The 57671-nt window shown below is 41.1% G+C and carries 45 protein-coding genes and 2 tRNA genes (1 of these 47 running past the window's edge); 24 read left to right on the forward strand and 23 right to left on the reverse strand.

Annotation, left to right across the window (positions count from 1 at the left end; genetic code table 11):
• The first annotated feature begins 93 nt into the window (after positions 1 to 93).
• Positions 94 to 3597, forward strand: coding sequence for an FG-GAP-like repeat-containing protein (locus tag ACOVQQ_RS07515; protein WP_421817653.1), 3504 nt, complete (start codon positions 94 to 96; stop codon positions 3595 to 3597).
• A 29-nt stretch (positions 3598 to 3626) separates the two neighbouring features.
• Here the strand turns inward: ACOVQQ_RS07515 and ACOVQQ_RS07520 are convergent, their stop codons facing one another.
• On the reverse strand, positions 3627 to 4661 hold the full coding sequence (locus ACOVQQ_RS07520; protein WP_421817654.1) for a Fic family protein: 1035 nt from the start codon (positions 4659 to 4661) through the stop codon (positions 3627 to 3629).
• A 619-nt stretch (positions 4662 to 5280) separates the two neighbouring features.
• Between ACOVQQ_RS07520 and ACOVQQ_RS07525 the strand changes: the two genes are divergently transcribed.
• Both ACOVQQ_RS07525 and ACOVQQ_RS07530 read left to right on the forward strand, forming a co-directional pair.
• The gene (locus ACOVQQ_RS07525; protein ID WP_421817655.1) at positions 5281 to 6096 is read left to right on the forward strand and encodes a 2,3,4,5-tetrahydropyridine-2,6-dicarboxylate N-succinyltransferase; all 816 of its coding nucleotides are present in this window, start codon (positions 5281 to 5283) and stop codon (positions 6094 to 6096) included.
• Between the two features lie 163 nt (positions 6097 to 6259).
• Complete coding sequence (locus ACOVQQ_RS07530) at positions 6260 to 7327, forward strand: glycosyltransferase family 9 protein (RefSeq protein ID WP_421817656.1); 1068 nt, start codon at positions 6260 to 6262, stop codon at positions 7325 to 7327.
• A gap of 8 nt (positions 7328 to 7335) precedes the next feature.
• Here the strand turns inward: ACOVQQ_RS07530 and ACOVQQ_RS07535 are convergent, their stop codons facing one another.
• On the reverse strand, positions 7336 to 8166 hold the full coding sequence (locus ACOVQQ_RS07535; protein ID WP_421817657.1) for a glycosyltransferase family 2 protein: 831 nt from the start codon (positions 8164 to 8166) through the stop codon (positions 7336 to 7338).
• Between the two features lie 72 nt (positions 8167 to 8238).
• Here ACOVQQ_RS07535 and ACOVQQ_RS07540 point away from each other — a divergent pair, with 72 nt between their 5' ends.
• Entirely contained in the window at positions 8239 to 9009 is a 771-nt protein-coding gene (locus tag ACOVQQ_RS07540) for a glycosyltransferase family 2 protein (protein ID WP_421817658.1), read from the forward strand.
• Between the two features lie 4 nt (positions 9010 to 9013).
• The gene (locus tag ACOVQQ_RS07545) at positions 9014 to 9595 is read left to right on the forward strand and encodes a dual specificity protein phosphatase family protein (RefSeq protein ID WP_421817659.1); all 582 of its coding nucleotides are present in this window, start codon (positions 9014 to 9016) and stop codon (positions 9593 to 9595) included.
• 20 nt (positions 9596 to 9615) lie between these two features.
• Here ACOVQQ_RS07545 and ACOVQQ_RS07550 read toward each other — a convergent pair whose 3' ends face one another.
• Positions 9616 to 10389: a lipopolysaccharide kinase InaA family protein gene (locus tag ACOVQQ_RS07550; protein ID WP_421817660.1), complete on the reverse strand. Its 774-nt coding sequence runs from the start codon at positions 10387 to 10389 to the stop codon at positions 9616 to 9618.
• A gap of 2 nt (positions 10390 to 10391) precedes the next feature.
• Positions 10392 to 11039 carry a class I SAM-dependent methyltransferase gene (locus ACOVQQ_RS07555; RefSeq protein ID WP_421817661.1) on the reverse strand — a complete coding sequence of 216 codons (648 nt, stop codon included), beginning with the start codon at positions 11037 to 11039 and terminating at the stop codon, positions 10392 to 10394.
• Positions 11040 to 11241: 202 nt separating this feature from the next.
• Here ACOVQQ_RS07555 and ACOVQQ_RS07560 point away from each other — a divergent pair, with 202 nt between their 5' ends.
• The 5 genes from ACOVQQ_RS07560 (at position 11242) to ACOVQQ_RS07580 (ending at position 16223) form a co-directional block, all read left to right on the forward strand.
• Positions 11242 to 12054: a glycosyltransferase family 2 protein gene (locus ACOVQQ_RS07560; RefSeq protein ID WP_421817662.1), complete on the forward strand. Its 813-nt coding sequence runs from the start codon at positions 11242 to 11244 to the stop codon at positions 12052 to 12054.
• A 2-nt stretch (positions 12055 to 12056) separates the two neighbouring features.
• On the forward strand, positions 12057 to 12965 hold the full coding sequence (locus ACOVQQ_RS07565) for a glycosyltransferase family 2 protein (protein WP_421817663.1): 909 nt from the start codon (positions 12057 to 12059) through the stop codon (positions 12963 to 12965).
• Complete coding sequence (locus tag ACOVQQ_RS07570) at positions 12962 to 13534, forward strand: L-threonylcarbamoyladenylate synthase (RefSeq protein ID WP_421817664.1); 573 nt, start codon at positions 12962 to 12964, stop codon at positions 13532 to 13534. The genes ACOVQQ_RS07565 and ACOVQQ_RS07570 overlap by 4 nt, the downstream gene beginning before the upstream one ends.
• 246 nt (positions 13535 to 13780) lie before the next feature.
• Positions 13781 to 15214 carry a CCA tRNA nucleotidyltransferase gene (locus tag ACOVQQ_RS07575; protein WP_421817665.1) on the forward strand — a complete coding sequence of 478 codons (1434 nt, stop codon included), beginning with the start codon at positions 13781 to 13783 and terminating at the stop codon, positions 15212 to 15214.
• Complete coding sequence (locus tag ACOVQQ_RS07580; RefSeq protein WP_421817666.1) at positions 15207 to 16223, forward strand: COX15/CtaA family protein; 1017 nt, start codon at positions 15207 to 15209, stop codon at positions 16221 to 16223. Before ACOVQQ_RS07575 ends, ACOVQQ_RS07580 begins: the two co-directional genes overlap by 8 nt.
• Here the strand turns inward: ACOVQQ_RS07580 and ACOVQQ_RS07585 are convergent.
• The 7 genes from ACOVQQ_RS07585 to ACOVQQ_RS07615 form a co-directional block, all read right to left on the reverse strand.
• A complete protein-coding gene (locus tag ACOVQQ_RS07585) occupies positions 16204 to 16959 on the reverse strand; it encodes a LytR/AlgR family response regulator transcription factor (RefSeq protein ID WP_421817697.1) in 756 nt (251 codons plus the stop codon). The two genes, ACOVQQ_RS07580 and ACOVQQ_RS07585, sit on opposite strands and share 20 nt — an antisense overlap.
• Complete coding sequence (locus ACOVQQ_RS07590) at positions 16955 to 17587, reverse strand: hypothetical protein (RefSeq protein ID WP_421817667.1); 633 nt, start codon at positions 17585 to 17587, stop codon at positions 16955 to 16957. The genes ACOVQQ_RS07585 and ACOVQQ_RS07590 overlap by 5 nt, the downstream gene beginning before the upstream one ends.
• Positions 17587 to 18159 (reverse strand): 2TM domain-containing protein, encoded by a 573-nt coding sequence (locus tag ACOVQQ_RS07595; protein ID WP_421817668.1) that lies wholly within the window; start codon positions 18157 to 18159, stop codon positions 17587 to 17589. The genes ACOVQQ_RS07590 and ACOVQQ_RS07595 overlap by 1 nt, the downstream gene beginning before the upstream one ends.
• 1 nt (position 18160) lies before the next feature.
• Positions 18161 to 19522: a 2TM domain-containing protein gene (locus tag ACOVQQ_RS07600; protein WP_421817669.1), complete on the reverse strand. Its 1362-nt coding sequence runs from the start codon at positions 19520 to 19522 to the stop codon at positions 18161 to 18163.
• 137 nt (positions 19523 to 19659) lie between these two features.
• Positions 19660 to 20283 carry a hypothetical protein gene (locus ACOVQQ_RS07605; protein ID WP_421817670.1) on the reverse strand — a complete coding sequence of 208 codons (624 nt, stop codon included), beginning with the start codon at positions 20281 to 20283 and terminating at the stop codon, positions 19660 to 19662.
• A 696-nt stretch (positions 20284 to 20979) separates the two neighbouring features.
• Positions 20980 to 23130 carry a TonB-dependent receptor gene (locus ACOVQQ_RS07610; RefSeq protein WP_421817671.1) on the reverse strand — a complete coding sequence of 717 codons (2151 nt, stop codon included), beginning with the start codon at positions 23128 to 23130 and terminating at the stop codon, positions 20980 to 20982.
• A 222-nt stretch (positions 23131 to 23352) separates the two neighbouring features.
• Positions 23353 to 25038, reverse strand: a complete 1686-nt coding sequence (locus tag ACOVQQ_RS07615) for a DUF4397 domain-containing protein (RefSeq protein WP_421817672.1) — start codon at positions 25036 to 25038, stop codon at positions 23353 to 23355.
• A 340-nt stretch (positions 25039 to 25378) separates the two neighbouring features.
• Between ACOVQQ_RS07615 and ACOVQQ_RS07620 the strand changes: the two genes are divergently transcribed.
• The gene (locus ACOVQQ_RS07620; RefSeq protein WP_421817673.1) at positions 25379 to 25744 is read left to right on the forward strand and encodes a hypothetical protein; all 366 of its coding nucleotides are present in this window, start codon (positions 25379 to 25381) and stop codon (positions 25742 to 25744) included.
• Positions 25745 to 25774: 30 nt separating this feature from the next.
• Entirely contained in the window at positions 25775 to 26341 is a 567-nt protein-coding gene (locus ACOVQQ_RS07625; RefSeq protein WP_421817674.1) for an anthranilate synthase component II, read from the forward strand.
• Between the two features lie 68 nt (positions 26342 to 26409).
• Here the strand turns inward: ACOVQQ_RS07625 and yaaA are convergent, their stop codons facing one another.
• Both yaaA and hutH read right to left on the reverse strand, forming a co-directional pair.
• Positions 26410 to 27168 carry a peroxide stress protein YaaA gene (gene yaaA / locus ACOVQQ_RS07630; RefSeq protein ID WP_421817675.1) on the reverse strand — a complete coding sequence of 253 codons (759 nt, stop codon included), beginning with the start codon at positions 27166 to 27168 and terminating at the stop codon, positions 26410 to 26412.
• A 2-nt stretch (positions 27169 to 27170) separates the two neighbouring features.
• Complete coding sequence (hutH, locus tag ACOVQQ_RS07635; protein ID WP_421817698.1) at positions 27171 to 28676, reverse strand: histidine ammonia-lyase; 1506 nt, start codon at positions 28674 to 28676, stop codon at positions 27171 to 27173.
• Positions 28677 to 28931: 255 nt separating this feature from the next.
• Here hutH and thrA point away from each other — a divergent pair, with 255 nt between their 5' ends.
• The 3 genes from thrA to thrC are packed head-to-tail and all read left to right on the forward strand — an operon-like array spanning position 28932 to position 33574.
• Positions 28932 to 31370, forward strand: coding sequence for a bifunctional aspartate kinase/homoserine dehydrogenase I (gene thrA, locus ACOVQQ_RS07640; RefSeq protein WP_421817676.1), 2439 nt, complete (start codon positions 28932 to 28934; stop codon positions 31368 to 31370).
• Positions 31363 to 32292 carry a homoserine kinase gene (locus ACOVQQ_RS07645; RefSeq protein WP_421817677.1) on the forward strand — a complete coding sequence of 310 codons (930 nt, stop codon included), beginning with the start codon at positions 31363 to 31365 and terminating at the stop codon, positions 32290 to 32292. Before thrA ends, ACOVQQ_RS07645 begins: the two co-directional genes overlap by 8 nt.
• 1 nt (position 32293) lies before the next feature.
• Positions 32294 to 33574, forward strand: a complete 1281-nt coding sequence (gene thrC, locus ACOVQQ_RS07650) for a threonine synthase (protein ID WP_421817678.1) — start codon at positions 32294 to 32296, stop codon at positions 33572 to 33574.
• Between the two features lie 226 nt (positions 33575 to 33800).
• Here the strand turns inward: thrC and ACOVQQ_RS07655 are convergent, their stop codons facing one another.
• The 4 genes from ACOVQQ_RS07655 to ACOVQQ_RS07670 form a co-directional block, all read right to left on the reverse strand.
• Positions 33801 to 34373: a hypothetical protein gene (locus tag ACOVQQ_RS07655; protein ID WP_421817679.1), complete on the reverse strand. Its 573-nt coding sequence runs from the start codon at positions 34371 to 34373 to the stop codon at positions 33801 to 33803.
• A gap of 141 nt (positions 34374 to 34514) precedes the next feature.
• Complete coding sequence (locus ACOVQQ_RS07660) at positions 34515 to 35003, reverse strand: hypothetical protein (protein ID WP_421817680.1); 489 nt, start codon at positions 35001 to 35003, stop codon at positions 34515 to 34517.
• Positions 34991 to 35656 carry a hypothetical protein gene (locus tag ACOVQQ_RS07665; protein ID WP_421817681.1) on the reverse strand — a complete coding sequence of 222 codons (666 nt, stop codon included), beginning with the start codon at positions 35654 to 35656 and terminating at the stop codon, positions 34991 to 34993. Before ACOVQQ_RS07665 ends, ACOVQQ_RS07660 begins: the two co-directional genes overlap by 13 nt.
• Before the next feature lie 2 nt (positions 35657 to 35658).
• The gene (locus tag ACOVQQ_RS07670; protein WP_421817682.1) at positions 35659 to 36396 is read right to left on the reverse strand and encodes a hypothetical protein; all 738 of its coding nucleotides are present in this window, start codon (positions 36394 to 36396) and stop codon (positions 35659 to 35661) included.
• A gap of 905 nt (positions 36397 to 37301) precedes the next feature.
• On the opposite strand from ACOVQQ_RS07670, the gene ACOVQQ_RS07675 reads away from it, so the two are divergent.
• The 3 genes from ACOVQQ_RS07675 (at position 37302) to ACOVQQ_RS07685 (ending at position 43698) form a co-directional block, all read left to right on the forward strand.
• Positions 37302 to 39311, forward strand: a complete 2010-nt coding sequence (locus ACOVQQ_RS07675; protein ID WP_421817683.1) for an ATP-binding protein — start codon at positions 37302 to 37304, stop codon at positions 39309 to 39311.
• A gap of 7 nt (positions 39312 to 39318) precedes the next feature.
• The gene (locus tag ACOVQQ_RS07680) at positions 39319 to 39966 is read left to right on the forward strand and encodes a response regulator (RefSeq protein ID WP_421817684.1); all 648 of its coding nucleotides are present in this window, start codon (positions 39319 to 39321) and stop codon (positions 39964 to 39966) included.
• Between the two features lie 93 nt (positions 39967 to 40059).
• Entirely contained in the window at positions 40060 to 43698 is a 3639-nt protein-coding gene (locus ACOVQQ_RS07685) for a tail fiber domain-containing protein (RefSeq protein WP_421817685.1), read from the forward strand.
• 501 nt (positions 43699 to 44199) lie between these two features.
• Here the strand turns inward: ACOVQQ_RS07685 and typA are convergent.
• Entirely contained in the window at positions 44200 to 45996 is a 1797-nt protein-coding gene (gene typA / locus ACOVQQ_RS07690) for a translational GTPase TypA (protein WP_421817686.1), read from the reverse strand.
• Between the two features lie 164 nt (positions 45997 to 46160).
• Between typA and ACOVQQ_RS07695 the strand changes: the two genes are divergently transcribed.
• The gene (locus ACOVQQ_RS07695; protein WP_421817687.1) at positions 46161 to 47882 is read left to right on the forward strand and encodes a PAS domain-containing sensor histidine kinase; all 1722 of its coding nucleotides are present in this window, start codon (positions 46161 to 46163) and stop codon (positions 47880 to 47882) included.
• Positions 47882 to 48256 carry a response regulator gene (locus tag ACOVQQ_RS07700; RefSeq protein WP_421817688.1) on the forward strand — a complete coding sequence of 125 codons (375 nt, stop codon included), beginning with the start codon at positions 47882 to 47884 and terminating at the stop codon, positions 48254 to 48256. The genes ACOVQQ_RS07695 and ACOVQQ_RS07700 overlap by 1 nt, the downstream gene beginning before the upstream one ends.
• Before the next feature lie 45 nt (positions 48257 to 48301).
• On the opposite strand, the gene rpsT is transcribed toward ACOVQQ_RS07700, so the two are convergent.
• The 4 genes from rpsT to proS form a co-directional block, all read right to left on the reverse strand.
• A complete protein-coding gene (rpsT, locus tag ACOVQQ_RS07705) occupies positions 48302 to 48556 on the reverse strand; it encodes a 30S ribosomal protein S20 (protein ID WP_094485647.1) in 255 nt (84 codons plus the stop codon).
• A 30-nt stretch (positions 48557 to 48586) separates the two neighbouring features.
• A tRNA-Glu gene (locus tag ACOVQQ_RS07710) sits at positions 48587 to 48658 on the reverse strand.
• Between the two features lie 18 nt (positions 48659 to 48676).
• Positions 48677 to 48751 (reverse strand) — tRNA-Glu (locus ACOVQQ_RS07715).
• Positions 48752 to 49015: 264 nt separating this feature from the next.
• Entirely contained in the window at positions 49016 to 50494 is a 1479-nt protein-coding gene (gene proS / locus ACOVQQ_RS07720) for a proline--tRNA ligase (protein ID WP_421817689.1), read from the reverse strand.
• Between the two features lie 98 nt (positions 50495 to 50592).
• Here proS and ACOVQQ_RS07725 point away from each other — a divergent pair, with 98 nt between their 5' ends.
• From ACOVQQ_RS07725 to ACOVQQ_RS07740, 4 genes are all read left to right on the forward strand, one after another.
• On the forward strand, positions 50593 to 51528 hold the full coding sequence (locus ACOVQQ_RS07725; RefSeq protein ID WP_421817690.1) for a hypothetical protein: 936 nt from the start codon (positions 50593 to 50595) through the stop codon (positions 51526 to 51528).
• 45 nt (positions 51529 to 51573) lie between these two features.
• Entirely contained in the window at positions 51574 to 53058 is a 1485-nt protein-coding gene (locus tag ACOVQQ_RS07730) for an OmpP1/FadL family transporter (protein ID WP_421817691.1), read from the forward strand.
• A 454-nt stretch (positions 53059 to 53512) separates the two neighbouring features.
• Positions 53513 to 54835, forward strand: a complete 1323-nt coding sequence (rimO, locus tag ACOVQQ_RS07735) for a 30S ribosomal protein S12 methylthiotransferase RimO (RefSeq protein WP_421817699.1) — start codon at positions 53513 to 53515, stop codon at positions 54833 to 54835.
• A gap of 115 nt (positions 54836 to 54950) precedes the next feature.
• Positions 54951 to 56636: a hypothetical protein gene (locus ACOVQQ_RS07740; RefSeq protein ID WP_421817692.1), complete on the forward strand. Its 1686-nt coding sequence runs from the start codon at positions 54951 to 54953 to the stop codon at positions 56634 to 56636.
• 410 nt (positions 56637 to 57046) lie between these two features.
• Here ACOVQQ_RS07740 and ACOVQQ_RS07745 read toward each other — a convergent pair whose 3' ends face one another.
• On the reverse strand, positions 57047 to 57671 hold the 3' portion of the coding sequence (locus ACOVQQ_RS07745; protein WP_421817693.1) for an FKBP-type peptidyl-prolyl cis-trans isomerase. It continues 338 nt past the right edge of the window; the window shows 625 of its 963 coding nt (coding positions 339-963); the start codon falls outside the window, past its right edge; the stop codon is at positions 57047 to 57049.

Consider the following 57671-nt stretch of genomic DNA (forward strand, 5'->3'; position numbering starts at 1 on the left):
TGCACGTACTTCCACCAACGTATACGGCAGGATGCGCCCAAAAACAACAACACTACAATATTAGTTTTATCTTTACCAACTAATTTACTGACTGTGAAAAAGATTTACCTGTTTTTACTGCTCGCTCCGCTACTTTCCATCGCTCAAATACAATATACTACCAACGTTTTAACCGACCAAAATTCGGGCTTTCAAGGCGCCGATGGCTTTGAACTCATCGACGTAGATAACGACGGCGACAAAGATATTTTTGCCTACAAAGGCAGCAGCTTGGTTGTATTTGAACGCCTTGCCAACGGTCAGTTTAGCAAACCCTTACCAATTAACACGCCCTTTCAAACCTCGTTTACTGCGAAAATGGGCGACCTTAACGGCGATAACCTGCCCGACTTGGTAATTATTACTTCAAACTCCATTATTTGGATGCCAAACACCGGCTCATTTACCAATTTTACCGTAATTAACGTTATTTCGACCAACAATGTGCCGAACAGCGTACAAATTATTGATCGCGATGCCGATGGCGACAAGGATATTTTTTTCTACGACACCTTTAACTCGGGCTGGTTGATAAACAACAGCAACGCCACAAGCTTTATCTTCTCCAGCTATTTTGGCAGCAGCGTTTTCGATATTTTAGTACAAGACGTAAATGGCGATAACGCAGCCGACTTTATCTCGAAAGCCTCCGACGGCGAATACAATTTGCGCTTTACCGTGTACGATGCCACAGCTACTAATTCGTACAACTTTATTGAAACAATTGACGGTTTTGCTGTAGGTGGTTATCCGGCACTCGGCGATTTAGACGGCGATGGCGACAATGATCTTGCCTACGCATATTTAAACGGAACCGCACGACAATTGGTGTGGTACCAGTACAACAGCACCACCGGGCTTTTTGGTACTAAAACGGTCATTGCAAATTTAACAACCGATCCGTCGGGCGTTTATGTAGGAAATGTAAACTCGAACGGCGCTGCCGATATAGTGCTCACCTACAACGATCCAGATAAAATTTCGTGGGTACGTTCGAACGGAAATGGCTCCTTTGCCGCCGAACAAACCATTACAACGGCCGCCGATTTGGTACGACAAGTACTCATTGCCGACGCGGATGGCGATACTTTTAACGATATTTTCTTTACCTCGTACTACGACTCGAAGTTGAGTTATCTGAAAACAAACGGCGCTGTAAATCCGACTTTTACCGAAGTTCGTTTGAACAATGCCACTTTTGGTGCTTTTAGTGTCGAGGCTGGTGATTTGGATAACGACGGCGATCGCGACATCGTGCAAGCCTCGTTAATAGAACGAAAAATAAGCTGGTTTAAAAACGAAAATGGCGCTTTTAGTAGCAACCAGAACATTATTCAAGAGTTTGAAACCTACGCGCCGTACAACTTACGTGTAACCGATATCGACAACGACGGAGATAAAGATATCTTGTATTTCTCGACCTGGGAACCTAATTTGTCGAATGCCAGCGAATTGGTATTGTTAAAGAACAGCAACAACGGAAGTACGTTTACCAAATCGATTGTTTACGCAGTTAACGAAGAAATATCGACTTACGAATTGCTCGATGCAGATAACGACGGCGACCAGGACCTTGTTGTAGGAAACAACGGCAATTTAATGTATCTCTTTAAAAACAACGGAAACGGAACCTTTGCAACGCCAACGCAGTTCTCGGAGTTCTTATTCAACCGCGCACCTGGATTATTTGCAGTTGCTGATTTCGACAACGATGGCGATACCGACATTGCAACCGGACGGAGCGATGGCGAAGTGTCGTGGTTTGTGAATGAAGGTGGGAACTTTACGCAAAAGAATGTCGTACTAGCGCCAAATAATTTAAACTACAGCGTTAAAGCTGCCGACATTGATAACGACGGTGATCAAGATTTGATTTACGAAAATTACAGTCCGAATCGGATTGGCGTTTTCAAAAATCAAGGTCTAGGCGTTTATGCAGCTCCGGTAGTGATTGACAATTCTATTTTTCGACCACGCGGACTAAACGCAGTTGATTTAGAGCTAGACGGCGATTTAGATTTGGTTTGTGGAAGTGAAAATTCGATAATCGTAGCCTACTTAAACGATGGCAACGGCAACTTTGGCAGCGAAATTACCATCAGTAACGAACCCGCTGCGACACGCGATATTACTACAACCGACTTTACCGGCGACGGTTTGCCGGATTTTGCCATAGCTTCTTACAACGACGACAGTATTGTTTGGCTCGAAAATCGCGGACTTGCCACACGACAAATCAACGGAAAAGTGAAATACGACGCCGATTCGAACGGCTGTACCACCCAAGATTACGGCGTGGCAACCAAACTCGTGCAGGCAACCGATGGCAATTTCTCGTTAGCGGCATTTACATCGGCAACCGGAAACTACCAACTTAACTTAAGCGACGGAAACTACACGCTGAATTTGCCAAACACCGCTACACATTTTGGCGTCTCGCCTCTTGAAGCTACCGTGCAACTAAACGATGCGTTACCGGTTATCGAGAATAATTTCTGCATCACTCCGGCCATTGCCACAGAAGATTTGGAGATTAGCCTCTACCCGACCAACAGCGTTCGTGCTGGTTTTGATCATCAGGTTAAAATGATTGTCAAAAACGTAGGAAGTGTCGAAAAAAATGCCACGATAAAACTGTATCATCCTGCAAACAAATTGTTGTTTCAATCGGCTGAACCCCAAGCAAACGCTAGTACAGCGGGCGTTTTAGAGTTTACGATCAGTAATTTACAACCGCTAACCGAGCGTTTACTCACGGTGAATTTCACTGTGGCGGTTATTCCGATTGTGAATTTGGATGAAATTGTCAATATCGGTGTGGAAATTGAAGATAGTGAAGGCGACGCAACGCCTGAGAACAACGGTGCGTCGGTAAATCAGTCGGTGATTGCTTCGTACGATCCGAACGACGTAACCGTATTTGAAGGCGCAACCGTACCTATTGAAAACGCTAGCAATTATTTGCATTACCGCATTCGATTTGAGAACACCGGAAACACCTACGCCGATCGCGTTGTAATAAAAACAACTTTAGATTCGAATTTAGATTGGAGCTCGTTACAACCCGAAGGTGCAAGCCATAACTACTTTACTACAATTCGAAACGGTAATGAAGTGACATTTACATTTAATGCCATTTACTTACCGGCCGCCTCGCAAAATTTAGCTGCCGCTCAAGGCTACGTTTTGTTTAAAATTAAGCCGAAAAATACGGTTGTTGTTGGCACAGCAGTAAACGCAACAGCGGCAATTTATTTCGATTTCAATCCGCCGATTATTACCAATACCGCGACAACTACTTTTGTGAATACCGCGTTAGACGTCGATCAGGTTGATGTTGAAAAAATGGTTTTGTACCCAAATCCGGTTGATGCCGTTTTAAACGTAAACCCAAGCACCAATTGGCAAGAAATTGAATTGATTGACGTAACCGGAAAAACCGTGATTCGCGCAAAAACGTTTCCGATAAACACCGAAAATCTGGCGCCGGGAATGTATATTTTAAAAGCTATGACAACTAGCGGACAGCCTTTGGTACGTAAAGTGGTGAAACGATAAGCGATTAGTTTTAATAGCCTCGAGCGTTTTTAAAAATAATTACTTCCTGCAAATGCCACTTGATCAATAAAAATTTGCTTCATCGGCGAAATATTATTTTGCTCATAGAAAACGAGCATGGCTTTTTTGTAATCAAGCGAATCGACAGTTCTAAAGGAAATGGGAACACAATTATTTGCCATTAAAATCCCGTTACTAACGATACGAGCAGTACGCTTATTTCCGTCGACAAAAGGTTGTATGTAAGACAGCAAGCATAAAGTAAGAAGTGTTTTTTCGAAAACATTCGATTTTGCATTAACTAGTTCGCACGTCTGTTCGAGTGCGTCGCGGATTTGAAACTGATTGTCTAACGGTTTGTAATTAGTTCCAGTAATACCTACCGGTTTATTTCTGATGTTTCGTGGAATAGCTAAATTTTGAATGAGTAATGAGTGTATGTTCTCAATCTTAGCTACGGAAAGCGACTCAAAATAGTCCAGATTATCTACCAGAAAATCGATAGCTAATTTGTGATTGAGAAGCATTGTTGCTTCCTCTTTGGTTTTACCTTTTGCTTCTTGTTGCTCTTTCAGTAACAACTCGGTTTCAAGCAAAGTGTATGTATTACCTTCAATTTGCGAAGATTTCCAGCTTAAATCAATAGCCAAGCGTTCCAGTTCTTTTAAAAACTCGAAAGAGGTTGCGGAACTTCGAAAATCTGTAAAACGCTTTTGAAACTGAAAAAGGTTTGCCAGTTCAAATTCACTGAAAATTGGTACTTCCGATAAAGTTTGAGTTATCAAATCAAAACTAAAGTTAGCGTTAATCCGACGTTCATCGACTTCCGATAAAAAGTACTTATCAATGTCTATGGTGTGAAGAAGTGCATATCCCGCAGATAAGAAATACTTGGTTGCTTTGCCCACACCAGCCTTTTCGACATAGCGTTTTTCAACCAACTCATTCAGAACTCGTTTTACAGTCGCTAAACTGCTTACATGCGCAGTTGTAGCAGCTATCTCACTGGAAGACATGGAACCGCGTTCTTGAAGAAGTGTGATAATTTGTTTAGAAATCGACATAAACCACATTTACGGCTCAAAAATAACAAAAATACAGCTCAAAATCCGGTTTTTTGAGCCGTATTTTTAAATTCGGTGAGCTGTATTTTATTTTAGTACGTTTAGTATTAGTTTCACTCATTTTACCGGTAAACTCATTTGCAGCTGTCGGCAGTTACGTCTTACAAAAGAAAGACTCTCCAAATATTAAATACTTTATATAAATACGATTTATCTGGTATTTTTCACTTAGATATAATTATGTGTATCCTATTTATTTTAAGTATTTTAAGTAGTTGTAATATTGCAATATTACAACTAAAATTAAAACAGTTCTTTAACCGATATTTTAAACAACCTTCCCTGTGCATCTACTTCCCGTGCACTTTCCCCGCGTTAGGTGGCGGCGCGAAAATGGCCAACAAACCGTTGCGCGTGATGCGCTTAGCGAAACGGCGACTAACAGAAGCCCGTTTTGATTGACGCAGAACCGCAAACGGTTGGCGGCCATTGCAGCAAGCAACCGACGGCCTTGCTTTAGAACGCTCGTTTACTCAGTAACAAAACTCAAGGCCGGAACGCCCAAAAAAATCGGTAACTTTCAAATCCAAAAACTATCTTTACAAACAAAATTTTTTGCATGAATGCTCTACAATCAATCATCGAAGAGGCTTGGGAAAACCGCGCGCTACTCACCGAAGATCGCGTAACCTCGGCCATTCGAAACGTTATTGAACAACTCGACAACGGCTCGCTTCGCGTGGCGCAACCTACCGAAAACGGCTGGCAGGTAAACGAATGGGTAAAAAAAGCGGTCGTGCTGTACTTCCCGATTCAAAAAATGGAAACGCTCGAAGCCGGAATTTTCGAGTATCACGATAAAATGCCGCTAAAACGCAATTATGCCGAAAAAGGCATTCGCGTGGTGCCTAATGCGGTGGCCCGACACGGCGCGTACATCTCGAAAGGCGTTATTTTAATGCCGTCGTACGTAAATATTGGCGCGTACGTCGACGAAGGTACTATGGTCGACACGTGGGCAACCGTAGGAAGCTGTGCGCAAATTGGAAAAAATGTACACTTATCGGGCGGTGTAGGTATAGGCGGTGTTCTCGAACCGTTGCAAGCGGCTCCGGTAATTATCGAAGACGGCGCGTTTATTGGTTCGCGCTGCATTGTTGTCGAAGGTGTTCGCGTTGAAAAAGAGGCGGTTTTGGGAGCTAATGTATGCTTAACGGCATCGACAAAAATTATAGATGTTACGGGTGAAAATCCGATTGAATACAAGGGCGTGGTTCCGGCGCAATCGGTCGTGATTCCCGGCAGTTATACCAAACAATTCGCCGCCGGCAGCTATCAAGTTCCGTGCGCGCTCATCATTGGAAAACGCAAACCATCGACCGATTTAAAAACAAGTTTAAACGACGCCTTGCGCGAATATGAAGTAGCTGTTTAGTAGCTAATCCTGCTTTCACTGCAAGTACGCTTTTACCGCGCTCCTTTTTTACGCCTATAGTCTAGCTTCCGCTGGTCGCTGCCTAAAAGCTCAAAAAGCAAACGCGGTAAAATGCGCGCTTTCCGTTCAATCAGGGCTAGGGCAATCGTTACCGAAAATACGTATGAAAAAAATCTTGGTGATTCAACAAAAGATGATCGGCGATGTGCTGGCAAGTAGCATCTTGTGCAATAACTTGAGACAAATTTATCCCAAGGCGCAAATACACTACTTGATTTATCCGTTCACAAAACCCGTTGTTGAAAACAATCCGAATATCGATTCCTTTGTTTTGTACGAAGACAGTTACAAAAAGAGCAGTTTAAAGCGCCTACAGTTTTTATATCGGATTCGAAAAGAGCGCTACAACATGGTGATCGATGCGTACAACAAACCCGAAAGCTTTTTGGTAACCATGGCTTCGGGTGCTGACGTGAAAATAGGTTTCTTCAAAAAATACTCGCAAAAGCTGTATCATTTTAATATCGCGCCGATCGACAAACCGCTAACCAACGCAGGGACAGCACTCGAAAATCGGATTAACTTATTGAGCTGCGTTGCGCCAAATTTTAAATTTGACTTGCGTCCGAAAATTTGGTTAACAACTTCCGAAAAGGAAGAAGCACAAAATACGTTGCAGAAACATGGAATTCTGGAATCGGATCCGTTTCTCGTAATTGGCATCTTAGGAAGCGATGAAAGTAAGTCGTATCCGGCGCCGTACATGGCACAAGTACTCGATTTTATAGCGGCAAACACGTCGAGTAAATTAGTTTTAAACTACATGCCGAAGCAAGCCAATGAAGTGCAAACGATTTGTGCGCTGTGCGCTCCAGAAACGCGAAGTCGAATAATATCGGAACTAGTTCCATCAAATATCCGTGCGTTTTTAGCACTCACCCATTTTTCACAAGCCTTGATCGGAAATGAAGGCGGCGCTGTAAATATGGCCAAAGCTTTAGGCATTAAAACCTTTACGATTTTCTCGACATGGATTATCAAGGAAGCGTGGAATTCGTTTGAAGACGGCAGCAATCATGTCTCTGTGCATTTGCAAGATTACAAGCCAGAACTTTACGGCGACAAGACCGCAAAACAAATGAAAAAGAATGCCTTGCCGCTCTACCAAGCATTTACGCCCGATTTAATGCTTCCTGCTTTAGAGGCGTTTTTAAATCGATTAAAAAGCTAAATCAAAAATCATTTCAAGATTTCATCGCGCGTGGCAGAATCGATTCCAAACTCGGTGCGCTGCAACTTTTGTTTTTCAGTTTCGAGTCGGATGGCGTCATTAACTTTCCATACTTCATCGGAAACATAACCTCGAGCATGATCGAGATGAATACAAATAGCACTGTATCTGATTTGTTTTCCCACAACACCTGCAAAGGTAAGTCGCTCGCCTAATTCACGATCTTCGCCGCCGTATTTCATCCGTTCGTCAAATCCGTTAGCGCGGAGTAAATCGGCTTTCCAACCTGAAGCATTGTGTCCGTTCCACGTTGGTTTTGTTGGCGTTACTGCATTTAAAATCGGGCGCAAGAATCGCGGAGCACCAATTTTCATGTTTACGGGTTTGCGATGTCCGTTTTCGATCAGCCATTTTTTGCTGAAAGCACGTTGTGAAATGATGTCGTCGGGGCTTATTTTGTGCGATAAATCCATCGACAATTTATGGTATCCGCCCGAGAGAAAGGTATTGGGTTTTCGATTGTCGAGATGTACTTGAATAAAATCGGCTCTTGGAATACAATCGCCATCAGTAAAAATCAAATAATCTGCTTTTGCGTTAAGAATTGCCGCATTTAAAATTTTAGTTTTTCGAAATCCGTCGTCCGAATGCCATACATGAACGAGCTTTAAATTGGTTTCTTGTCGGAATTTTTGAATGAGACGGGCGGTTTCGTCTCGTGAGCCATCATCTGCGATAACGATTTCGAAATCGGTATACGTCTGACAACTAAAGCCATACAGAACTTTTTCTAGCCATTCTACAGCATTATAGGTACTCAAAATGACGGAAACAGTCATGTATGTAATTTTTTTACTTTTATTTACAGCAAAAGTACTTACTAATTTATATTTGTAAAATAATTTGTTTGCATGTTACATCCTCATAAAGGGAAACTTTCGGTATTAATAATTACTCTAAATGAGGAGCGCAATATGAAAGAGCTGTTAACCGAATTAGCGTTTGCTGATGAGGTTATAGTAGTTGATTCATACAGTACCGACCGTACCAAAGAAATTTGCATGTCTTTTCCCTATGTGAAGTTTCTTGAAAATAAATTTGAAAATTACACCTCGCAAAGAAACTTCGCTATAGATCAAGCGCAAAACGACTGGATACTATTCATCGATGCAGACGAGCGATTAACGCCCGAATTGAAAAAAGAGGTCCTAGAGACTATAGTGAGTGAGCATCCGAAGAGCGCTTATCTTCTCTATCGCACTTTTATGTTTAAAAATTCGAAATTGCGCTTTAGTGGTTGGCAAACCGACAAGATTTTTCGATTGTTTCATCGCGGTAAAGCAAGGTACACAAACGAGCGATTGGTTCACGAGAAACTAGATGTAATTGGGGAAATCGGTAAGTTAAAATCGAAGTTAATACACTACAGCTATTCCGATTATCAATCGTATAAAGCTAAAATGGTTGCGTACGGACGCTTAAAAGCAATAGAAGCTAAAAATCGGGGTATTGTTCCTAATTTTTTCCATTTCGTAATCAAGCCTTTATATAAATTCGTTTACCAATACTTGATCCGTTTAGGCATACTCGACGGTGGAAGAGGCATTGTTATTTGCTACTTAAATGCATATAGCGTTTATGTTAGATACCAATTCTTGAAAGAAATGACCGCTAAAAAATAGCCAATTGAAAAATAAGTACTTTAAAATCTTCGGAGCATGTTTTCTTGTATTAGCACTGGCAATTGCGGGAAAGTACATCTATCAAGTTAACATTAAACACAATTTTGAAGTCATATCGGAAGGTAAATTTTACAAAAGTGGTGTTATTCCTCCCGAGGAACTACCAGAAGTGCTTCAAGAGTACAACATAAAAACGGTTATAGATTTGCGATTTCCAGAATCGACCGACGAGCTTAACAATCCTGAGGTGGCTGCACAACTGAAATCGGAACAGGAGGCGGTGGCAAAAGTTAAACACGTAACCTACGTTAACAACGGATCGGAGCAAGTTCCGAATCAGAAAAACCTCGACACTTTCTTTGCCATTCTCGACGATCCAAAAAATTATCCCATCCTAATCCATTGCTATCACGGCGTGGGAAGAGCTGAGCTATACTCGGCATTATATCGAATCGAATACGAAAATTGGACACCAAACGACGCGCGACTCGCAACGCGCGATTTTGTGAAATGGAGTTCTTTCGATCTCGGAACACCCAAAGGCGATTTCCTTCAGAACTACATACCGCGAAAAAAGAAAAATTAAATGTGATAAGGCGTCAAATCCTATTTTGACTTACCCACCAAGCTTTTTAGCGTCGTTTTAAACTTTCGCTTACGCCGAAAGCCTCGCTGAAAATCTTCTGTATACTTCCACAATATTCGAAACAATTCTTCCGGATCACGGTTTGAGATTAAGGCGTATTCTTCGGCCATCACACGAACCATTTCCCGTTGAGGCGTGAGTCGCGATAAATTCTTCATGCGCGCTTTAATCGACATTTGCTTTCGGAAACTCATTCGGTTCAGATCCACCAAATAAAAATGATAATTTCCTGAATCATCCACGGTGATCAACGTATTTCCGGGAGTATGATCTTTGAATTCGATACCTGCCTCATGAATTTTGTAACAAAAGTGAACGAATTCACGAAGGATCTTCTCGCGATTTGGCAAATTTTCGTTTTGAACTAGATCGCTATACAAATACTGGTATTTGAGATGTTCGCTTACATAATAGCTTTTGCCAAACAAAAACGCAGACAGTTCTTCGTAATAGGCAATAGGTTGCGGAGTTCCTATGCCGCGTTCGAGTAAATAAACTGCGTATTCAAAAGATCTTCGCGCTTTGGATTTTCTAAAAAACCGATAAATGAATCGATTAAATAAATGCGGCTTCTTGAATGATTTTATATTGAGAACCGACTGCTCCCAATCGAACAATTTTATTTGATTGCGCTTTCGATCGTCAAAATTTCTTCCTAAAGTCGAGAAATTCTGAATCAGAGAAAAACATTGCTGTTCATCTATAAAGGTCTGCTTGTCATTGAAACGAAACATTACTATTTAGCTTTTACCACGGTTGCGTATTGCAGGTTTCGAATATCCCACTGAGTAAACAAAACAAATACGTTGAACAAGATCGGTTTAATCGACTTTGTTTTATTGATGGCTTCGTGGGTAATTATTTGATAACCTAAATCTTCATACATTCTCCTAATGCTCTTCCCAGTAAAAAAGCGCAAATGGGTTTTATCCATAGTGCCAAACTCTTCGTATTGCCAATCTTTCTTAAACACTATTCTAGAAAAAGTTTTAAAATAGCGCACATTCGGAATTGAGCTAATAATGACACCGTTTGCTGACAACTTTACTTTTAAGTCTTGAAGAACGGAATAAGGATCTACCAGATGCTCTAAAACATCATTCAGATAAACAACATCAAAGTAATTATCCGGTAAATCTTTTATATAATTTTCGCACGGACCCGAAAATACGCGATCTAAGTGCTGCTCCGCCATTTTGGCTTCTTCTTCAACATATTCAATGCCCCAAACTTCAGCCTTGTTACGTTCCTTAATTATTTTTGCTAAAGCACCGCCACCACACCCGATATCTATTACTTTCTTAGCAGTTGCAGGTAGGTATTTAAGCATTTCTACTCTAGCATTTTCGTAGTATCCTAGAGGCTTATCTCGGTAGTATTTCATTAGCTAAACGGTAACTTTTCAAAAATTTATGTTAAATCAAAGCTGCCAAATATAGTAAACAAATGGGCAACTTTCGTTGGATCGTAATTTTTGAGGTTTTAATATCCTTCGCAAACTAAAACGAATCTAAAAATGATTGCTTAGAATAACACCACATTTATTTTTTCATATTTGAATATTTGAATTAGCTTGCAACATCGTTATGAATAACATTGAAATGAAAGGACTCCCAACTTCAACCTTGGTAACGCCAACGTATAACTGGCCGCAAGCACTCGAACTTTTACTGCTGAGCATTACAAAGCAAACCGTTTTGCCCGACGAAGTTATTGTAGCTGATGATGGTTCTACAGAAGAAACAACGAAGTTGATTGAGGAGTTCCAAAAAAACTTTCCTGTTCCGTTACATCATGTCCGACACGAGGATATCGGCAACAGAAAACCCATGATCATGAATAAAGCCATCGCGAAAGCAAAAGGCGACTATATTATCGAAATCGATGGCGATATTATCATGCACAAGAATTTTGTCGAAGACCACTTAAAATTCGCCAAAAAGGGCCACTACCTCTTCGGTTCACGCTCCAGCATTCAAAAAAGTATCTTAAACGATATTTTCAAAAATAAAACCACATCGTTTCATTTCTTTTCAAAAGGCATCACAAAAAGGGCGCGAACAATTCATTTTCCGTTTTACATGAATTTCATGAAATCGGTAGAAAAACGCTCGTCAAAGCTGCGCGGCTGCAACATGTCGTTTTGGAAATCCGATTTTATAAAAGTCAATGGCTTTAATGAAAGTCTTGTAGGATGGGGCATCGACGATTCTGAACTAATTCAACGATTTCACAACATTGGTCTCCACGGCAGACGATTAAAATTTTGCGGACTGGTTTTTCATATTTATCACAAAGAACAACCTAAAAACCACATTCACATTAATCAAGAAATTGAAGATCGAACCGTACGAGAAAAAATTACTTTTATAGACAAAGGAGTAAACCAATATCTGTAATTTTGAAAGACGTAGCAGTAATTTTAATCAATTATAATTCAAGCAATCACAGCATTAATTGCTTGAAATCCATTTACGAAAAAACCTCCGACGCGATTTCCTTCGAAGTTATAATCACCGATAACAATTCGGAAATTGCCGATTTTCAAAATTTAGAAAAACAGCTGCGCTTACACAACTTTCCCAACCTCACCCTAATACGCAACACAACAAATACAGGATTTGGTGGAGGAAATATGACTGGCTTCGAGAAAAGTAATGCCAAATACATCTGCTTTTTAAATAACGACACTATACTGCTAAACGACTGCCTGTCTATTTTGAAAAACTACTTGGATGAACATCCTCAAGTAGGCATAGCAGGAGCACAAGCCTATACTGCCGATGGTTCATTTTTAATCTCATTAGATCACTTTGCCTCGCCAACCCGAGAAATATTGGGGCGAAAGTTCTTAGAACTCAGTAATTCAAAAAAATACCCAAAGAGAAAAAAATTATACTCGAAGCCGCTGCAGGTGAACTTTGTACCAGGAAGCTTACTATTCTTAAAAACGGAGGACTTTTTGCAGTCGGGAGGTTTTGATACCAACATCTTTCTGTATTACGAAGAAACCGACTTATGTATTCGCTTGTTAAAAATCGGGAAGCCCGCATATCTAGTTCCTGACGCAAAATTTATGCACTTTCACGGCGGTAGTACTGAACGATCTTTGGCAATAAAAAAAGAATTGAAAATCTCCTTGCTCTACGTCATCAATAAACATTATGGGAAGTTTTCTCGACAAATTGTTTTACTGTTTCTCATCCAAAAGTACTTTTTCAGCAGTATTTTTAAATCAAAAAATCGTCCGATTCTCGCTTTGTTACTTAAAGGCGCACCGATCACAGAATCAATGAAATACAAACAATGACAGATACGTTACACAGTGAAATTGCTAATTCCTTTGATGTCTTAAAAAACGGAGGCATCATTTTATATCCGACCGACACTGTTTGGGGTTTAGGTTGCGATGCAACAAACGAAACTGCTGTAAAGCGACTTTTTGAATTGAAGAAAAGAGCTGCCGACCACAGTATGATTGTACTGGTAAACAGCGATCGACTCATTCACCGTATATTCAAAGAAGTGCCGGAAGCCGCTTGGCAAATTCTCGAACTGTCTGAAAAACCCACAACTTTAGTGCTCGACGATCCGAAAAACGTAGCGCCGCAACTTATTGCCAACGATAATTCACTCGGAATCCGAATCGTTAAAGATCCGTTTTGCTATAAATTGATCGAGCGACTAAAAAATCCGCTGGTTTCTACTTCCGCAAATTTCTCCGGCGCGCCCACGCCAACAAGTTTCACCGAAATAGCGCCCGAGTTAATCCAACAAGTTGATTACGTAGTGAACCTAGATCGCGATAAAAAAACTACGAAATCGTCGGCAATCATCAAACTTACGCGCGATGCTCAGGTAAAAATTATTCGCAGTTAAGCAAATAGCAAAAAAACGTATTGCATTTCGCAGAACAGCTAGGTCAATTCACCTAGTAAGGTAAACTCGTTTCCCATGCGAAATTGATTTTCGAACCGATTTTAAGAAAAACTTAGAATGATTTTTGAATTGTTCGCACATCATCCGTCAGGTATGTTGTAAATTTGCAACGCAATAAAAAATCGCGAATGTCGGCGTGAATTCAGAATAATCACACGGCTTTCGCTGCTTAATTTCTTCTACACGGTGTCAACGCAAAATCACGCAGCTGCCCTTCAGCATCCTATTTTTACATACGTAGCCAAAACTGCTGCGCAGACGGGCGTGCAAGCCTATGTTGTGGGCGGCTTTGTTCGCGATTATTTACTAACTCGCAGCGGAAAACCAGACATCGATTTTGTTGTTGTTGGAAACGGAATTGCTTTCGCAGAAGCCGTAGCAACCCACTTACCAACCCGACCCAAAGTACAGTTTTTCAAGAATTTTGGAACGGCCATGTTGCAATTTGCAGAAACCGACATCGAATTTGTGGGTGCTCGTCGCGAATCATACGCCAGAGATAGCCGAAAACCTATCGTAGAATCCGGTACGCTGCAAGACGATCAATTGCGACGCGATTTCACCATAAATGCACTAGCCATCTCACTCAACGAAGCCGATTTCGGCGCGTTGGTCGACCCGTTTGACGGTATTGCCGATTTATCCTCGAAGATCATTCGAACACCAACCGATCCGGATATTACGTTTTCCGACGATCCGTTGCGCATGCTCCGCGCCATTCGATTTGCCGCTCAACTGCAATTTCAAATTGATTCAAGCTGTTTTGATTCCATAAAACGAAACGCGCACCGAATTGAAATCATTTCGGGAGAACGCATCATCGGCGAACTGAACAAAATTCTCGAAACCGAAAAACCATCCATAGGCTTATCGCTTCTGTACGATGCGAAGCTGCTCGAACTCATTTTACCCGAACTCACAGCTTTAAATCAAGTTGAAGAAATAGAAGGACAAACGCATAAAAACAACTTTTACCATACGTTGGAAGTTGTCGACAATATTTCGCGAAACACCGACGACGTTTGGCTGCGGTGGGCTGCCTTGTTGCACGATATCGGGAAAGCACCAACCAAAAAATTTCAGAAAAAGCAAGGTTGGACGTTTCACGGGCATGAATATGTGGGCAGTAAAATGGTCAAAAAGATTTTCATTCGGCTAAACATGCCATTGAATCAAAAAATGAAATTTGTCCAGAAAATGGTGCTCATGAGTTCTCGACCCATTGTTTTGGCACAAGACATCGTGACAGATTCGGCAGTGCGACGACTGATTTTCGAGGCAGGAGAAGATGTGGAATCACTTATGACGTTATGCGAAGCCGACATCACCACAAAAAACAAAATTAAATTCAAAAGATACCATCAGAATTTCGAATTGGTGCGCCAGAAGATTGTTGAAGTGGAAGAACGCGACCAAGTTCGAAATTTTCAGCCGCCCATTACCGGCGAATTCATCATGGAAACCTTTGGTATTGGACCGTCGCGCGAAATTGGTGTGATTAAAGAATACATTAAAGAAGCCATTTTGGAAGGAAAAATTGCCAACGATTTCGAACAAGCAAAAGAACTTCTCTTCAAAAAGGCGGAAGAATTAGGACTCAAACAACATACAAATGGATAACTATTACAGAAAGTCGATCGGTGCTTCTTTGGTTTTGGTGTATTTGGTTATTGTAGCCGGCGCCTTGGTGCGTATGACTGGCAGCGGCATGGGCTGTCCGGATTGGCCAAAGTGTTTTGGATACTACATTCCGCCCACAGAAATTAGCGAATTGCAATTTCAAGAAAATCGACACTATGAAAGCGGACAAGTTATTATCGTCGATGAAAAACTATTTGTAGCTGCAAAAGATTTCACCTCATCAGCTTCCTTCCGCGAAAGCGATTGGAAACCATATACTAAACACGATTACGCCATTTTTAATCCGGTGCATACGTGGATCGAATATTTAAATCGCTTACTTGGCGCACTTTCGGGCTTGGCGGTTTTACTAATGACGGTTTTTAGCTTTTTAAGTCGCCGACAAGTAAAAGAGAAGCTACTTACCGTGGTCACACTTTTTTTAATGGGTTTTCAAGCGTGGATTGGCGCAACAGTAGTGTATTCGGTCTTGAATCCGATTAAAATTACCATCCACATGTTGGTGGCGCTACTCATTGTTGGCCTGTTGTTTACCTTATACCACCGTGCTCAAGAACAACGAACTTTTTCGGTTTCCGTTCCAAAATGGATTACCGGCTTGGCTCTGGCACTAACGCTCCTGCAAATTGCGATGGGTACGCAAGTTCGTCAGTTCGTCGATGAACAAGTTAAAGGATTGGGTATCGAGCCGGTAAGTCAGCTTTTACACGACGGTCCGAGCATCGTTTTAATTCACCGTTCCTTTTCCATTCTGGTATTTGCGTTAGCAATTTACCTGTTTGTAAAGCTCAAAAATACAGGCCTAAAAAATCTGGCTATTTGGCAATTATTTATTGTTGGTGCCGAAGTTTTCACAGGAATTTTAATGTATTATGTCGATTTCCCTTTCGGAAGTCAGACCTTACATTTGGTGTTTGCTGCCCTGCTTTTTGGCTGCTATTACCTGATAACCTTGCGTGCTAAAGTAGTTACTCCAACCATTTCTTAAAGTCGGCTACTTTCTCGCGACTCACAATTACTTCATCTGCTTTATAAGTTGCAGGAATAATTTTTAAGCGCGAGTTGCTGTATGCCGTAATTTCCTTCACGGAAGTGAGTGGAACAATAAATTTTCTGCTTACGCGGAAGAACTGCGCCGGATCGAGTTCTTGCTCGACTTCGTCCATGGTTTGATCGATCAGATAATCGCGATTGTCAATTGTGTGAATGTACGTTCCGCGATTTTCACTGAAAATAAGTTCGATATCTTTCAGTTCGATGATGCGAAGTTGCGCACCAATTTTCACGGTAAAGCGCGATTTATATGCTTTCGCAGAAGAAGGCGCAAACAATTGTTTTAATTGTTCGAGATTGAAATCGGGCTGGTCGTCTTTCTCGAATCGCTTTCGGAATTTCAATACTGCCGCTTCCAAATCGTCTTCATCGATTGGCTTTAGCAAATAGTCTATGCTATTCAATTTGAAAGCTTTCAAGGCATACTCGTCGTAAGCCGTTGTGAAGATTACAGCGCTGCTGATTTCTACTTGCGAAAAAATCTCGAACGACAAACCGTCGCTTAATTGAATATCCAAAAACAATAAATCCGGTGCTGCATTACTGCGAAAGTACGATACGGCTTCTTCAACCGAATGCAGCATTTGCACCACTTCAATCGATAACTTTTCTAACTTCCGCGACAGCAATCGCGCCGCAGGCTTTTCGTCTTCAACAATAATAGCTCTAATTTTCATGCTTTAATTTTGCGTGTTTTCGCGACCAAACTGTAATTAAAATACTTCCCACAACCGACGGCGCCAACCAGGCAACAACCGCTGGTAAAAATGTATTGTTTACCACTAAAAAAGCGGTGAATGCGGCGATATAAGCACCCGTCATTCGTTGAATGTGCAGTAAATAGTACGGATTTGCAAGCTTAGTTCTGCCGAAGAACATCATAAAATCTTGTACACACATCACCAAACTACCTGCTCCAAAGGCCAAGATCACCACATTAAACTCGTTAACAACACCAAAGTAAATTAATCCCAAGGAAAACAAAACCATGGTAGCCGAGATAATTAAAATCAGTGCCGACTTTCTTATCCTACCTTTCACTAACGCCATGCCTTGCAAGCCCGTGGTGAGCATAAAAATAGTGAAAACCGATATGCACAATAAAAACACCGAATCGTGTAAAACCGACATTACAAAGCCAGCTACAGCACAAACATACATACTTACGGCAAAGATTTTTCCGCTCAGCACGTGCTTGCGATCTCCTTTGGCTGCTATCATAATGTAACTTCCAATTAACAAGGCAATTCCGCCGCTAACGATATGAATAACCAAAAAAGTAATAAAAAGCGGATCCATTACTTGCGATCTGAATTTTTCATAAACGCTTCGATTTTACGTTTCTCCCACGCTTCGTCGAAAAATAAATTGGCTCCAAAAATACTTATTGCGTGGGCGAGTAAACCCAAACCCCACCAAATGGCCAAATTAAACAGCCCCAAGGAAAGCGGCGACCCATCGGCAAGTTCAGAAATCACCACAATAGCATTTACGATGATGTAGGAAATAAAGTGTCCGTAAAAGCCGCGTAATTTCTTGATTTTCTTTTCAACTTCGTATTTAATTTCGGCTTGCTGTACTGCGGTAAGTTCTGCTGTATTCAAGCCTTTGGTGTATTTCTGTATTTGCGATTCTTCCAAAGAGTGCATCAAGCGAGGCATTTTCTGAAATGCTTCCAGATAGTGAAAAAACAAGCCTATTCCCCACCCGATCAATGAAAACCAAAACCACTGAAACTCGGGCATCAACCATAAATTTACGGCAATTAACGTAGGAATCACAATACAAAATGCGGTAAGATGTCCGTAAAAACCTTTAATGTTTTTCAACTGCTTTTGCACGTTTTCCGGAATGTGTTGCTGCGGTTCCATATTAACGATACTTGTTTTGTTTCTCTTTGTCTAATAACTCTTGTACTTTTCTCTTCTCCCAATCGGCACCAAAAAACGGCATAAAATTGAAAACCGACATCGCGTGAAATAATACGCCGATTCCCCAACCTAAAAGCGGCCAGAAAAACCACAGTTTATCGGGAGTAGTAAGTAAATTAAGTGTAATTAAACCCAAATTCACTAAAACATACGACATTAAATTGCCGTAAAATCCTTTGATGTCTTCGACGCGCTTGCGAGCATCGATATACGCTTGTTGCGATTGTGTATCAGTTTGTTCCATGATTTCTATAATTTCTGTTAGGATCGGAATAGCAACGGCAAAAGTGGTTTCACTTTCAAGTATTTGCACCGATCGTTTGGTTAATATGCTGTATCTGCTTACGATATTCTGTAAGCCAACGCCTTCGCGATCTTTAAGAACTTCCTTGCGTTGTAGGTCGTTTTCCACAACCAAATTATTGTCTTTTATGTAAATCCGCACTTTTAAAGGTTTCTGCGGACTCACCACATTATGCTTAATCGTATTTTCTAAAAGTAATTGTAAACTCAACGGTACTACTTTCGATTCGTCGTTCCCCTGAATTTCAGGAAGCTCATACTGCAAACTCCCTTCAAAACGCATTTGCAACAAATTCAAATAGGTTTTGGCGAATTTTAACTCTTCTTCCAAAGGAACCAATTCCTTGTCTTTTTGCTCCAAAACGTAGCGGTAAATCTTCGACAATGAAGTGGTAAACTTCTGCGCATTATCCGGATTTTCCTCAATCAACGAACTCAACACATTTAAACTGTTGAACAAAAAATGTGGATCGATCTGATTCTTCAACGTTTCAAAACGCGCCGATGCATTTCCTGCAATTATCTTCTGTTCCTTCACCTTCACTTCCTGCATTTGCTTGTAGAAGTAAATAGCGTGAAACAATAAAGAAATAACCAACGTTAGCAAGATCGAAAAAAGGTAACTGCGCACCGTTTGCTGGGCTAAAAAAACAGGTAGAGGCATTTGGTTTAACAGAACATCGGTAACATAGCGAATGATAAAAATACCAATCGTGGTGAGAACAACACTTCCAACAACACCAACCACAAAGCGAAATTGCTTATACTTTTTCCACGGACGGAAGTTGATGTAATTAAAAAAAGTGCTGTTAATGAGCGTTAGAACGGTACCGTATAAAAAGTAAATTCCGATTTCTCTAAAAAGCTCGTTGTTCAATTCAAAATCGCGCCCCAATAACATTTCAATAAAAAATGCCGTTGCAGTAATGCCAAAGCTCACAACAATACCCGTGATAACAGCCTTGAAAATGATTTGGATGGTTTTTTGAATAATCGACATACGGCGGCGTTTTAAAAAAATTAAAATACGAATTTAACTACAGTTGTTGCGATGAAAACGATCAAGATAAACATAATGATTTTGAAAAAGCTGCGAATTGTATTTTGAATAACTAACATGATTTATTGAATTTAAAATTATTTACCACACGAAGCCAAAACTTGTTGCGCGCGTTCTTTTCCCCAAGTTGGTGCAAAAGGCGTCGCGGGTTTTTCGTTCTCAAATAACTTAATCGAGCGCGCTACTTGTTCACACATTGGCTTGGTATCTTTTCCCCAAAATTTTGCTCCTCCAATTTCAAAGTCGGCTTTACTGAAAACCACACGCGGATTCTCCGGCGCTAATTTTTCTGCTTTAGCGTATAATCCCATGATAATCGGACTGTATTTTTGGCCATTCGTCATCGGATCTTGTACAATGTAAGCCGTGTAAATCAAAGCTTGTACTACCAAAAGTTCGGCGTTTTCGGCATTCTTCGCCATTTCAATGTCCAATGCGCTCTGTGCCTGGGTTAGTAAAGCGGTAATTTGCGTCTTGTCTTTCAAGTAAAACGCCGATGTTGTATTAACCAACGCTACGTAATAATTCGGTAGCCACTGGTTTGGTTCTGCGGCAGCAATACGTTCAAATAAAGCGGATGCTTCGGTGGTTTTTCCCGAATTCCACAATTCCATTCCTTTCTTCATGCCGGTTTCAAATTTCGATTGAGCGAATACTACTGTCGATAAAAGTAAACTGAAAATTAATGCTTTAGTTCTCATTTTTCTAGATGTTTAAGTTTGATGATGTAAAAGTATTTTAGTGATTCTGCTATTTAAAATAAGTTCTACCGAACTGTAAAATTTGTGTACTGAATTGTAATTTTTCGTTTTTTACCTGAGTTTGATTTAAAAATTGAAGTCAGAAAACATAGAAATGGTTGATTACTAGGCGGATTTTCTTTGGGATACCGAGGTATCGCAAAAAAATCCAACGACGTAGGCAGCCATTTATATGTTTAGCGAAGCATATTGAATCGTATTATCATTTAACTGAATCAAAATTTGCAATCTGACAAAGATTTTTAATCGAACTCAGGTGTTTAGGGCGCATCCCGGCGGTATTTAGTGGAAATTCCGTGCGCCGCCGCGTCCCGCTTTCGCTCATAGTCCTCGCTGCGTTGCCCTCTTGCATCGGGCCTTGCTGCGGGCTAATCCGCTCAATCGGTTGCGCAAAATCGTGCACAAACGATCTGATCTTATAAACCTGAGTTCGATTTAAAAATTGCGGTCAGAAAACAGATAAATGGTTGACTACAAGGCAGAATTGTTTTGGGATACTACAGTATCGCAAAAAATTCTAACGAAGTAGGCGACCGTTTATCTGTTTAGCGTCTAAGACCTTCATTTCTAGCGATATTAAATTTTACAATTTTTTCATTTTCAGCGTTCTGACATAGATTTTTACTCGAACTCAGGTTATAAATTATCCAACTGATTCTTCGACTTATCCGAACTTATCGTCCAGAAAAAACCAACAAAGAAAAACTTATCTGCCGCTGGGCGAATCGCGCGTCGGGCAAACTGTCCGTTTTCATCCGGATTACTCGCAAACTGATAACCAAAAACGTTTTGTGCTCCTAGTAAATTCTGTGCCGAAAAATAAATGATCATCTGCGGATTCATCAAATACGCCCAACCCAAACTCAAATTCTGGAAATATTTCGTTTTTTGGTTCATAAAAGCCGTTTCATTCGGATCGTTGTACGGACGCCCAGAATTAAACGTATGCGTAAGTCCGATTTGCGATTTAAGCGACTGTACCCAATATTTTGTAACGATACTCGCGGTATGTTTCGCAACAAACGAGGGCGTAACCTCGCTCGGAAAACCGCGGTACAAACGCTCGGTATCAATGTACGAATACGAAACCCAATACTCCAGATTTTTAATATTGTGGTTATCGCGCCATAGCAAATCAACACCACGCGCCATACCAAAACCCGAATTGCTAAACGTTTCTCCAAATTGCGCCTGATTTCCAGAAAACGTAACCAACTGATCGTATTCTTTGTTGTAAACCTCTGCTCGAAACAACTGATTGTTTTTGCGGTACTCGTAATTCAACAAATAATGCGTACTCTTTTCGTTACCTAACTTATTTTCAAACTTCAATAAATCAGCCGGCGCAGCTTGACGAAAAATTCCATAAGCCGCCGAAAGCGTGCCGTTTTTCGAAATCTTATACGCCAAAGACACACGCGGATCGACAAAATTCGAATTCAACAACGCATTTCTACTGCCGCGAACACCAAACTTAAAAGCCAAATCTTTTGTAACGGTGTAGTCGTATTCTGCGAAAGCAGATAAAATGTCAAGCTCGTACTGCAGCGGAAAATCGCCCGACGCTAAATCTTCAAACAACTCGCTAAAATTCGTGCGAAATGCCTCAGCTCCAAAAGTTAATTTATGTGTACTCGAAAATCGTTTTTTAAAGCGAAGTTTCGCATGATACGCACGCTCGATGTTGGTGACATTTCCAAAATTCAAATCAATTTTGTTGGTATTGTAGCCAAAACTCAAACCCGAAAAAATGCGCCAGCCGTTGTTCAACGCTCCGTCGTACGAGGCGTTTCCGTAAAAGTTATCGTTTTTTAAGGCAAACCGACTCAAGCCGCTAGTATTAATATCAAACTGATTCAAATCGAGTTGTGCCGCATCGAATGCACCATACACTTTTAGCAATCCGTTTTCAAACTCGCGTCGGTAAACAGCTTCGCCGGAAAGCGACTGATACGGCTTGTTCCAATCAACGTCCTGAGGCGCAATCCATTGATACGGCTGTAAGTTGATGTACGAGGTGTTAAAGGTAAATGCACTTTTTTTCCATTTTTGGGTATTGCTCAAACCCAATCCTACAGTCATTATCGAAATATCGGTCTGCTCTTCGGTGGGCATGTCGGTTGTATTCAACAGCAAAACACTCGAAAGCGCTTCGCCATATTCCGCCGAATAACCGCCCGTTGAGAACGAAATACCTTTGAACAAGAAAGGCGAAAAACGGCCGCGTGCCGGTAAATTATTCGCGGCAGCGCCATAGGGTTGTGCTACTCGAATGCCGTCTACAAAAGTCTGTGTTTCGTTGGCTTCACCACCACGAATAAAGAGTCGACCGCTTTCACCCACCGTTTGCGTTCCAGGAAGCGTCAGTAGTGCCCCAACAATATCGCCCGCCGAACCTGCTGTGGTTACAATATCGAGCGGTTTCAAAACTGCCGATTTCGATTTATCGCCCGCTTCAAATGTTCCGGCATTGATAACCACCGTATCTAAAGTTCCCTCGGCGTCTTTCAGTACAATTGTCTGATTTTTGTAATTCAAAACATCGATGTTTATTGAAGCAGTATCGTACAGTAAGGCAGTAATTTTTAAAACTTGTGTGCCGCTTTCGCTCGTTTCAAATGAAAAAGTACCGTCGGCGGCTGTGGTAGCTCCGTCGTATGTACCGTCAATAAAAACATTGGCTTTGTCAATCGGCTTGTTTTTAGAATCGACCACCTTTCCGGAAATCGTTTGCTGCGACCAAGCGTTGGTAAAAATGAAGAAAAAAATAATGTAGAAGCCTTTCATGATCGTTGAATTTGATTCAAAGATGAAACAGCTCCCTAAAACCTGAAAAATAAATCAACTGAATTGTTGAAATACAGGTATGAAATGTATTTTTTGAGTATGCCCTCAATTAAAATACTGCTGTCTGAAAACAAAAAGTAAAATAAATAAAAAAAGCGTGAATTCGATTGAACTAATTCAAATCGAATCCACGCTAAAATATTTACTAATGAAAATCAGCGTTTAATTGCCAATAACCACTTTTCTAACTGCAATTTTATCATCAATATTTACAGACAACATGTAAATACCGCTAGAAATTCTCGACACATCAATCGGATTTAAAGTCGGTACATCTTTCAAAATAGCTCTTCCGTTTACATCGTAAAGTGTAGCTTTCGATGAACCAAACGAAAAAGGAATATTGATATTTAGTTGTGAATTTGTAGGATTTGGATAAACCGAAATGCTATCCAACTCTAACTCATTAGTGCTCAATGGAATTATTGGCAATTCCAGTAATTCTCCTCCAGCAGCTGTGGCAACCCATAATCCAAATGCAGGTCCGTTGCTGTTTGCCGCCGGATCCAAAAAGCCCGAAGCTAAAACGGTTATTGCTGTTCCATTCAATTCCAAAGATTGCAACGGTGCTGAATACGAAGCCACGGTTGTGCTGCTTCCCGCCGGACGAACATCAAGTGTGTAATCGGCCGTTGGTAATTCTAAATAACCAGCAAAATTTGGGAAAGCAATGTTTCCTACGATTGTTCCTGCTGGTGCAGAAGTTTCTACCACATCAACAGCTGGCGCATCTGGCGATCCGTGGTTAACCAAAACATCGGTGTTTGTAGCTGAACTAGCTTCTTCACTACCTAGGGCAAAAACGCTCAACAAGAACGAATCTGGATTGGTGTAACCGGTTTCGCTCACAATACCATTTGCGATGGCAATGTAGGTTTCGCCGTTAGCTAGCGTAGTTGTTAAGTTGTAGAGCGATTGTGCAGCCGACGTGCTTGAAGCAGGCGCTACATCGATGCTAATTGGCACACCAGCTGCAACGTCGATAAACGGAGTAGCGGTTCTAAAGGCAAAATTGTCCAACTCTAATTCGCCATTGATGTACACATCAACTTCTGCAGCAGCGGCATCTGGTGAGTTGTGGATTACTTGTAAACGTGCAGATGATGCGGGTAACGGAATTAATTCTCCACCAGCAGCTGTCGCAACCCATAATCCAAATGCAGGTCCGTTGCTGTTTGCAGCCGGATCCAAAAAGCCCGAAGCTAAAACGGTTATTGCTGTTCCATTCAATTCCAAAGATTGCAACGGTGCTGAATACGAAGCCACGGTTGTGCTGCTTCCCGCCGGACGAACATCAAGTGTGTAATCGGCCGTTGGTAATTCTAAATAACCAGCAAAATTTGGGAAAGCAATGTTTCCTACGATTGTTCCTGCTGGTGCAGAAGTTTCTACCACATCAACAGCTGGCGCATCTGGCGATCCGTGGTTAACCAAAACATCGGTGTTTGTAGCTGAACTAGCTTCTTCACTACCTAGGGCAAAAACGCTCAACAAGAACGAATCTGGATTGGTGTAACCGGTTTCGCTCACAATACCATTTGCGATGGCAATGTAGGTTTCGCCGTTAGCTAGCGTAGTTGTTAAGTTGTAGAGCGATTGTGCAGCCGACGTGCTTGAAGCAGGCGCTACATCGATGCTAATTGGCACACCAGCTGCAACGTCGATAAACGGAGTAGCGGTTCTAAAGGCAAAATTGTCCAACTCTAATTCGCCATTGATGTACACATCAACTTCTGCAGCAGCGGCATCTGGTGAGTTGTGGATAACTTGTAAACGAGCCGTTTGAGCATAGCTCTCGAACACAGAAAAAAGAAAAACCAAGAATGTAAAACTTGTAAATTTTTTCATAGTACTTTTTTTTGTTGTTATTGATGGTTTTAGCAAGAGAATTGAAAAAGGAAACGAATTCATTTTGACTCACCATTTTGCGCAGAATAGTAAACCTTACTTTGTTCGCAATTCTAACTCAACTTCCTTTGCTAGACATGAGAGTAATTCCAAACTTGACAGTTGCTTAGACTATTGTTAATCTTAATCTAAGAAACTGTTATATTCCACTTAATAAAAAGACGCTTACCGCTGTTTCATAAATTTTGCGTATCAAATCCTTAAAACGGCGAACAGATAATTAAGCTATTGTGGTTTTTAAGTCGATTCCTTTCTTATTTTTGACATGAAAAATTCCGTCATGAAAAAGTTTATTGCAGTTCTAGCCTTATTGTTGAGTGTTGTTTCGTTTGCACAAAAAAGTCCTGTGACAGCAGCGGTGATTAAGGACATCGAAAAACAAAAAGAAAAAATACAAACTGAATTAAAAAAGAACGACCGAAATGCAGCGCTAGCTACAGCTGTTGCCTTACGTGCCGACGTACACCGCCTGTATGAAAGTGCTTCGATCGCTTTCGCGGAAAATAAAGAAAAGCTAAGAATTGCCGAGGCGGCTTACCTCGCCAGCGGAAAAACCGAAAAACTGATTCGTTCGCAATACAGCGATAAAGAAATCGAAAAAAGCTTGGACGAAATCATCAAAAATCTAAATTCTATAAAAGAGTAAACGAATTCAATACCAGATTTTTAAATCACTTTGACTAAAGTATTACTCATTGATTCTTACGACAGCTTCACGTACAATCTTGTTCACTACTTTGAAGCGCTCGATTGCCAAGTTACGGTTCTGAAAAACGACGAACCATACCGCCATCTACTAAATACACACGACTGTGTAGTGCTTTCGCCCGGACCAGGACTTCCGGAAAATGCCGGGAATTTACTTCCGATTATTTCGGAGATCGTTACCACCAAAAAAGTTCTAGGTGTTTGCTTGGGACTACAGGCGCTTGTGACGCATTTTGGAGGCTGTTTAATCAACTTACCTCAGGTACACCACGGCTATGCTGATTTAATGGCGCAAACGCAGGAAAACAAGCTTTTTCGCGAGCTTCCAAAAACATTCAACGTAGCGCGCTATCATTCTTGGGCGGCTTCACCAACCAATTTTCCCGAAATACTGCAAATCACTGCTCAAACTTCCGACGGAACCATCATGGCTTTCGAGCACAAAAATTTACCTGTCTTTGGCGTTCAATTTCATCCTGAAAGCATTTTAAGCGAACACGGAATGCAAATTCTCAAAAATTGGATTAGATTATAGTTTTTATTCAAGTAATCTTGTTTAAGATTCTGAAAAGCATTATTTTAAATTGGTGATATAGAAAAAATCTATCGGGTAAAAACGAGCTTATTTCCGTTTGATAAAGCTTCATCCAAGGCGTAACCTTCCGAATTGAAAAGTTTGATGTCGTCTAAAGTTTCCGCTTCGCTTTCAACTAAAAAACGCGCCATCATGCCACGAGCTTTCTTCGCAAAAAAAGAAATCATTTTAAGTTGCCCGTTGTGAAAATCTTTAAAATCAACTTCCACTACTTGCGTTTTAAAGGCTTTTAAATCGACCGCCGAGGCATATTCTTTACTCGCCAAATTAACCAATAACTCTTCTTTCAAAAGCTGCTTTTTTACGTAAGCGGTTACATCCTTCTTCCAAAACTCATACAAATTTTTGGCTTCCCCTACCCCGAGTGAAGTTCCCATTTCCAACCGATACGGCTGCATGAAATCGAATGGTTTTAGAATTCCATACAAACCAGACAAAATCATAATGCGCTCGTTAAGTCGAGAAAGCACTTCAGTAGATAGCGTGTGTGCTTGTAAACCGTCGTACACATCGCCACTAAAACTAAAAATAGCCGGACGTGCATTTTCGGAAGAAAAAGGCGGTTTAAACGACTTATTTCGATGGTAATTGAGTTCGGCCAACTTGTCGGAAATATCTTGAAGCGCCACTAAATCCGTTGGCTTTAACTTTTTAAGCGCTTGGTTAACTTTTTTTGACTTCGTTAAAAACTGGGGACTGCTGTATTCAAAATTCGGATATTCACCCGCTTCTAACAAACTCTTTGACGGAGACAATAAAATTTTCATAGTTAATTATATAGCGATTCGTCGATTTTGAGATTTCGAATAAAACGAACACTGCTTACCATAGCTTCATGCATGTAGATATCGTTCTCTACTTTCGGAACTAAGGTTCTGAAATCGCGCAACACGGCTTCTAAAGCAGTTCCGGTTTGATGTTTACGAAGCAAAAGCGCCTGACTCGCATTAAACAATTCAATAGCGAGAATGCGCTCTACATTTTCAATAATTTCGAGCGTTTTTACCGCAGCGTTCGCACCCATAGATACGTGATCTTCTTGGCCGTTGCTGGAAACAATACTATCGACACTGGCCGGAGTTGCCAATTGCTTGTTTTTACTTGCGATGGCTGCCGCGGTATATTGCGGAATCATAAATCCGCTATTTAAACCCGGATTTTCCACTAAAAACGCAGGCAATTCGCGCAATCCGGAAATGAGCTGAAAAATACGTCGCTCGCTAATACTTCCCAGTTCGGAAACCGAAATCGCAAGAAAATCGAGCGCCATCGCCAAGGGTTGTCCGTGAAAATTTCCACCCGACAGAATCAAATCTTCATCCACAAAGATGTTTGGGTTGTCGGTAACCGAATTCAATTCCGTCTTAAACACTTTTTTCACATAGTCTAAGACATCTTTTGATGCACCGTGCACCTGCGGAATACAGCGAAAAGAATACGGATCCTGAACCTGTTTAGGCGAATTTTGCATCTGAATACTATCGCTCAGAAACGAACGTACACGTGCCGCCGTTTCGATTTGCCCTTTATGTGGTCGGGCTAAATGAATGAGTTCGTGAAACGGTTCTATACGGCCGTTAAATGCATCTAGCGACATAGCGCCAATCAAATCGGCGAGATAATTCAATCGAGACGATTTTATAATGGCATATACGCCGTACGCCACCATAAATTGCGTGCCGTTTAACAGCGCTAAACCTTCTTTACTTTGCAATCGAATAGGTTCCCAACCCATACGCGCATTAATTTCTGCGGAAGCGTAAATTTCGTTTTCAAACCACACCGAACCTTCGCCAAACAACGGCAAAACCAGATGCGCCAGCGGAGCTAAATCGCCCGATGCGCCCAATGATCCTAAATCGTAAACAACGGGATAGACTTTCGCATTGTAAAACTGCACCAAACGCTCAACCGTTTCAATCGCCACGCCTGAATTTCCATAACTAAGCGACTGAATTTTAAACAACAACATCAGTTGAATAACTTCCAACGGAACGTGTTTCCCCAAGCCACAAGCATGACTTTTTACTAGATTTTCTTGTAAAGTCGATAAGTCGGCATCGGATATTTTCACATTACAAAGCGAACCAAATCCGGTATTTATTCCATAAATCGGTTGTTCGCTGTTGCGGAGCTTCTCATCTAAATAATTTCTACTTCTATTGATATTCCCCTTTGCTTCTTCAGACAGATCGATGGTTAAATCGTTCTCAATAATATGAACAACCTGAGCAATAGTAAGGGTTTTCGAACTGATGTAATGTATAGATTCCATAGTAAATTCTCTATTCCAAAAGTCTGTATTAATATGCATGCTGCAAATTTTTTAAGGAGTTTTTATGCTATTACGCACCGAAAATTTTTCAAGCCGTTCGTAATCTGGTAATTTCCGGCTATTAAAAATTTATTATTATAACAAACAGATCTTATTTTCTACTTAAATTTAACAAATTCGTAAAAGTTTTAAAAGGATTTTAGGCATACAACTATTATTTTATTTTTGAAAAGTTACAAACTTAGGACAACGCTTATGAAAGTGCTAAAATTCGGAGGAACATCGGTTGCCAATGCGCAAAATATTCAATTGGTAATCGACATTGTTAAGAAGCAAGAAACAAAGAAATTGGCCGTGGTGGTCTCGGCACTGGGAGGTGTTACCGATTTATTGCTCAATGCGGCACAATTGGCGGCACAAGGCTTGAAACTGTACGAAACGGAGATTCGCAAAATAGAGAGTAAGCATCTCGAAGCTGTAGATGCCCTGTTACAACAACCCTTAAAATCGGAAGCCGAAGCTGCTTTACACCAACATTTCGACCAACTAGAAACCCTACTCAAAGGCGTGTTTTTACTAGGCGAGTTATCCGATCGTACTTCAGATGCCATTTCGGGCATGGGAGAACTCATGTCGTCGACAATTATCGCGAAAGCTTTGCAGCAACAGCTCGATCGCGTGGTGTACGTCGATAGTCGGAATATTATTACAACCGACAGTAAATTTGGTAAGGCAAAAGTGGATTTCGAAATCACCAATTACCAAATTCAAAAAGCACTAAAATCCGACGGAATTTATTTGCTGCCCGGTTTTGTAGCTTCCTCTCACGAAAAACATACAACTACTTTAGGCAGAGGCGGTTCTGATTACACCGCAGCCATTGTCGCAGCCGCGCTCGAGGCAGAAGTCTTGGAAATCTGGACCGATGTTAACGGCATGTACACCGCGAATCCGAAAATTGTAAAACAAGCACTTCCGATTAGCGAAATATTGTACCACGAAGCGATGGAATTATCGCATTTTGGCGCGAAAGTTCTGTATCCGCCAACCATACAACCGGTGTTGAATAAATCGATACCGATTCTAATCAAAAACACTTTCGAACCTGAACATCCGGGAACGCGTATTTCCGACCAAATTCAAGGAAATGCCAATCCGATTAAAGGAATCACGCACATTCAAAACATTGCTTTACTAACCGTGGAAGGCAGCGGAATTGTGGGCGTTTCTGGTTTTTCAAAACGACTGTTCGAAGCGTTATCGCAGGAAAACATTAGCGCTATTTTTATTACACAAGCGTCCTCAGAACACTCGATTTGTGTAGGAATTACCGAAGTCGAAGCCAAAATTGCCAAGCAAGCCATCGATAAAGCGTTTCAAATCGAAATTGCGCAGTCGTTAATCGATCCTACAATCGTAGAGACGCACTTGAGTATCGTAGCGCTTGTAGGCGAGAAAATGAAAAATCACCAAGGAATTAGCGGGAAAATGTTCTCTACTTTGGGGAAAAACAACGTAAACATTCGCGCTATTGCTCAAGGCGCGTCAGAGCGGAACATTTCGGTGGTTATTGGCGACAAAGACGTCAATAAAGCACTCAACACCTTACACGAACGTTTCTTTGAAGACAATACCAAACAACTAAACTTATTTGTTATGGGCGTGGGCAATGTCGGCGAGAAGTTCATGGAACAGCTCACGCAACAACGCAAATACCTGCGCGAGCAATTGAAAATAAACTTGCGATTGGTAGGCATTTCGAATTCGCGAAAAATGTACTTCGATTTAGATGGAATTCCGCTTAAAGACTGGAAAAACAAATTGGAAGAAGGAAAAACTGCCGATTTGGAGCAGTTCATCGCTAAAGCCATCGATGCCAACCTGCGAAACGCCATTTTTGTTGACAACACCGCAAGCGAACTGGTTGCAGCAACATACGCCAACTATCTTGAAAAGAACATCGCCGTAGTTACGTGCAACAAAATTGCGTGTGCTTCCGAGTACGGAAATTACAGTCGTTTAAAGGCGCTTGCACGGAAATACAGCGCACCATTTCTGTTTGAAACCAACGTGGGCGCGGGCTTACCGATCATCGACACCTTAAAGCATTTGATTACCAGCGGCGATAAAGTCAATAAAATACAAGCCGTTTTGAGCGGAAGTTTGAATTTCATTTTCAACAACTTCAACGAAACCAATAATTTCCACGATATTGTGGTGGAAGCAGGCGTACAAGGTTTTACCGAACCCGATCCCAAAATAGACCTCAGCGGCATCGACGTAGCGCGAAAAATTCTCATCCTCATTCGCGAAAGCGGCTATGCGATGGAAATTGAAGACATTGATAACGTTTCGTTTTTGCCCGACGAATGTTTGAAGACAACCAGCGTTCCTGCATTTTTTGAATCGCTTAAAAAACACGACTCCCATTTTGCCGATTTGTACCGAAAAGCTGCTGAAAAGGGTTGTCGCTTGAAATACGTAGCCGAATTTGAAAACGGAAAAGCAAAAGTTGGTTTACAGGAAATTCCGGCCACGCACGACTTCTATAATTTGCAAGGCAAAGACAACATTGTTTTGTTTTACACAGATCGTTATGTAGATCAACCCTTAATCATAAAAGGTGCCGGAGCTGGTGCAGCTGTAACTGCTTCGGGTATCTTTGCCGATGTAATTCGTATTGCCAATGTCTAAATTTGAAGAAGTACAAGTTTTTTGTCCGGCTACCGTTGCCAATTTATCCTGCGGCTTCGATGTTTTGGGATTATGCTTAAAAGGCGTTGGCGATGAAATGACCATTCGCATTTCCGACGAGCCCGGCGTGCACATCAAACGCATTTCTGGTGCCGATTTATCTTTGGAAGTCGAACAAAACGTTGCGGGTGTTGCGGCGGTTTCGCTTCTTAATTTCTTAAAACCCAAAGTTGGCTTTGAAATTGAAATCGACAAGAAAATTAAACCCGGCAGCGGTATTGGAAGCTCGGCCGCAAGTGCCGCGGGAGCGGTTTACGGCATTAATAAACTGCTGGGAACACCTTTGCACCGGCGCGATTTAATTCCGTTTGCGATGCAAGGCGAAGTATTGGCCAGCAAAGCTTTTCACGCCGACAACGTGGCTCCTGCCCTACTCGGTGGATTCACCATTGTAAAAGGATATCATCCGCTGGAAGTATTGCGAATTGATGCGCCCGAAGATTTATATGTTACGCTGGTACACCCAAAAATCGAACTGCGCACAGCCGATTCGCGTGCCGTTTTACCCGCGCAACTCCCTCTGAAAACCGCGGTACAACAATCCGGAAACCTCGCAGCATTTGTACACGCATTGCATACAAAAGATTATTTGCTGCTCGGACGCGCTACGCAAGACGTCATCGCCGAACCACACCGCGAAAAACTAATCCCATTGTTTTCGTTAGCCAAAAGCGAGGCCCTGAAATCGGGTGCCCTCGGCGTTGGTATTTCCGGTTCCGGACCGTCGATTTATGCACTCTGCGAAGGCAAAGCTAGCGCACAAGAGGTAAGTCGCGCCTGGAAATTAAGCTACATGCTCAACAATGTCGAAGCCGACGTATTTATTTCACAAGTTAACGCCAAAGGCACTGAACTAATATAAAATGAACTATCGCAGCTTACAAGGCGGTGAAGCCGTATCGTTTGAAACCGCCGTTAGACGCGGATTAGCACCGGATAACGGACTCTATTTCCCTACGGATATTCCGCAATTGCCCGCTTCTTTTTTCGAAAACATAGCAAAGCTTTCCAAAGAAGAAATTGGTTTTGAAGTAATTCGTCCGTTTGTAGCACCTGAAATCGATGATGCCTCGCTGCTGCAAATCGTTACCGAAACTTTGTGCTTTGATTTTCCGTTGGTGTCACTAGACGAAAAGACCGCAGTTCTCGAACTTTTTCACGGACCAACACTGGCGTTCAAAGACGTTGGCGCTCGGTTTATGTCGCGCTGCCTCGCCTACTTCAACAAAAAGCAAACCTCAGTGCACAACACAGTTTTGGTGGCTACGTCTGGCGACACCGGTGGCGCGGTTGCCGACGGGTTTCTAGGCGTTTCGGGAATTGAAGTGGCTATTTTATATCCGGAAGGAAAAGTGAGCGACATTCAAGAACGGCAATTGACAACTCTGGGAAGAAACGTAAAAGCTTTCGCCGTTGCCGGTAGTTTCGACGACTGTCAGGCAATGGTTAAACGCGCATTTTTAGATTCGGATTTTAAAGATTTGGGACTCACCTCGGCGAATTCGATTAACGTAGCGCGCTGGTTGCCTCAAATGATGTACTACTTTTTAGCCTACGCCGCAGCTGACAAAAAGAAGTCGCTTGCCGTAAGTGTTCCGAGCGGGAACTTTGGAAACATTTGCGCGGGCATGATTGCCAAGAAAATGGGATTGCCTATTGCGCATTTTGTAGCGGCAACGAATGTTAACGATACCGTTCCGCGGTACATGCAAACAAACGAACTCGATCCGAAACCGACCATTCCCACAATTTCGAACGCCATGGACGTAAGCATACCGAGCAATTTTGTTCGTGTTTTGGAGTTGTTTCCGGGCGACGCGCTCGCGCAGTTGTTTTCGGCGGTTGCGTTTACCGATGCCGAAACGAAAGTGGCCATGCGGGATTTATACGATACGTTTGGCTATGTGGCCGATCCGCACGGCGCTGTAGGCTATTTGGGTTTACAGGCTTTCCAAAAAACACATCCCGATTATTACGGAATATTTTTAGAAACGGCACACCCGATTAAATTCCCCGAGGTGGTCGAAGATACTTTGCAAATCACGCTCAGCTACCCAGTTGCGGTTCAAAAACTTTTGAATTTGGAGAAAAAATTCGAGCGCATTAGCACTTACGCCGATTTAAAAGCAAAATTATTACATTGATTTGGGCGGTCCGGCGGTACACGTTCGCTGGAAAAACCTAACCGCCGTCAGGCCATTCGCTGTATCTTTTGCCTTCGTACCTTCGGCAAAAGGATGACGCTGCTGTCCTTACCGCGAAAATTAGTGCTCGAAATTCTTTTAAAAAATTAACGTATTTTTCTGTGAAATCCTTTGATTATAATACCGTGTAAAAAAACTGAATCGCAGTTATCACATTTAATACTTGCTACTTTAATTGTTTTAAAACGTTCAATAAATCAGGAATTTTACTAACTTGTGTTTCTGTCCAAAAGTAGTGCTCGTAATCTGTATATCCATTATCCTTGAGATATATAGAAATTCTTCTTGAATTCTGTTGAATGTGAAAACTAAATGTTATTTCCTTAGAATTGAAAATGTACGTTGTAGATTGTTTTTTTTCTGCCTTATCTCTTAGATTAGGAATTACATATTGCTCAAGGAAAATAATAAATTCCTCTACTTCACCCAAATCAATCCACGATGATTTAAAATAATTATAACTTCGACCAGCAACCTGATATAAAACGGTCATATCCATTTGTAGTGACTTTACTTTTTGACCTGTTTTTAGATCAATTGCTTCAACAGGAAAAAAGGAAACAATTTCACCGAGTCCGGATTTAAAGTCGGCAGTTAAGTTCCAATTTTTATTTATTTGCGTGAAATCTGCATCGTCTATAAATCGTCGTGTTTCAGAGTTAGTTTTACTTTTTTGTCCATAACAAATGGCTAATGTTATGATAAGGAAAAAGCTCGTAAATAGTTTTTTAATTCTCATTGTACTGATTTTTGAAATTACTCTTGGCGGGGCTTTTAAAACAACTTTCAAACAGAGAATTTGCGAAAGGAGGAACAAAAAATCGGGACTTGAATTAAATACTGAATAGCCACTATTAAATAGACTCCTTGAAGCCTAGCTTTATATTTTTTGACGTATTGATTCAGTAAGATCCTCTTTTTTTAAAAGCCCCTCATTAATTGCGCTCGTCAAAATCTTTTTTAGTGAACTTACAGTATATCGCTTTAATTTATGGCTGCGAATTCTTTGAACAATATGCTCTTTTACATAACCAAGCTTGGAAAAACTTAATTCGGCGATGTCTCTATGTGCTTGAATTAAACTTGCAACGGGTGTTTCCCCTGGAGATGCGACGATGTTTAAATGATAATTCGTTAGAGACGGCTCATCTAAAATAACGACATCTATTGTATCAAGATGGTCCTGATTAGCTACGATGGCTAAAACAGCTTTTTCAAGATCTTCTTCTGTTTCAATATGCCAAACAGATAATGTGTTTTTTGTTGTCTTTAAACAATTTGTTATAGCGTCAGCAGAAACTTCATCAGATTGCATAATATCAATCTGATACCATTTAGCTTTATTTATTTTTCGCACTAAGAAAGACATAGTTGCTCCTCAAGGTCAGTTATAACTTCATTAACATACTCTTGTAACCAGGAGCTGTTTAGATTTAATTTTCTCAAAATATTCAAACTGTCCACTGAACACCATTTTTCAAAAGATCTAATTCCTAATTCCTTAATTTCATCATTAGAATGTGATAAAGCAGCTAGAGCAATAGTTTGACCCTGCGGAAAGATAATATTTTCTTCAAAACGACTAATAACTCTAAGTAATCCAATTAAAACAACTTCGTTGTCAAAATAATTAATAAATATTTCATTCAGCCAATTTCTAGTTGCCAGCGCATTTATTTTCAATTGACTTCTAATTAATTCTTCGCTTCTTGATGTGAAACCAAATTCAAAATCTTCCTCCTTAATTAAGGTTAGGAATTTAGGAGTAAATATTTTTCTTAAATGCTCTTCTCTGTTACCATTAATTTTATTCTCCGAAGAACTGGCACTGTCAATCGTTGGAGTTAAAAGTTCATAAATGAAATTATGGTCAGTAACATTGCTCTCATTGATGAAAAAATCAAATTGATTTCTTTTCAAGCTTTTTCTCTTTTTAAGTTCTTGAAAGGGATCTGAGTCGGCAAGAATCCATTGTAAGGCGTCTTTTGTTTTTTCCTCGAATAATATGTTTGAATTTGTCATAATTATCTTAACAAATTGATGTAATCTTGTTGTAATTTATCTTCTATGCTAGCAGCTTGATCGACAAACGAAATAAGATCTTTGAACTCAAATCTGAAGTCAGTTGTCCCTTGATACGTATTTATGTCAAACCGTAACTCAGCCCTGTCGATGATTTCATTATTTGAATTAATAAATAAGTTACCTTTTATTCTATTAAAATCAGCTACAATATTTATAATTTCTTCGTTTTCCGATATTTTTTTCTTCACTCTTGTCACAACTCTATTATTCCATTCTATCGGCTCGTTAACTTTAAAAATTTCTATGGTATTAACATTTTTGTAAAACAACTCCGACATTTCTTTACTTGTCATTTTTTTTAACAAGTATCTAGATACAACAGCGAGCCGGTTATGCTTTTTTGGAAATCTTTTATCAATTAATTCAACAATTATTTTTGCTTCTTCTAAAAACTCTTTGAAATCCCCCATCGTAACTACACCGATGTCTTTGTTATTTTTCTGAATATCAATTCTATCTGCTCCAAAATCTATACTCCAAACTTCGTCAGTTGATTTTAAGCTCAATCTATTAATTGGGTTTAATGGATTGACCAAATCAAGCTCTTGCACCGTTGTAGGTATCAGCTCCCTATCTGCGAAAGCATCTATTAAATACTTTAAAGTATCTGGTTTTGGCGATATATCCTCATAATTACCAAACAAGGCTAATTGAAATCTTAAATTAATATCTATCATTGTGATTTTTCATCAAATTATACAAACTTACATTCTTTTGTTAATGAATAGCCTTTTATAACGTAATTTTAATATTAAGTACTTTACTTTGGAGTAATCCGAGAAACTTTTAAACTATTACAAACTTATAAAAATTAAAAATCTCCACCTCCTGCATATTTCGTAAAACCAATTGAATACACTCCAATTTAAAATAGCCCCCCGTTTGTAAATACGGGGGAACTGGCTAAGTTTCCTATGCTTTTGGCAAACCAACTAAAAGCAAAATTTAATCTTTTCATAAATCTCGAAAGTAAAGATTTAATTCATTAAAAAACTACCTACTTATAGGTATTTTTCTACGAATTTTTAGTAACGTATTACCTAGCCCCGATAGCAGTGAAAAGCCCACAGGTGCAGCAAGGTGTGCGCACGCGGTTTTGCTGGCGACCACCGGAAGCCAAGCCAAACAGCTGTGCAAACCCCTGCGGCGCCGCGGACTTGTAACGAATAGCGGGATTAGCTACTAAACACCTTTATTTGATTAAAATTTTTTGTCAGACCGCTTAAAATCAATTAATTGTAAAATCAAATTGCAATGTAAAGGAACAACGTCTATGCTAATCAGATAAACGACAGCAGCGAAAATCCTGCTGCGAACGGCAGTTGACGAGCGTTACCGCGATAGCTATCAGAGGCAGCGAATGGCGTGCCCAGCGCTGGCAACGAAACGTACTTTACAACGAATTTTTGGCGCAGAAAACACCAATATAAAAATCTGAAAACTGCCGTCGAAAGTTCTTAGGCACTTAGTAGTTTGAGCTAAAATCGATGCTGAGTGTCTGATTTACTACTTTTTACGTATGCTACGTAGATTTATTTCCTAATTATTTCGATAAATTAGCCTGTTAAATGTTAAAAAATAGATGAAGATAATTACCTATTTCTTGCTGCTGTTTACGGTTATCGCTTGGGGACAAACGGATTCGACACGTTATGCTACTTTTAAAAAACAACTCCTTACTAAATCGAATTCAAAAGAAAAGTTACTGGTTTACGATTCTATTATAAAGTATGGTGAAAAACTAGGCTATCCGAAAGATTTTGAAGCGTACGCTTTAGCAGGAATCGCTTTATCCAAAAAACTTAAAGACAATGTTTCGTTGGCTCATAAAACCACGTTTTTAATGAGCTATTACAATACTTCTAAAGGCACGCCCGAAGCCACCGAACCCTATGCGCAACAGGTTTTTAAAATGGACAAAAAAGGCGTTTATGCCAAAGATTTAGGCAACGTATATATGTATTACGGCGAATCGTTGTACTACACCGGCAAGAGCAAAGAGGCGATTCCGTACATTGAGAAAGCGCTAAAAATATTTGTTGATTCGAAAGACAAAAGGTCTGAAGGCTTTGCTCGTTTGTACTTGTCCTGGCCTCTAGGAAGTTTAGGTGAATTTGCAAAAGCTTCGATTGAATTACAAAAATCGCTTCGCGTGTTTGAAGAACTCCAAGACAATAAAGCAATTTATTCGGCACGTTCAGAATTGGCGACATTATACAGCAAAAATAATTTCATAAAAGAAGCCAAGAAAGAGCGCGCATTTTTATTTAAAGACAAAAGCATTGACACGTTTACGAAGGCCATACTCTATTTTAACCAAGGCACCGACGAGGGAAAAACGGGTAATTTGAAACAACAAGTTGAAAATTATAAAACAGCAATGGCCGAGGCAAAGAAAACGCCCAATGCCAATATTTTGGTTCCGATAGCATTGCTGGAGTTAACCACGAAGCTTTACGAGCTCGATCGACCGGAAGAAGCCGCTGCGTACTTCGCCACTTTTCATAAAGAGTTTCCTGGGCAAAACGACTACCACAAAAATTCATATTTAGGTGCCTTGACTGCACAGTCGATTTACGCAGCAGATTGGACCAAGGCGAAACGGTTGCTGCAAGAGCAAATCAAAAACAACAAGTCGAATAACGATTGGGAGAATCTGATGTCGGCTCAAAAAAAATATGTGCAAGTTTTAGAAAAACTGGGCGATTATAGAAATGCCTTAACAACGCATCTGGCCTACACGCATCTAAAAGATTCGATAATGGACGTACAAAAGGCAAATGGTTTGAGTTATTATCAGACGCTATACGAAACCGAAAAAAGAGATAAAATTATTTCTAAACAACAGGCCGATTTAGACTTGCTGGATGCGAAACGAAAAGCATCGGAAAGACTGCTCTATATTGCTGTAATTGCCGCAATTTCTGTAATTGGAATAACGCTTTTGTTAATTAAACAGCGGCAGGCACGAAAAGAACAAAAATTACAAGAACAGTTCTCGCGACACTTATTGCAAACCCAAGAAGAGGAGCGCACCAAGATTTCGCGCGATTTACACGATAGTTTGGGTCAGCAACTCATTTTGTTAAAACAAACATCGCAAAAAGAAGCGCAAGAAGCCATGACGGTACAAATTGAAAATGCACTCACAGAAATGCGCTCGATTACACGGCAATTGCATCCGGTATTGTTAAAACAACTGGGGTTAAAAGCTACGTTGGAAGATTTGATTAATCGGATCGACGAGCAATCTCAGATTTTCTTCACCCATAAAATTGAAGCCATTGATGGTTTGCTGACTTATGAAGAAGAACTGAATTTATACCGCTTTTTTCAGGAAAGTTTGAATAATATTTTGAAACACTCAAGAGCTACGGAAGTAGATATTTTGGTGAGCAAACAAGATAAAAATATCAGTATAAGTATTGAAGATAATGGAGTTGGATTTGTGGTGAAAGAAAAAATAAATAACACGCAACACCTTGGTTTAAAAACAATGGAAGAACGGATTAAAATTTTAAGTGGAATATTTACTATTCGAAGTGTTCCGAATGAATATACCCTATTAAAAGCAAACGTACCACTTAATTAAATTTGAGATGAATGTAAAAACCTCAGTGATTTTAGCCGACGACCATCCGGTGTTGTTAAACGGTCTCAAGACTGCTTTGGAAGAATTTGGTCATACTGTTCTAGGAACTGCTTTGAACGGCACCGATGCTTTTACGCTTTTAGTTGAGAAGAATCCGATGATTGCGATACTGGATATCGAAATGCCTTTTTTAAATGCTTTTGAAATAATTAATAAAGCTGGGCAAATTCCGCAATTACAAACCAAGTTTTTGCTTTTGTCGTACCATGCGGAGAAGTCGTACGTTTTGATGGCGCAACAATTTAACATCTCTGGGTATTTACTTAAGGATGAAAAAGCGGAGGTTATCAACCAAGCGATTCAATTGATATTAAAGGGAGGAACGTATTTTAGTCCGAAAATCACAGCCATTAAGGAGCATGACTTAAAGATGGATTTAAAGAAAATCAGTTACCTCACGCCGTCGGAGCGCACTATTTTGCGGCTCATATCTCAGAGATTAAGTTCAAGGGAAATTAGTGAGCGATTAACAATTTCGATCCGAACGGTTCAAAAGCATCGCGCCAATATCATAGAGAAGTTGGAATTGAATTCGCAAATAGACACCCTTTCTGTTTGGGTAGAAGAAAATAAGGCTTTGTTGGAACAACTCTAGTTCGAGGTGAGTACGTACGGTACTTAATATTTGCATTTTATACGTATTGTTGAGCGGTATGTCAAAAGGTATTTTTGTTAAAAAAATACTAATATGAAAACTGCTCGCCTCTTGCTGTTTATTGTTTTGTACGCTGGTTTGGCTTCTGCTCAAGTAGGCATTAACACTACCTCGCCAGAAGCTGCATTAGATATTAGTTCGACTAACGATGGTTTACTTATTCCCAGAGTAGCTCTAACTGATAGAAACTCGGCCCTGCCCTTAACGGCACCTTTAGTTTCGGAACTGGTGTACAATACTGCAACGGCGGGAGTTGCTCCTAATAATGTAGTTCCGGGCTATTATTATTGGAATGGTTCTGGATGGATTTCTGTTGCAAACGGTAGTTCTGATGATTGGAAAATATCGGGAAATTCCGGTACAGCGCCAACTACCCATTTTATTGGAACCATTGATAATGTGAATTTAACTTTTAGAAGAAATAACCTGCTAGCAGGGCAACTAACAACGAGCAACAGTAGCTTTGGTGTAGAGGCGCTCCTTTCGAATACAACTGGTTCTGCAAATACGGCTTTCGGAATTAGTGCGCTGCGTTCTAATACTACGGGAAGTTCTAATACTGCCGTAGGTGCCGAAGCGCTTCGTGCGAATACCACAGGCACAAACAATACAGCAATGGGAAGAAGTGCACTTTTTGCCAATACTAACGGGGCTCAAAATACTGCGGTAGGCGCAGAAGCATTGCAGTCAAACACAACGGGAACTTATAACACTGCTACAGGTAGTAATGCGCTTCGTTCCAATACAACAGGACGAGATAATACGGCAAATGGATCTTTTGTACTTACTAGCAATACCACAGGACTGGGTAATACGGGCTCTGGAGATCGTGCGCTCTACTTTAATATTGATGGTAACAACAATACAGCTACTGGTGTTGCTGCACTTTTTGGTAATACTACTGGCGATGCTAACACTGCGACTGGATCTTATACGCTTTTAACAAATTCAACAGGTTCTTTAAACACCGCAACAGGATACTATGCGCTTTACTCTAATATTTCAGGATCATTAAATACGGCTCATGGAGCCTATACTCTAATTGAAAACACAACAGGAACTCAAAATACTGCAGTAGGAGTAAATGCGCTTCGTTTAAATGAAACAGGCAATTATAACTCCGCTTCCGGCGCAAACGCACTTTTTAATAACACAACTGGAACAAACAATACCGCAACGGGCGTTGATGCCCTTCGCGCTAACACAACAGGTTCAAACAATACCGCTCACGGCAGAAGCGCACTTTACGATAATACAACGGGGGACGAGAATACAGCATTAGGCCTCAATGCACTTCGTTTTAATACAACTGGAAGTTTTAATACCGCCTCTGGATACAATGCACTCCGTGCTAATACCATTGGAGAAAGCAATACAGCCTCGGGTTTTCTAGCTCTTAACAGTAACACTTCAGGATCTAATAATACGGCCGCTGGAAGTAACTCGCTTTACGGTAATACTACTGGAAATGAGAATAGCGCAACTGGTTATGCCGCACTTTATTCGAACACTACAGGGAGTAGCAATACGGCCAATGGTTCAAACGCACTTCGTTCTAACACAATTGGCACACAAAATACGGCCAATGGCGCCGAAGCGCTGTATTCGAACATTGGCGGATCAAACAACACTGCAAGTGGATTTCAGGCGCTTTTTTCAAATACAACAGGCACAAGCAATACAGCACACGGTACCGAAGCGCTGTATTCAAACATAGGCGGATCAAACAATACAGCCAATGGCTTCGAGTCGCTTCGTGCTAATACTACTGGTGATAACAATACGGCTACGGGCTATCAGGCGCTTTTTTCAAATACAACAGGCACAAGCAATACAGCACACGGTACCGAAGCGCTGTATTCGAACATAGGCGGATCAAACAATACAGCCAATGGCTTCGAGTCGCTCCGTGCTAATACTTCTGGTGCTAACAATACGGCTACGGGCTATCAGGCACTTTTTTCAAATACAATAGGTACAAGCAATACAGCACACGGCACCGAAGCGCTGTATTCGAACATAGGCGGATCAAACAATACAGCCAATGGCTTCGAGTCGCTCCGTGCTAATACTTCTGGTGCGAACAATACGGCTACGGGTTATCAGGCACTTTTTGCGAATACCTCAGGTAACTTCAATACAGCCTTTGGAACCTCTGCACTGCTAAGTAACACAACGGGCGCAAACAATACTGCAACAGGTGTCGATGCCCTTCGATTAAATACAACGGGAAGCCAAAATACGGCATACGGTCGAAGCGCACTCTATGATAATACTACTGGTTTTAATAATACAGCTAATGGCGTCGATGCCCTTCGGTTTAATACCACTGGATTTTTAAATACAGCCATTGGTTTAGATGCGCTTTACTCGAATACAAATGGAAATCAAAATACAGCGACTGGTGCAGGAACGCTTCGCACAAACACCTCAGGATCAAACAATACAGCTAACGGATTTGAGGCACTTTTTTCAAATACTACAGGTGCAAGTAATACAGCAAATGGTGCCGAAGCGCTGTATTCGAACATTGGCGGTTCAAACAATACAGCCAATGGATTCGAGTCGCTGCGAGCTAATACTTCAGGTGCTAACAATACCGCTACGGGCTATCAGGCTCTTTTTGCGAATACTTCGGGTAACTTTAACTCAGCGTTTGGAGCCTCTGCAATGCTAAGTAACACAACGGGCGCGAACAATACAGCAACGGGTGTCGACGCTCTTCGATCAAATACAACGGGGAGCCAAAATACTGCGTACGGGCGCAGTGCACTTTACGACAATACCACTGGTGCAAATAACACTGCTAATGGCCTCGACGCCCTTCGCTTTAATACCATTGGAAATTTAAACACAGCCACTGGTTTGGATGCACTTTACTCGAATACGAGTGGAAGCGAAAATACGGCTTCGGGTGCACGTGCGCTTCGTTCCAACACCACAGGAACAGACAATACAGCAAATGGTTTCGAAGCACTTCGTGCGAATACCACTGGCGCGGGAAGTACAGCCACCGGATATCAAGCACTTTTCTCAAATACAACAGGAGCTAGAAATACTGCTACTGGCTTAAATTCGCTTCGTGCAAATACTACAGGAAATAATAACGTAGCTTACGGATATGAGTCGGGAAGCTCAATATCTACAGGCAGTAGCAATACAACTCTTGGATATGGATCGGGCGATAACCTAACTACCGGCAGTAATAACATTACCATTGGTTTTAATGCTCAAGTACCAAATCCAGCGGGCAACAACCAAGTGCGCATCGGAAATACAGCCATTACGTACGCTGGGATACAAGTAGCGTGGACCATTACATCCGACCAAAGGTGGAAAGACAACATAAAACCCACGACACTTGGATTAGAATTCATCAATGATTTACGACCTGTTTCGTACATCCGAAAAAATGATGCAAGCCAAAAAACAGAATTCGGATTTATTGCTCAAGAGCTACAGAAAACTTTAACCGATTATCGGATAACTAATTCGGGAATTATAAATAAAGACAACAACGGCATGCTCAGCGTGCGTTACAACGACCTTCTCGCACCCATGGTAAAGGCTATTCAAGAATTAAAATCGGAAAACGATAAACTGAAAGAAAACAACCTAGAACTTTTAAAAAGATTGGAGCGACTGGAAAGCTTACTGCTAAAAAAAGAATGAAACGTACATGCTCTCAATGAACATTTGAAAAATCGCCACAAGCGAAACTCATAGCTTGGAAAAGATTGACTTTTATACGCCCATTTTCACCCTAGTTAAACATAAACTTGCATCTATTGATTCAATTCCTGAGTACAAACATTGCTACACGAAATACACTTTGGAACAGAACTTTTCACTATTCTTTGCTTTCGCTTTTTAAAGGACACTAAGGTAAAAAGACATAACCGAGCGCACTATTTTGTGTTAACGACAGCAGCGAATATCCTGCTGCGAACGGCAGCTGACGAGCAGTAACCCTTTCGCTATAAGTGGCAGCGAATGGCACGCCCAGTGCCTGCAACGAAACGTTGGTTACAGTAAATTTTAGGCGAAGGAAACACCAAAAAAATCAAAAAAAAGCCCTCGCAGCGCATTCGTTTAAAAGCCGTTGCAGCTAAAACCCAGAACAAGAGCTTGTATCAAAAAAAAAGCTGCTTCCGGAGAAACAGCTTTTGGGATTTAGATTTTATAACGCTTTCGATCGTTTTCGTTCAAGTAAATTTTACGCAAGCGAATCGATTTTGGGGTTACCTCCACGTACTCGTCTTTTTGAATGTATTCGAGAGCTTCTTCTAATGAGAACTTAATTGCAGGTGTGATACGTGTCTTATCGTCGGCACCAGCAGAACGGAAGTTGGTAAGCTGTTTCGTTTTGGTGATGTTTACCACCATATCGTCGCCGCGAGAATTCTCGCCAATCACCTGACCTTCATACACATCTTCGTTTGGATCTACGAAGAATTTTCCACGATCCTGAAGTTTATTAATTGAATAAGGAATTGCTTTACCGTTTTCCATAGAAATCAACGATCCGTTGATACGTCCGGCAATTTCTCCGCGGTAAGGTTCGTAGCTTACAAAACGGTGTGCCATAATTGCTTCTCCGGCAGTTGCCGTAAGTAATTGGTTACGCAAACCGATGATTCCCCGCGATGGAATATTGAATTTGATGATCATTCGATCGCCACGACCTTCCATACTTAGCATTTCACCTTTACGGATGGTTACAAATTCGACCGCGCGACCCGATACGTGCTCCGGTAAGTCGATCGTTAACTCTTCGATTGGCTCACATTTCACACCATTAATTTCTTTTATAATAACTTGAGGCTGACCAATTTGCAACTCATATCCTTCACGACGCATGGTTTCAATCAAAACCGAAAGGTGCAATACACCACGTCCGAAAACCATGAATTTATCTGCCGAGTCGGTTTCATTCACACGAAGTGCCAAGTTTTTCTCTAACTCTTTGCTTAAACGCTCCTTGATGTGGCGTGATGTCACAAATTTGCCTTCTTTTCCGAAGAACGGTGAGTCGTTAATGGTGAATAACATACTCATGGTAGGCTCGTCGATAGCAATCGTTTCAAGTGCTTCCGGATTTTCAAAATCGGCAATGGTATCGCCAATTTCAAATCCTTCAATACCTACAACGGCGCAAATATCGCCCGCGTTAACTTCGCTAACTTTCTTACGACCAAGACCTTCGAACGTATGAAGTTCTTTGATACGCGATTTCAACACACTACCGTCGCGCTTTACCAACGAGATTGGCATTCCTTCTTTTAAAACGCCACGCTCTAAACGTCCGATAGCAATACGACCGGTAAATGAAGAGAAATCGAGTGAAGTGATGAGCATTTGCGGTGTTCCTTCGCTTACTTTTGGCGCTGGAACGTGCTCAATCACCATATCAAGTAAAGGCTCGATGTTTTGAGTTTGATTTTGCCAATCGGTCGACATCCAATTGTTTTTCGCCGAACCGTAAACCGTTGGGAAATCGAGCTGTTCTTCGGTAGCACCGAGTTCGAACATGAGGTCGAATACTTTTTCGTGTACTTCCTCTGGTGTACAATTTTCTTTATCAACTTTATTGATAACCACACAAGGTTTCAAACCTAGATCGATTGCTTTTTGAAGTACGAAACGCGTTTGTGGCATCGGACCTTCGAAAGCATCGACGAGTAAACAAACACCGTCGGCCATATTCAAGACACGCTCTACTTCGCCACCGAAATCGGCGTGACCTGGCGTATCGATGATGTTAATTTTAGTTCCTTTATAATTTACCGAAACGTTTTTGGAGGTAATGGTAATTCCGCGCTCGCGTTCCAAGTCGTTGTTATCGAGAATTAAATCTCCGGTATTCTCGTTTTCACGGAACAGTTGACAATGGAACATAATTTTGTCGACTAAGGTTGTTTTACCGTGGTCAACGTGTGCAATAATTGCAATGTTTCTAATAGCGCTCATGTGGTCTGATTTTGACGGCGCAAAGGTACACTTTATTTAGCGATAAATATAATTGTCTAAAACTTAGTTTGAAAAGCGAATTTCATAACGAATTCTTTAAAGAATGTTTTAAATTAATGAGAATTATTCTACAAGAATGTAGGTTAATTCGATATATTTGAGTAATGAAAAGCAATGCTAATAAAATTACTGTAGTATTTGTTTTGGTTGCAGCCTTTGTAGCGATAGTTTCTGTGGTTACTATGGATGCTGCTTTTTCGTCGGATACTTTTGACCATCTGTACCTTCACATTGCTCGAGATTTAGTTTTCATAATACTAACCGCTTTCGTTTTACGGTATTTTATTATCAAAAACGATCAGCGAAACAGAGATACATTACGCAGTCTTGAAGAGCGCACCAAAGCGATAAAGCAAGCAAATGAGCGCTACGACATTGTAGCAAAAGCAACCTCAGACACGATTTGGGACTGGAATATACCGACCGATCACTTCGAGTGGAACAAGGGAATTTTCGAAATATTTGGCTATGGAGCCGATGATATTGAAAACAACTCGTCGTGGTGGTTCAGTAAAATTCATCCGCAAGATTCGATGCGTATTTCTGTGAATTTATATGCTTTTCTAGCACAAAAGAGTCAGAATTGGCAAGCAGAATATCGTTTTCTGTGCAAAGATGGTAGTTACAGGTACGTGCTCGACCGAGGTTTTTTGGTATTTGGTCCGGATGCACGACCGGTGCGTATGATCGGTGCCATGCAAGACGTGACTCGATTAAAGAAAGAAGAACGCCGACTGAAATTACTGGAAACCGTAATTACCAATACTTTAGATTCGGTTTTAATTACCGATGCCGACAATTCGAGATTTCCGATTCCACAGATTGTTTTCGTTAACAAGGCCTTTGCAAACATGACCGGTTTCGACGAGTTGGAGTTGCTGCAAATGAGTCCGTATCAATTGTACGATTTGGAAGAGAACCGAACCTTACTTGACGAGTTGGTCTTAGCCATCGCACAAAAGAAAACTGCTGAAATGGAGCTTAAAAGTGCGCGTAAGGATGGTGCGCGGTTTTGGGTTCGGTTTTCTTTCGTACCTGTCTTTGATAATGAAGGAGAGCACACACACTGGATTTCCATACAGCGCGACGTTAGCAAGCAAAAGGAACAGGAAAAAGAACGCGAGCAACTTATTCGTGAACTTTCTCAAAACAACAAAGATTTACGACAGTTCTCATACATTACTTCACACAATTTACGCGCGCCAATTTCAAATTTAATCGGCTTACTTCAACTTCTTGAGGAAGAGCAAATTGATAATGAAACGGTAAAATTGATCGTTGAAGGCTTTTCGAAATCAACGCATTTATTGCAAGAAACCGTTAATGATTTAGGGAAAGTGGTAATTATTCGCGACAATCCGTCGATTGAAAAACAACTTATCGATCCACTCGAGTCATTAAATCGGGTTAAAATGCAAATTGACAACCTGATCAATATCTCAGAAGTGAATATGGAGCTTAACTTCGAACCGGAAGTCGAGCTGTATGTAAATCGTGCGTATTTTGAGAGCATCTTACTCAACTTGTTAACCAATGCAGTGAAATATCGAAACAAGAAACGGCCGTTGAAAATTGTAGTTTCCCTGCGTCGGGAAGAGCAATTCGACCGTCTGAGTTTTGCCGACAACGGTTTGGGAATCGATTTAGAAAAACACGGCTCTAAAGTCTTTGGCTTGTATCAGCGTTTCCATAATTTACCCGACAGTAAAGGGCTCGGCTTGTATTTGGTAAAATCGCAGGTAGAAAGCATGGGTGGGCGCATTGAAATTGCCTCAGCTGTGGGCTGCGGCACTACATTTATGATTGATTTTCAAAGAAAACTGTGATGGAAAAGTACGTTACTGTTATTGATGACGATCCTATTGCGCTTATGGTAGCAGGCTTGGTTCTTAAGAAAATTCCAAATATTAAGGTCCAAACCTTCACAGATGGCATTGAAGCCTTGCAAGTCTTGAGATCGTCATTGACATCCGACAAGAAAAATCAATTTGTTTTTCTTGATTTGAATATGCCATTGTATGACGGCTGGGAAATAGTTCAGCAAATGGGTGCAGATGAAATCTTGCAATCGGTAAAGATTGTTTTGTTGAGTTCAAGTGTCGACCCCGAAGACCAGCAACGAGCAAAACTTTATTCTCAGGTCATTGCATTTCTAGAAAAACCTCTTTCTAAAGATGCTGTTGAAAAATTAATACAGTAAAAAAGCCGCTACAAGAGCGGCTTTCACTATATATAGAGTAAGTCGTTATGCTAATTTAGCTACGTGCTTAGTTAATTTACTTTTTAGGTTAGAAGCTTTATTATCGTGGATAACATTTTTCTTCGCCAACTTGTCGATCATCGAAATCACAGCAGACAATTTTGCTGCAGCTTCTGACTTCACAGTTGTTAGGCGTAAAGCTTTGATTGCGTTACGAGTTGTTTTGTGTTGATATCTGTTAAGCACGCGTTTTTTCTCGTTGCTTCTGATTCTCTTTAAGGCCGATTTATGATTTGCCATCGCTATACTTGTTCTTTAATTCTTAATTTGTAGTCCGTAGGGGAATCGAACCCCTGTTACCAGGATGAAAACCTGGCGTCCTAACCCCTAGACGAACGGACCAATTGTTTTTTCAAAATTTGGTAGCCCGTGGGGGAATCGAACCCCCCTTACCAGGATGAAAACCTGGCGTCCTAACCGATAGACGAACGGGCCATTTCGCTGAATGCGGTTGCAAAAATACAACTAATTTTTATTCGCGCAATAGTGAGCTATATTTTTTTCGCAGAACTGTTGGTTAAATTTTAAAAAACATACCGATATTCGTTAACACCTTGATTACGTATTAATTGCAAAGGCTTGAAAATCTGACAAATCACTATTCCACAACAAAAAAACAACTTAATTTGCTATCAAAGCCTAAATAAAACACTTAAAAAACCAACCATAAAGCAACGAACACGTATTTAAAAACGCCTTTTAGTATGCTTTTGCAAACAAAACACGTCCGATTGATGGTTTTCCGCTATACATACAGCTTCCTGCTTCTAGAGTACGATCGAGCGGAATGCAACGAATAGTTGCTTTTGTTTCGTCTTTAATACGCTCTTCGGTTTCGGCGGTTCCATCCCAATGTGCGGCAAAAAAACCACCTTTGGTTTCTAACAATTCTTTAAATTCATCGTACGAATCGACAGCCGTTATGTGCTCGTTTCGGAACGACTCTGCTTTTTGAAAAAGTGCTTGCTGAATCTGCTCCAGTAAATCAACTACTAAATTGGCGATACCATCTACGGCAGCAACCTCCTTTGTTAGCGTATCGCGTCTAGCCAATTCCACGGTTCCATTCTCGAGATCCTTAGGTCCGATCGCAATACGCAACGGAACTCCTTTGAGCTCGTACTCGTTGAATTTAAATCCGGGTTTGTGCGTAGTTCGGTTGTCGAATTTCACGCGTATCCCGAACCTCTTTAGTTGATCTGAAATTTCATTTGCTTTCGCAGAAACGGCAGCATATTCTTCATCCGACTTATAAATAGGAACGATGACCACTTGGATTGGCGCCAAATTTGGTGGTAGCACCAGACCGTTATCGTCGGAATGCGTCATCACTAAAGCACCCATTAAACGCGTACTCACACCCCAAGATGTTCCCCAAACGTAATCTAACTTTCCGTCTTGTCCTGCAAACTTCACATCGAAAGCTTTAGCGAAATTCTGACCCAAAAAGTGCGATGTCCCTGCTTGTAAAGCTTTGCCGTCTTGCATCAGTGCTTCGATACAATAAGTTTCTTCGGCACCAGCAAATCGTTCACTCGGCGATTTTAGTCCTTTTATAACGGGAATCGCCATAAAGCGTTCGGCAAAATCGGCGTACACGTGCATCATTTTTTCTGATTCTTCAATTGCTTCCTCTCGTGTAGCATGTGCGGTATGTCCTTCCTGCCAGAGAAACTCGGCAGTTCTAAGAAAAAGTCGCGTACGCATTTCCCAACGAACCACATTTGCCCATTGATTAATAAGGAGTGGCAAATCGCGGTACGATTGAATCCAGTTTTTATAGGTCGACCAAATAATTGCCTCGCTGGTTGGACGAACGATGAGTTCTTCTTCAAGCTTAGCATTGGGATCAACGATGAGTTTTCCTTTTTGATCGGGATCGTTTTTCAAACGATAATGCGTGACGATGGCACACTCTTTTGCAAAACCTTCGGCATTGGTTTCCTCGGCCTCAAACATACTTTTAGGAACAAACAGCGGAAAATAGGCATTAGAGTGACCGGTTTCTTTAAACAAACGGTCGAGCTCCTGCTGCATTTTTTCCCAAATAGCGTAGCCATACGGCTTGATAACCATACATCCGCGAACTCCCGAATTTTCTGCTAAATCGGCTTTTACGACTAGCTCATTGTACCATTTTGAATAATCTTGCGTTCTACTTGTAAGGTTCTTGCTCATAGCCTGTAATTTGGCATAAAAATTGTTTGATTTTCTTTAACTAAAAGGTCGGGCAAAACTAAGTAAATTTGTATAGTCAGACAATAAATCCATTGGATATGAAAACGAATAAAATATTTCGGTCGTCTTTAACCTTTAGCATCATGTCGCTCATCAGTTTAGTAGCACTAAACAGTTGTGGCAGTTACCAGAGTACCTCGTATTACGAGAAAGAGTATGCGAACAATGCAAATACAGCAACTAGTTCTACGAGTGAAAGTCCGTATAAAAGTTATTTTGGTGCACGTCGGGAAGAGACAGAAACGGCTATCGCCCAGATGAATCAAGATTCTACCCAAGTGCAAGAGCGCCCGTCGGGAAATGCGGGCTGGGGCGAAAATTCGGGCACTACAGTAATCAATATTTACGACGATGGCTGGGATAACTGGGGCTGGGGCCTTGGTTGGAACGCCGGCTGGGGCTGGGGACCGGGATGGAACAGCTGGGCTTGGGGACCTGGTTGGGGCTGGGGACTTGGCTGGGGTTGGAACTCTTGGTACGGACCAGGTTGGGGCTGGGGCTGGGGTTGGAACTCTTGGTATGGTCCAGGCTGGGGCGGCGGCTGGGGCTGGAACAACTGGGGTAACTACGCTGTAGGTTACGGACGTCGCGGATCGTATTATTCAAATGGAATTGGCGGACGAAATGATTACGGAAATCGCGGTCGCTTCGAATCGTCTTCCCGCGGAAATGGCAGAAATTCTCTCTACTCAGATAGAGGAACGACTAGAAATAGCTTTAGCAGACGAAACAGCGGACGAAATTCTGACTACAACTACTCAGGCCGAAACGGTAGCACGCGAAATAACGCCAGCTACAATACGGGCGGTCGAAATAATTCATACACACCAACGCGTTCATCAAGCTCGAGCACCAGAAATAGTAGCTCTACCCGAAGCTATTCGCCCAGTAGAAGCTATTCTCCCGCAGGTGGCGGCGGACGCATGGGAGGCGGTGGCGGTGGAAGTCGCGGCGGTGGCGGAGGTCGAAGATAACACCCGTTAAAAGAATTTTCAATAAAAACGCTTAAATCATCAATCATGAAAAAAATTCTGCTTTGCGCGAGTGGACTTCTATTAACGTGCTCCATTCAAGCACAATCAGTTACTGATGCTTTACTATATGGCTTAGACAATACCAATGGAACTGCACGCTTTCGTGCCATGGGAGGAGCCTTCGGTGCTCTGGGTGCTGATATGTCGGCTCTGTCGTTGAATCCTGCAGGTTCAGCATTGTTAACGTACAATCAAGGTGCAGCAACATTGAGTAGCGTGAACTCTTCCGCGAAAAGTGTGTATTTCGGAACCAATGCTAAAAATTCTGACAGCACCATAGATTTAAATCAAGCAGGAGCTGTTTGGGTATTTACGGATAAGAGTGGAAAAAGCGACTGGAAATCGTTTTCTCTGGCCATCAATTACGAAAACCAAAACAATTTTTTAAACGCACAAACCGCCGTTGGTACGAATCCAACAACGTCTATCGATAGCTATTTCTTAGACTTTGCTCAAGGTATTCCGTTCGGAATTATTGCTAACAACAACTTCTTAGATCTCACATATCAAGAACAACAAGCTTGGTTAGGTTACGAAGGTTTTATCATAAACCCAAATACCGATAACACCTCTTATAGCAGTAATCTAACAGCTCAAAGTAACTTTTTTCAAAGAAACACAGTATTAGCAAACGGCTTGAATGGCAAGTTATCCTTTAATATAGCAAGCTCGTACAAAGATCGAATCTATATTGGTTTGAATCTAAATTCGCATTTTACCGACTACACACGTACGTCTTCGTTTTATGAAGATTACCGCAACTCACCAGGCCACGATAACAGTAATGGCTTACAAAATGTGAACTTTATCAATGAGTTGTACACCTACGGCAACGGATTTTCATTTCAGGTCGGCGCTATCGGAAAAGTTACTAAAAACTTCAGACTTGGCGCCAGTTATCAATCTCCTACCTGGTTGCGTCTGACCGACGAAAACCGTCAGACGTTGCGAGTAACCACAGACGAGCAAGGAGGATTTTTTGCCGATCCAAACGTTACTATCATTTATCCCGTGTATCGACTTCGAACACCTTCACGACTCGGCTTGAGTGCTGCCTATGTTTTTGGAAAACACGGTTCGCTCAGTTTTGATTACGGTAGAAAAGATTACGGAAATTCAACTTTTACAACCTCTTCTCTATTTTTTGATCAACAAAACCAGAATATCGAGCAGCTTTTAACTGCTGCAAATGAATACCGCGCTGGTGGCGAATTTAATGTAAAACAATGGTCGATTCGTGCAGGTTACAGATTGGAAGAAAGTCCGTACAAAGACAGCCGAACTCTGGGCGACGTAACTATGTATTCGGGTGGTTTGGGCTACAACTTCAGACATTTTCGAATCGATTTAGCCTACACGCTTATGCGCCGAGAAGCAGCTACAGGATTTTTCGAACAAGGACTTACAAATCCGGCACAATACCGTTTAAAAAACAACAATGTGTCGGTCAGCTGCGTATTTGCACTGTAAAAACACAAACTATAAAATACTACAAGCCGCACCTCTGTGTGGCTTTTTTTTATGCCTTTTACTCTGATACCGAGACCGTTCTAGTTGTACTAAAATCTAAGGTCTGAGACAAAGCTGTAAAATCAAGTCCATGGCTTTACCTTTTTTCATTTGTAATATTGCAATATTACTTCTTGTAAAGAACTGAAAAACAACATTATAATAAAAAATTACACCCCAATAATTTCAACCCTTCCCAATCAATTCCCCCTCAACTACGTTATTTTACAGAAAAACCCTGACAGACTGTTCTGTGAAGGAACAGCGATTACCTCTAAGACCACTCACCTTCTTCATCAACCGCCGTTCCTATGGCATACCAACTACATATTACCAAAAGAGACTACTACAAATTCCGGCAATTAAATGGCAGATTCTAACAAATGAAGTACTTTTGCAGTCCAATTTCGAAACCTTGAGAACAAAAAGTTTAAAGAAGAATAAAATCAACGTGATTACGCTTGGGTGCTCTAAAAATGTGTACGATAGCGAAGTTTTGATGACGCAATTGAAAGCGTCGGGTAAAGACGTTGAACACGAAGCACCACGAGATCGAGAGGGAAATATTATCGTAATTAACACCTGCGGTTTTATCGATAATGCGAAAGCAGAATCGGTCAATACGATATTAGAGTACGCCGAAAAGAAAGATCGTGGCGAAGTAGATAAAGTATTTGTAACAGGTTGTTTGTCGGAACGTTACCGACCCGATTTGGAAAAAGAAATACCCAATATCGATGCTTTCTTTGGTACAACCGACTTGCCGTTGCTGCTAAAAGCTTTGGGTGCCGATTATAAACACGAACTTTTGGGTGAGCGACTTACTACAACACCTAAAAACTACGCATATTTGAAAATTGCCGAAGGCTGCGATCGTCCGTGTAGCTTTTGTGCCATTCCGCTGATGCGCGGAAAACACAAATCGCAACCCATTGAAAAACTTGTTGCCGAAGCAAAATCGCTCGCTAAAAACGGCGTTAAAGAACTCATTTTAATCGCTCAAGATTTAACGTACTACGGTTTAGATTTATACGGAAAACGCACCTTAGCCGAGCTTTTACAGGCATTGGTCGAAGTAGAAGGCATTGAATGGATTCGACTACACTACGCCTTCCCTACCGGTTTTCCGATGGAAGTTCTCGATTTGATGAAAGTCGAACCAAAAATTTGTAATTATATCGATATTCCGTTGCAACACATTTCTGATCCGATTTTAAAATCGATGCGTCGCGGCACTACCGAAGCTAAAACCACAGCTTTGTTGAAGGAATTTCGCGCGCGAGTTCCTGAAATGGCCATACGAACCACACTCATCGTAGGTTATCCAGGCGAAACGGAAGCCGATTTTGAATGCTTGAAGAACTTTGTACGCAACATGCGTTTCGATCGTTTAGGCTGTTTCACCTATTCTCACGAAGAAGATACGCACGCCTTTAAATACGAAGATGACGTTCCAGACGAAGTTAAAAAAGCACGTGCCGCAGAAATAATGGATATTCAATCGGAGATTTCCTGGGAATTGAATCAGCAAAAAGTAGGTAAAACGTTTCGTTGCGTGATTGATCGAAAGGAAGGCGGCTATTTTGTTGGACGCACGGAATTCGACAGTCCGGATGTAGATAATGAGGTTTTGATCGACGCCAGCGCACATTATTTGAAAATCGGCGAATTTGCCGACATTGAAATCATCGATGCTGCCGATTTCGATTTATACGGCGTCCCAGTAAGTAAGAATTAATTCTCGATTCAGAATTTTTCGATAAGTTTTAGGTAATTGTGCCGCCTTAAAGCAAAGACACGTCAGCAAAAACGCTTACTTTTAGTACGTTGTTTTACGAACTAATTTTGTTTTGATGCGACTCTTTATAAAAATAATTCTCGCACTTTGCCTTTTTCCCCATGTAGGATTTTGTCAAGGTGAATTAAAAGCGACCGACTTCGACGAACGCTTCTACGATTACTTAATTAATCAACCCATGTCAATCGATTCGAATTCTAATGAGATGAAGTACATCGATTTGAATCGCGACGGAATTCTCCAAAGATCAGAAGTTGAACAAATAAGTAATTTACAGCTAAAAAATCTCAATGAAAATCCAATTTCGTTGCGCGGAATCGAGAACTTCAACAACGTGGAAACACTTGTTATAAGGGACGTTAATGCCGAAACGCTCGACTTAAGAGCTTTAAAAAAAATACGCTACCTCTTTTTCGAAAATTGCCGGTTTACAAATGTGTATTTAGATGGCTTAGTACAATTAACCGAACTACAAGTTGGTCCTGCAAACGAAAAACTGCACCGTGTTTCGTTAAAAGATGCTAACAATTTAGCGGTTTTGAAGATTGAAAACGAGAACAATCAGTTGAAAGAGCTAGACGTATGCGGTTTGAAATCGCTTAGGCAGATTAGCTTGTATGCCGATGTTGCATTACGCAATTTAAATTCCGATAACCTGCTTGAACTCGTTTGTCATTTTCAAGTATTTAACAATCTAAACACACGCACAAAATCCCAAATTGAGACGTTGCAACTCTATGCTAGTCGGGAGTCTGTGAAAGTTTCAGGCTTCACTAAATTACAATCGTTTACAGCAGAAAATAGTGAAATAGCAAACAGCAACCCAGAGGTACGAATAGCGCACTTGACTTTTGAAAATGTACCTGCACTGAAAGCGGTTTCCTGTCCAAGAATTGGTCTTGAAACTTTGCAGCTTACCGAACTAACAGCATTAAATTTCCTCTACTGTGGTTTTAACAATATCAGCGATTTACCAGAAATAAAAATCAATAATTTATCCTGTCCATCAAATAAGCTAACGCGCATTTCAAATAAAGTCTTGGATGGCCTCTACAATTTAGACTGTAGCGCAAATAATTTGACCGAGTTAAACTTGAAAAACGCAGTCCATTTAACTTCATTGGACTGCAGCGAAAACAAAATACGAACTTTAGAACTTGGCAACTGCAAACAATTACAACAATTAACGTGTAAATCAAACTTGTTGGAAGCATTAGAACTTATTGATTTAGAGCAGCTGTACTATCTCGATTGCAGAAACAACGCGGCACTAAAATCACTAACCATGCGCAACGTTTATCTACAAGAATTCCATCCGTCCGAAGCACTAAATTCTCTCTGTGTTGACCCCATTTTCCTGAACAATACAAAGAAGGTTTTCTACAATCCGACATTCCATATAAATAGTTCATGTTCGGTTAATGCAAGTGTGGCTCCGCTCTTAGAATGTGATCTTTCCTCCATAGAAAAAGCGATACGTTTCCTAGAGAAAGCTATCAGCAATAACGACGAGCTTGCCTTAAAACACAGCTGCACACGTAGAGGTTATGAAGAAATAAAACGTTTGAATAAAAAGGACTTTGGAACCTTTTTGTTAGAGGCATTTACAACAGGATACTACCAAACTCCCAACGAGCGCTGCTACACAATTTCAGTAAAAGCTGGAGGATTTAAATCGCAATACAACTTCTACCTACGATTTGGCGAATGGATATTCGACGGACCGCCCGCTTATCGGTAAAAAATAACTCTTTTTTTCAGAAGCTAATCCGGCTGTTCGCTGTAGTCCGCAAAAAACACGGTTCGTTCAGCGGGCACGTAGCGGGCTTCTTGGGTCGCCCGTACCTACCCCTTCACGATACCGTATTTTTTTTACGGGCTGCCGCTGCCATCCGGGCTAGAAAATTCGCGCACGAGAAACAGCACTGCGTTTCGGGTTGACGACACGTGTGTGCACGATTTTGTGTTAACGACAGCAGCGGAAATTCTGCCCCGAGCGGCGGTTGCCGAGTGGTACTCCGATAGCTATCGGGGGAGCGAATGGCGTGGCCTGCGCCGAAGTTGATTTGTCTTTTCAAATAGCTTTTAGGCGCAGGAAACTCCATAAAAAAATCCCGAAAAATCGGGATTCTTTGTACTTGTTTATTTCGTTTAGTTGCAGTTTGGATCGAGATGCCTTTTTAAAGTTCCACCCGGACAGGTTGGAATCAGGTCGAACGGAAAGCGGTTGCCATTGTCGTCTAAAATTTCATCCGAAGTTCTTGTCCGGTCGTTATCATCATCGAAATCAATATAGTTTGGTGTGTTATCACCATCCGTATCATCATTACTTAAATTACCGTCGTTATTTATGTCCTCGTACTTTGACAAAATACCGTCGCGGTCGTGATCGCGTTCACGAACACGGTGTAGTCGAATCGTAAAAACCAAAGGCGAATATGCGGGTAAATTAGTTCTGGTAGTTGCGAAATATCCCAATCCGCTCGGAATAAAAGCAACAATTATCCCAGAATCTTGAAACGAAAAGGTACCGTCGGGATTGTTGATGATTGCGGTTGCAGCGTTCATTCCTGCAATAGACTGACGGAATCCACTGATGGAAACTGCCGAAGATTCCAGAGAACTTAAGGCTGGATTGGTAAACCAAAGTCCGGTTGTATTGCGGTCAAACTCAGTATTGTCTAAGCGCCAACCACGGTAACTCACATAGGTTGAGTCGGTTGTAGTAGCAGTTGTTCCGGCACCCGTAGCCAAGTTAAGATAGTACAACTTGTAC

Source organism: Flavobacterium sp., assembly GCF_049240005.1.
Lineage (GTDB): Bacteria > Bacteroidota > Bacteroidia > Flavobacteriales > Flavobacteriaceae > Flavobacterium.

Coding starts and splice junctions, on each gene's coding strand:
- ACOVQQ_RS07700 (WP_421817688.1), top strand. CDS start 47,882: ATGGAAAAGTACGTTACTGTTATTGATGACGATCCTATTGCGCTTATG.
- ACOVQQ_RS07550 (WP_421817660.1), bottom strand. CDS start 10,389: ATGTTTCGTTTCAATGACAAGCAGACCTTTATAGATGAACAGCAATGT.
- ACOVQQ_RS07665 (WP_421817681.1), bottom strand. CDS start 35,656: ATGACAAATTCAAACATATTATTCGAGGAAAAAACAAAAGACGCCTTA.
- ACOVQQ_RS07600 (WP_421817669.1), bottom strand. CDS start 19,522: ATGTCGATTATTCAAAAAACCATCCAAATCATTTTCAAGGCTGTTATC.
- ACOVQQ_RS07645 (WP_421817677.1), top strand. CDS start 31,363: ATGTCTAAATTTGAAGAAGTACAAGTTTTTTGTCCGGCTACCGTTGCC.
- ACOVQQ_RS07670 (WP_421817682.1), bottom strand. CDS start 36,396: ATGATAGATATTAATTTAAGATTTCAATTAGCCTTGTTTGGTAATTAT.
- ACOVQQ_RS07610 (WP_421817671.1), bottom strand. CDS start 23,130: ATGAAAGGCTTCTACATTATTTTTTTCTTCATTTTTACCAACGCTTGG.
- ACOVQQ_RS07740 (WP_421817692.1), top strand. CDS start 54,951: ATGCGACTCTTTATAAAAATAATTCTCGCACTTTGCCTTTTTCCCCAT.
- ACOVQQ_RS07680 (WP_421817684.1), top strand. CDS start 39,319: ATGAATGTAAAAACCTCAGTGATTTTAGCCGACGACCATCCGGTGTTG.
- ACOVQQ_RS07530 (WP_421817656.1), top strand. CDS start 6,260: ATGAAAAAAATCTTGGTGATTCAACAAAAGATGATCGGCGATGTGCTG.
- thrC (WP_421817678.1), top strand. CDS start 32,294: ATGAACTATCGCAGCTTACAAGGCGGTGAAGCCGTATCGTTTGAAACC.
- ACOVQQ_RS07555 (WP_421817661.1), bottom strand. CDS start 11,039: ATGAAATACTACCGAGATAAGCCTCTAGGATACTACGAAAATGCTAGA.
- ACOVQQ_RS07525 (WP_421817655.1), top strand. CDS start 5,281: ATGAATGCTCTACAATCAATCATCGAAGAGGCTTGGGAAAACCGCGCG.
- ACOVQQ_RS07695 (WP_421817687.1), top strand. CDS start 46,161: ATGAAAAGCAATGCTAATAAAATTACTGTAGTATTTGTTTTGGTTGCA.
- ACOVQQ_RS07590 (WP_421817667.1), bottom strand. CDS start 17,587: ATGGATCCGCTTTTTATTACTTTTTTGGTTATTCATATCGTTAGCGGC.
- ACOVQQ_RS07605 (WP_421817670.1), bottom strand. CDS start 20,283: ATGAGAACTAAAGCATTAATTTTCAGTTTACTTTTATCGACAGTAGTA.
- ACOVQQ_RS07615 (WP_421817672.1), bottom strand. CDS start 25,038: ATGAAAAAATTTACAAGTTTTACATTCTTGGTTTTTCTTTTTTCTGTG.
- ACOVQQ_RS07730 (WP_421817691.1), top strand. CDS start 51,574: ATGAAAAAAATTCTGCTTTGCGCGAGTGGACTTCTATTAACGTGCTCC.
- ACOVQQ_RS07560 (WP_421817662.1), top strand. CDS start 11,242: ATGAATAACATTGAAATGAAAGGACTCCCAACTTCAACCTTGGTAACG.
- ACOVQQ_RS07520 (WP_421817654.1), bottom strand. CDS start 4,661: ATGTCGATTTCTAAACAAATTATCACACTTCTTCAAGAACGCGGTTCC.
- ACOVQQ_RS07580 (WP_421817666.1), top strand. CDS start 15,207: ATGGATAACTATTACAGAAAGTCGATCGGTGCTTCTTTGGTTTTGGTG.
- hutH (WP_421817698.1), bottom strand. CDS start 28,676: ATGGAATCTATACATTACATCAGTTCGAAAACCCTTACTATTGCTCAG.
- ACOVQQ_RS07725 (WP_421817690.1), top strand. CDS start 50,593: ATGAAAACGAATAAAATATTTCGGTCGTCTTTAACCTTTAGCATCATG.
- ACOVQQ_RS07540 (WP_421817658.1), top strand. CDS start 8,239: ATGTTACATCCTCATAAAGGGAAACTTTCGGTATTAATAATTACTCTA.
- proS (WP_421817689.1), bottom strand. CDS start 50,494: ATGAGCAAGAACCTTACAAGTAGAACGCAAGATTATTCAAAATGGTAC.
- ACOVQQ_RS07675 (WP_421817683.1), top strand. CDS start 37,302: ATGAAGATAATTACCTATTTCTTGCTGCTGTTTACGGTTATCGCTTGG.
- ACOVQQ_RS07685 (WP_421817685.1), top strand. CDS start 40,060: ATGAAAACTGCTCGCCTCTTGCTGTTTATTGTTTTGTACGCTGGTTTG.
- ACOVQQ_RS07660 (WP_421817680.1), bottom strand. CDS start 35,003: ATGTCTTTCTTAGTGCGAAAAATAAATAAAGCTAAATGGTATCAGATT.
- rpsT (WP_094485647.1), bottom strand. CDS start 48,556: ATGGCAAATCATAAATCGGCCTTAAAGAGAATCAGAAGCAACGAGAAA.
- ACOVQQ_RS07570 (WP_421817664.1), top strand. CDS start 12,962: ATGACAGATACGTTACACAGTGAAATTGCTAATTCCTTTGATGTCTTA.
- ACOVQQ_RS07595 (WP_421817668.1), bottom strand. CDS start 18,159: ATGGAACCGCAGCAACACATTCCGGAAAACGTGCAAAAGCAGTTGAAA.
- yaaA (WP_421817675.1), bottom strand. CDS start 27,168: ATGAAAATTTTATTGTCTCCGTCAAAGAGTTTGTTAGAAGCGGGTGAA.
- thrA (WP_421817676.1), top strand. CDS start 28,932: ATGAAAGTGCTAAAATTCGGAGGAACATCGGTTGCCAATGCGCAAAAT.
- ACOVQQ_RS07620 (WP_421817673.1), top strand. CDS start 25,379: ATGAAAAAGTTTATTGCAGTTCTAGCCTTATTGTTGAGTGTTGTTTCG.
- ACOVQQ_RS07535 (WP_421817657.1), bottom strand. CDS start 8,166: ATGACTGTTTCCGTCATTTTGAGTACCTATAATGCTGTAGAATGGCTA.
- ACOVQQ_RS07655 (WP_421817679.1), bottom strand. CDS start 34,373: ATGAGAATTAAAAAACTATTTACGAGCTTTTTCCTTATCATAACATTA.
- typA (WP_421817686.1), bottom strand. CDS start 45,996: ATGAGCGCTATTAGAAACATTGCAATTATTGCACACGTTGACCACGGT.